We start from the raw sequence: 57671 nt of genomic DNA on the forward strand, positions 1-57671 counted from the left end.
ATAAAACTGCACGTCTTCGGCCGGCAACGCCTGGGCCAGCGCCAGCACCCGATCACGGTCGCCCTGGCCGTTGTCGACACCTTCAGGCAAGGCCTGGGCGATGGCGACACGGTGCAGCACGTTGAGAATTTCCGAAAGTACGCCGTTCCAGTCCGGACCTTGCTCGGCCAGATGACGGACGGCTTCGAGCAACGCCTTGGCGTCACCTTCGATCAACGCATGCAGAACGTCGTAGACCTGGCCATGATCCAGCGTACCGAGCATCGCCCGCACGTCGGCGGCCATGACCTTGCCTTCACCGAAGGCGATGGCCTGGTCGGTGAGGCTCATGGCATCGCGCATCGAGCCATCGGCGGCACGACCCAGCAGCCACAGCGCGTCGTCTTCGAACGGCACGTTCTCGACCCCCAGCACGTGGGTCAAATGCTCGACCACACGTTCCGGCGTCATGTTCTTCAAGGAGAATTGCAGGCATCGCGACAGAATGGTTGCAGGAAGTTTCTGCGGATCTGTCGTCGCCAGGATGAACTTGACGTAGGGCGGCGGCTCTTCGAGGGTTTTCAACAGCGCATTAAAGGAATGGCTGGAGAGCATGTGCACTTCGTCGATCAGGTAGACCTTGAAGCGCCCGCGGCTCGGGGCGTACTGCACGTTGTCGAGCAGCTCGCGGGTGTCTTCGACCTTGGTCCGGCTCGCGGCGTCGATCTCGATCAGGTCGACAAAGCGCCCCTCATCGATTTCGCGGCACACCGAGCACTCGCCGCACGGCGTCGACGTGATACCTGTTTCACAGTTCAGGCATTTGGCGATGATGCGCGCGATGGTAGTCTTGCCGACCCCGCGCGTACCGGTAAACAGGTAGGCGTGGTGCAACCGCTGGCTGTCCAAGGCATTGATCAGAGCCTTGAGCACATGGGTCTGGCCGACCATTTCGCGGAACGAGCGCGGACGCCATTTACGTGCAAGAACCTGATAACTCATCGAAAACCGTCGCAACGAAGGAACAGAAGCGGCTAATGCTAGCGGAGCAAGGGCAAAATTGCATCCGGTGTGCTCGTCTAATCTGGCTAAGCTGCACTTTCCGGGCTTTAATCGGCTCGGGTTTCAGAGGTACCGGAGCGTTTATGCGTTGTGCCTTGGGGGCATTGCTATGGATAAGCCTGAACGTCGCCGCTGCCGAAGCGCCGTTGCGTTTTGTCGTGCCCGACAGTTGGGCGATGCCGATGGTGCAACTGGATCACGGCCGCCCGACCCAAGGCATTCTGTTTGACGTGATGCTCAGTCTAGCCACCCAGGTCGGTGTGCCAGCCGAATTTCATGTAATGCCCCGGGCGCGGGTGCAAAACGCCATGGAACACGGCGAGGTCGATGTGCGTTGCTATGCCGCCCAGTCCTGGCTACCCAATCAGTCCGGTGACTACATCTGGAGCATTCCACTGTGGCATCAGCACGATGTGCTGATCGGCCTGCCAGAATCGCCAGACTCGATAACGCCAGCCAATTTGCCTCCGCAACCTGTCGGCACGGTGCTCAGCTATAGCTATCCGACGCTGCAACCCTTGTTCGATACCGACCGCCTGCACCGCGAAGATGCACGCAATCAGGAACAAGTGCTGGAAAAACTTCACGCCGGACGCTATCGCTATGCAGTGAGCAATCAATGGACACTGGACTGGTTCAATCAGCGCCTGCTGGCCGACCGGCAATTGAAAGTCGTGGCGGTGTTGCAGGAACAGAATGTCGGTTGCTACGTGCGCAACGACCCCAAGGTGCCGGTGCAGCGCATTCTGCACACGCTGCAGCGGATGAAAATGTCGGGGGAGATTGATGACATTGTTAGCCTGTATATCGGCAATGAGTCATCCAACGTGGCGGTGAGCAAGCCTTATTAATGTTCATTCTGAAATCGGAAACGACAAAACGCCGCCCTGGAGATAATCCATGGCAGAACGATAAAAAATATTTTCAGAAAGATAACGCGAAAGAGGATTCGCGGTGCGTTATGGAGGCAACCCCACCAGCCACACCCCGGCACACAATGTTCCCGCTGTGGCTGCTTCCTTCCGGATCTGACCAGGTTCACGGGTAATCGTTGCGGGGGGACCGATGGGGTCACCATAACGACGCTCACCTGACGGCGAGCCGCGCCATTGTACCTATCTGAGACGAAGTTACAACCGTTGGCGCAGATTAAAAAACATGAGTGCCTTCAAGGACATGCAACCCCCTTGAATCCCCGCCCCCTGTAGCAGCTGTCGAGCAGCGCGAGGCTGCGTTCGGCTGTGCAGCAGTCGCCAGTTCGGTGATGGTGGTTTACCTGAAAAACCGCGTCGTCTGATTTTACGACTGCTGCGCAGCCGAACGCAGCCTCGCGCTGCTCGACAGCTGCTACAGGCGGACGTTGCAGTGAACGATCGTCACAGGTCCTGCAACACCTCATCCGCCCTGCCGCCCTCTTGCTGGATCACCAGGTGAATGAAGTGCAACTTGGCGATCACAGCTGGCGGCAGGACGAACGGATAGAAATCCGGCTGCCCCATGCTGCGTGACAGTTCATTGAGCATCCCGGCCAACTCGATCCACGCCTTGACGAACGCCAGAAACGCCGCGCCGCCCGGATGCTGTGGATCGTAGAGCGCGCTCAACGGAAATGGCTGGCAATCGAAATCCATTTCCCGCGCACTCATGCCAAACCCGAGAGCGGTGTCCACCGCATCCATCATGTGCAGGTAATGCGCCCAGGTTTCCGCCCAGTCTTCCCACGGGTGCATGGTCGCGTAGGCGCTGACGCACTGCTGCTGCCAGTCGAGCGGCGCGCCTTGCTGATAATGCCGCTCCAGCGCCTCTGCGTAACTGGCGCGCTCGTCACCGAACAGTCCGCGGAACGGTTCCAGCCAATGGCTGTTGGCGATCAGCCGGTCCCAGTAGTAATGCCCGATCTCATGCCGAAAATGCCCGAGCAACGTGCGATAGGGCTCGTGCATTTGCACCCGGACCTGCTCGCGGTGGGCGTCATCGGCTTCTTTGATGTCGAGGGTGATCAGGCCGTTGGCGTGTCCGGTGGTCGGCGACTTGCCTTCCAGGTCGACACCGATGAAATCAAACGCCAGACCGGTTTCTTCGTCGACGGTTTTTGGAATTACCTGCAAACCCAGGCTGACCAACTGCGCGACCAGACGCCGCTTGGCCGTTTCCACCTTGCACCAGCGGTCGTGGTTTTGCGCAATCGACAGGTCAGGGATGGTGTGATTCAGGCTACAGGCGATGCACAGCGCATCGTGGTCATTAGCCGGGAGCAGCCAGTTGCACGCAGCCGGGGAATCGAGATTGGCGCAGCGGCGGAACACACCGGCTGGCGGGTCGGCATCGAGCCGCCAGGTATCAGCCTGCAAACCCGGTTGCAGCGACGACAAGCGACTCTGTTCGGGCTGATAACCCAACGCCGCGGAACAGACCAGGCACTGGCTGTTGCGGAAGAACAGCGACTGCCCGCAACGGCACTGCCAGGCCTTGCTGTTGCGCGAGCTTTCACCGATGAAGGGCGCGGCGATGCGCGAGCTGAGCTGTTCGAAGAAGCGGTACATGGCGATCTCTCCCTGGGGCTTGCCAAGACTAGATCATTCTCCGGTGAAGATCGTTCCCACTTCTTGTGAGAGGGCTGAGATCGCCTTCGCTGGCAAGCCAGCTCCTACAAGGATCGCGTAAACCCTGTAGGAGCTGCGGTGCGACGATTCGACTTGCCAGCGAAGGACATCACACCGAAATATCGTGCTTACGCAGAAATTCGACAAATGCTTCTTCATCGAGCACTTTCAACCCTAGCTCATTAGCCTTGGCCAACTTGGAACCCGCCCCCGGCCCCGCCACCACGCAATGGGTTTTGGCCGACACCGAACCTGCCACCTTGGCACCCAGGCTTTCGAGTTTGTCCTTGGCGATGTCGCGGCTCATCAACTCCAGCGAACCGGTCAGCACCCAGGTCTGCCCTGCCAGCGGCAAGCCTTCGACGACTTTTTTCTCGCTCTGCCAGTGCATGCCAAAATCGCGCAGCTGCTTCTCGGCAGCCTCGGCGAGCTGGCGATTGTCCTCGACCGCAAAAAACTCGCGAACCGAATTGGCCTGCTTCTCCGGCAGCGCCTGACGCATGTCCAGCCAATCGGCGTTCATTACCGCTTCCAGCGAACCAAACTTGTCCGCCAACTTCTGCGCCCCGCCCGGCCCTACCGAAGGGATGTGCAGCTTGTCGAGGAATCCGCCCAGCGTGGTGCTCGCCGCAAACTCGGCGCCAAGCTCTCCTTGATCCTGAATCTGCAAGCCGTGCTTGAGCAGCTCCTCGATGACTTGCTGGTTATGCGCATCTTCAAAGAAGCTGTGGATCTCGTGAGCCACTTCAAGACCAACGTCCGGCAAGTACGTGAGCACGTGCGGCAATGCCTGCTGAACCCGCTCCAACGAGCCGAGAGAGCGCGCCAGCACCTTGGCCGTCTCTTCGCCGACATCGGGAATCCCGAGGGCATAGATGAAGCGCGCCAGGCTCGGCTTTTTGCTGTCCTCGATGGCACTCAACAGCTTGTTGCTCGACACCTCGGCAAACCCTTCCAGATCGACAATGTCGTCGAACTTCAAGGCATACAAGTCAGCCGGCGAACTCACCAGGCCTTCGTCGACCAGTTGCTCGACGCTCTTGTCCCCCAGGCCCTCGATATCCATCGCGCGACGGGAAACGAAGTGAATGATCGCCTGCTTGAGCTGCGCACCACACGCCAGACGACCGACGCAGCGGTACACCGCGCCCTCGCTGACGGTCTCGCGGCCTTTGCTGCGCTTGACCAATTGCGTGCGCTCGACCTGCGAACCGCACACCGGGCACTGCTCGGGAATCTGTACCGGGCGAGCATCTTCCGGACGGCGCTCAAGCACCACTTGCACCACTTGGGGAATCACATCACCCGCACGGCGAATGATCACCGTATCGCCGATCATCAGGCCCAACCGCGCGACCTCATCCATGTTGTGCAAGGTCGCATTGGCCACCGTGACACCGGCCACCTTGACCGGTTTCAAGCGCGCCACCGGCGTGACAGCGCCAGTACGACCGACCTGGAACTCGACGTCGAGCAGCTCGGTGAGCTCTTCCATGGCCGGGAATTTGTGCGCGATCGCCCAGCGCGGCTCGCGAGCGCGGAAACCCAGTTCCCGCTGGGAGGCGATGCTGTTGACCTTGAACACCACGCCGTCGATTTCGTACGCCAGCCCGTTTCGACGCTCGCCAATGTCGCGGTAGTAATCCAGGCATTCGTCGATGCCGTGCGCCAGTTTCAGCTCATGACTGATCGGCATGCCCCACACCTGGAGCTGCTTGAGATTACCAATGTGCGTGTCGGCAATGTCCGCCGAGATCTGTCCGATGCCGTAGCAGCAGAATTCCAGCGGGCGGTTGGCAGTGATCTTTGAATCCAGTTGGCGCAAGCTGCCGGCTGCTGCGTTACGCGGATTGGCGAAGGTCTTGCCGCCGATTTCCAGCTGGGTGGCGTTGAGCCGTTCGAAACCGGCTTTGGACATGAACACTTCGCCGCGCACTTCCAGGGTCGCGGGCCAGCCAGTGCCGTGCAGCTTGAGCGGGATGTTGCGCACGGTGCGCACGTTGACGCTGATGTCTTCGCCGGTGGCGCCGTCGCCGCGCGTCGCGCCGCGTACCAGCACGCCGTCCTGATACAGCAGGCTGACTGCCAGGCCATCCAGCTTCGGTTCACAGCTGTATTCCACCGCTGCACCGCCACCGAACAGATCACCGGCCGGCAAGTCCAGGCCTTCCGTCACCCGGCGATCGAACTCGCGCATGTCGTTCTCTTCGAAGGCGTTACCGAGGCTGAGCATCGGCACCTCGTGACGCACTTGAGTGAACGCCGACAACGCTGCGCTACCCACGCGCTGGGTCGGCGAATCGCTGGTGATCAGTTCGGGGTTAGCCGCTTCAAGGGCCTTGAGTTCGTGGAACAAACGGTCGTATTCGGCGTCCGGAATGCTTGGCTCATCCAGTACGTGATAACGATAGTTGTGCTGATCCAGCTCAGCGCGCAGCTCTAGAATGCGGTTTTTGGCGGCGGTCATGGGTGTTCTCTCATAAAGCAAAAGAGCAGCCGAGGCTGCTCAATCTGTTAAATCATTGTAGGAGCACGGCTTGCCGGCGATGGCGTCTTTGTGATCGCCATCGCGAGCAAGCTCGGCTCCTACAGGGTACGGGAGACTGTAGGAGCACGGCTTGCCGGCGATGGCGTCTTTGAGATCGCCATCGCGAGCAAGCTCGGCTCCTACAGGGTACGGGAGACGCGGTGCAGCCCCCCATACGTTGCCAATTTCAACGCTTCTGAGTCAGTGCGCGACGTTCGAATTCAACGATGCGTTGACGGTAGTGCTCAATCGTCTGGGCGGTCAACACGCTGCGCTGGTCGTCTTTCAGTTCGCCGTTCAGCTCCTGGGACAATTTGCGCGCCGCAGCCACCATCACGTCGAAGGCTTGCTTGGGATGACGCGGACCTGGCAGACCGAGGAAGAAGCTCACGGCCGGGGTGCTGAAGTGGTCGATGTCATCCAGATCAAAAACACCCGGCTTGACCGCATTGGCCATGGAGAACAGAACTTCGCCATTACCGGCCATGCTTTCGTGACGGTGGAAGATGTCCATTTCACCGAAACGCAGACCGCTTTCCAGAATGTTCTGCAACAGCGCCGGGCCTTTGAAACCGGCGGCGTCACGGCAGATCACGCTGATTACCAGCACTTCTTCAGCTTGTGGATGATCTTTTTCGCTGACGGCTGGCGAGGCCTTGGTGTCATCCGGGAAATCGTCGTCACGGCTGCTGAAGCTCGGGCCGCCGTCCAGGTCCAGGCTGAGGTTCATGTCGCCCTGGGAAGGCTCGCCATGACCACGCTTGCCGCGCTTGGAACCCGATTCACGCGGTTCACGGGCAGGCATGCTCACCGACGGCAGATCGTGCTCGTCCAGTTGCGGTTCTTTCTGCGAATCCAACACACGATGCGGGCCCAACAGCTCGGCGCCGGTATCCTCTTCCGGTAAATTGGACAAACTTCGGTCAAGACGGAATTTCAGTTTTCCCTTGCCGCCGCGCATACGGCGCCAGCCATCAAAAAGAATACCGGCAATGACAATAATGCCGATGACGATCAGCCACTCGCGCAGACCGATTTCCATGTAATCCCGTGCCTCTATAAAAAATGCTGAAAAATAAGGGGTTTACAACCTGCAAACCGCTTTAAAACGTGGCGCCAACTCTATGTTCTGACAGGCGTTTTGCCCACGTATACGAAAAATTGACATTAAACTAGCACGACCAAAGGCAACTTTACACCGTCTGCCACCAAGGCTTGAGCGAATATGTCGATTGGCCAGCAAGTAGAGGCAAGTAAAAACTTCCTACAGCCCGGTAATACTTACCCTACAAACGCCAACTCAGGCATCCACCATCGCCATCGCCTCCTCGACATCCACGGCCACCAGACGCGAGCAACCCGGTTCGTGCATCGTTACACCCATCAGCTGTTCGGCCATTTCCATGGCGATCTTGTTGTGGGTGATATAGATGAACTGCACCGTCTGCGACATCTCTTTGACCAGCCGTGCGTAGCGTCCAACGTTAGCGTCATCCAGCGGCGCGTCAACTTCATCGAGCATGCAGAACGGCGCCGGGTTCAACTTGAAGATCGCAAAAACCAGAGCCAAAGCAGTCAGGGCTTTTTCGCCGCCGGAGAGCAAATGGATGGTGCTGTTCTTCTTCCCTGGCGGCTGCGCCATGATCGTTACCCCTGTATCGAGTAGATCTTCGCCCGTCAGTTCCAAATACGCGCGTCCCCCACCGAAAACTTTTGGGAAAAGTGCCTGTAAACCGCCATTGATCTGATCAAAGGTATCTTTGAAGCGGTTACGGGTTTCCTTGTCGATCTTGCGAATCACGTTCTCGAGCGTGTCCAGCGCTTCCACCAAATCATCATTCTGCGCATCCAGATAACGCTTACGCTCGGATTGTTGCTGGTATTCGTCGATGGCCGCCAGGTTGATCGCACCGAGGCGCTGAATGCGCGCGGCGATGCGTTCGAGTTCTTCTTCGGCATCCTTCTCATTGGCCTCGGCAGTCAGCGTGGCGAGCACGCCGTGCAGGTCGTAGCCGTCTTCGTGCAATTGGTCTTCGAGCGTTTTGCGGCGCACGGTCAGGGCTTGCCATTCCATGCGCTGGGTTTCCATCTGGCCGCGAATCAACTGCGACTGCTGCTCGGCCTGATTACGCCGCTTCTCGGCATCGCGCAGTTCGCGGTCGGCGTCTTCCAGGGCGATCTGCGAGGTCTTGAGTTCTTCGTCGACGGTCATGCGCTTGTCGAGCAGCTCTTCCAGTTTCAGCCGCAGCTCTTCCAGTGGCGCCTCGCCTTCTTCCAGATTGAGGCTGAGCTGTTCGCGTTTTTCGGTCAGACGCTCGGACTGCATTTCCAGACGTTCCAGCGCCTGACGCGTAGAGTCGTGTTGCGCCTTCAGCGAGCCGAGACGCACGGCCAATTGATGCGCGTGATCCTTGTGCTGCCGGGCTTCCTGTCGTACCCGATCCAGTCGCTCGCGCAAGCTGTCCCGCTGGGCCAGCAGCAACTCACGCTGCTCGGTGTCCAGCGCCATGGCGTCGAGGGCTTCCTGCAATTGCAGGCGCGCTTCGCCGATGTTTTCGTGTTCCAGCGTACGCTGTTCGCTCAGCTCGGCCAGCTCTTCGTCGAGGCGCGTGCGACGCAACGTCAACTGCTCAGCCTTGGCTTTGCCGGCAGAAAGTTGCGCCTTCAATTCGCCTTGCTGGCGCGCTTCGTCTTGCAGCAGACGGCGCAGATGTTCGCGACCGTTTTCCTGCTGACGCTGCTGCGCCCTGAGGTTTTGAAGTTGGGTTTCCAGGGTTTCGACCGTGGCTTCGCGCTCTTCGCGCTCCTCGGTCAAACGCTGGATTTCCTGGCCGCGTGCCAGCACACCGCTTTCGGCTTCGCTGGCCCGACGCACGCGTAAAAAGTGCCGACCGACCCAGTAACCATCACGACTGATCAAGCTCTGCCCGGCCGTCAATTGACCGCGCAGCGCCAACGCCTGTTCGAGGTTGTCGACCGGTTTGACCTGCCCCAGCCATGGCGACAAATCGATCTGCGCCTCAACCTTGTCGAGCAAGCTGCCCGGCACGCGCACGCCATCGCTGGCGGGGCTGAGCAAACGCAAATCGCCCTGGGCAAAACCAGCCAGATCGAAATCGCCGAAGTCATCCACCAGCACCGCTTGCAGGTCGGCGCCGAGCACGGTTTCCACCGCCAGCTCCCAACCCGCTTCAACCTTCAGGCCTTCGGCCAGACGCGGGCGATCCGCCAGATGCTGCTCACGCAACCATTCGGCGGTGCCGGTGCCCGGATCGAGCGCGGCTTGCTGCAACGCTTCAAGGGAGGCGAGACGACCGTTGAGGCGCTGCAAATCGCCTTGCGCCTGTTGCTGATTGTGCAGGGCTAATTGCAGTTCCTGACGCAATTGCTCAAGGCGTTCGACTTGCGCTTCTTCACTGGCCTGCAAATCTTCAAGCGTGGCTTCACTGGCCGCCAACTGCTCGCTGAGTTCCATGATCGCCGCGTCTTCAGGGTCTGCCGAGAGCAGCGCGCGCTCTTCGCCGAGGCGCTTCTGACGGTCGGCCAAACGCTCCATGCTGGTTTCCAGCTGCTGGATGCGCGATTGCTGAACTTCGGATTGGCGACGCGGCTCGGCAGCCGTGAGGTTGAACGTGTCCCACTGCTCCTGCCAGCCATGCATGGTGGTTTCGGATTCTTCCAGCGCGGCGGCGGCTTCTTCGGCGGCGGCGCTAGTGACTTCCTGCTCCGGGGTGAGCATGTCGAGCTCTTCGCCGAGGGTCAGCAACAGCGTGCGGTCGTGGCCCAGGTGCGACTCGGTTTCCAGGCGTGCGCGCTCGGCTTCTTTCAAATCGTCCTGCAGCTGTCGCAGGCGTTGCTGGCCGTGCTGGATGCTCTGCTCGACCCGGGCGATGTCGCCGCCGACCGAATAGAAGCGACCTTGCACCAGATTGAAGCGTTCGGACAGGTCATGGTGCCCGTCCCGGAAGCGTTCGATGCTCGCATCGGCATTGCGTTGCTCGGCGACCAAGGCTTCGAAGGTGACTTCCTGGTTGCCGATCACCGCTTCACGCTGACCGACCTGCTCGTTCAACGCCTGCCAACGCAAGGCCGATAATTGGGCCTTGAGCTGACGCTCTTCGCCTTTGTATTCCTGATACTTCTTTGCGGCTTCGGCCTGGCGGTGCAAACGCTCAAGCTGACGCTCAAGCTCTTCACGCAGGTCGGTCAGGCGCGCAAGGTTTTCGTGGGTGCGGCGGATGCGGTTTTCAGTTTCGCGCCGGCGCTCCTTGTACTTGGAGATGCCCGCCGCTTCTTCGATGAAGTTGCGCAGGTCTTCGGGCTTGGACTCGATCAGCTTGGAGATCATCCCCTGCTCGATGATCGAGTAGCTGCGCGGGCCGAGGCCTGTCCCCAGAAAGATGTCGGTGATATCGCGACGACGGCATTTGGTGCCGTTGAGGTAGTAGGTGGTCTGGCTGTCGCGGGTCACTTTGCGTCGAATGGAAATTTCCGCATAAGCGGCGTATTCGCCAAGCAGAGTGCCGTCGGAGTTATCAAATACCAGTTCGATGCTGGCCTGGCTCACCGGTTTACGACTGGTCGAACCGTTGAAGATGACGTCGGTCATCGACTCGCCGCGCAAGTTCTTGGCCGAGCTTTCGCCCATCACCCAGCGCACGGCGTCGATGATGTTCGACTTGCCGCAACCATTGGGCCCGACCACTGCCGCCATGTTGCTGGGGAAGTTCACCGTGGTCGGATCGACGAAGGATTTGAACCCCGCCAGCTTGATGCACTTGAGCCGCACGTTTAAGCGTCCGTCAGGGCAGAAACCACCAGATCGCAACTGCGCTGGGTGTAGGCCGTCAGCACTTCGCGGATCTGCGCAAAGTCACGGTTCAGGACCGCGGCGAGCAGGCGTTCGAACAGCTCAAGGAATTCGCTCATCGAGGCCTTGCGCTGGTCCAGGGCGAGGAAATACGCGCGGCTCATGGCCGGCTGCAGATTCTCGACGGTTTCCTGCAAGTACGGATTGTTGGCGAACGGATACGCGGCGCGCATCACATTGAAGCTGTCGTCGACGAAGGTGCGGATGTCCTGACGCTCGTAACTGGCGGCCAGGCGCTGCTGGATCTGCACGAACGGCGCCATGTCGGCCTGGGTTTTCCAGCCGTTGGCCACGGCATTGCCGAGCAGAATGTACAGCTCGCTCATCAGCGCGCACAGGCTCTGCACCTTGTGCGCCGTGAGTTCGGTGACATGGGCGCCCCGTCGCGGCAGGATCGCAATCAGGTGGCGACGCTCAAGGATCAGCAAGGCCTCACGAACAGAGCCGCGGCTGACATTGAGTGCCAGCGTGACCTTCTGTTCCTGAATGCGCTCCCCGGGCTTCATTTCGCCGCGAATGATGCGTTCGGCGAGGTGGTGAGCAATTTGCTCGGCGAGGCTGTCCGGCGCCTTGAACGTCATGGTTGTCCTTCAAACTCTTCGATCTGCACAGGCGGCGCAGTGTAGCGCACTTGATAGGTCATGGCGCAGGGCCCACTCGGCGGTTTTGGCACGATTCAAGCAAAAAAGCAGGCAAGTGCGCGAGGGTCAATAATGAAGGAATGAAGGGTTTACCGACAAAATGCTATTTCCTGACCTTTAAGTCAGAAAATCATTGACCGAAAAGTCAGACCTGCTAAATTCGGTCTTAGTCGGTTAACAACAATAATGAGTCTGCGAGGCCTTCCGTGATCCAGTTTTTACTTAACCAGGAACTCCGTAGCGAGCACGCCCTGGACCCAAACCTGACCGTGCTCAACTATCTGCGCGACCATGTGGGCAAACCCGGCACCAAAGAAGGCTGCGCCAGCGGTGACTGCGGCGCCTGCACCGTGGTGGTCGGTGAGTTGCAAACGGATGACGATGGCCGCGAACACATTCGCTATCGCAGCCTCAATTCGTGTCTGACGTTTGTATCGTCACTGCACGGCAAACAACTGATCAGCGTTGAAGACCTCAAACACCAAGGCGAACTGCATAGCGTTCAAAAAGCCATGGTCGAGTGCCACGGTTCGCAATGCGGTTTCTGCACCCCAGGCTTCGTCATGTCGCTGTTTGCCCTGCAAAAGAACAGCGACGCACCGGACCAACACAAAGCTCACGAAGCGCTGGCCGGCAACCTGTGCCGCTGCACCGGCTATCGGCCGATTCTGCAAGCTGCCGAGCAGTCCTGCTGCGGCAAGCAACCGGACCAGTTCGATGCGCGCGAAGCCGACACCATTGCTCGCCTTAAAGCCATTGCCCCCACGTCCATTGGCGAACTCAACAGCGGCGACAAGCGCTGTCTGGTGCCGCTGACCGTCGCTGACCTGGCCGATCTCTATGACGCTTATCCACAAGCCCGCCTGCTGGCCGGCGGTACAGACCTGGCGCTGGAAGTCACGCAGTTCCACCGCACCTTGCCGGTGATGATTTACGTCGGCAACGTGGCCGAGATGAAGCGCATCGACCGTTTTGACGATTGCCTGGAAATCGGCGCAGCCACTGCCCTCTCCGATTGCTACGAAGCGTTGAACGCCGAGTACCCGGACTTCGGTGAGTTGCTGCACCGTTTTGCGTCGCTGCAGATCCGCAACCAAGGCACCCTCGGCGGTAACATCGGCAACGCCTCGCCCATCGGAGACTCGCCTCCCCTGCTGATCGCTCTCGGCGCGCAGATCGTCCTGTGCAAGGGCGAAACCCGTCGCACCCTGGCCCTGGAAGATTACTTCATCGATTACCGGGTCACCGCGCGCCAGGAAAGCGAGTTCATCGAGAAGATCATCGTGCCGCGTGCCAGCGCCGAGCAACTGTTCCGCGCCTACAAGGTTTCCAAGCGTCTGGACGATGACATCTCCGCCGTTTGCGCCGCGTTCAATATCCGTCTGGAAAACGGCGTGATCGCTGATGCCCGCGTGGCATTCGGTGGCATGGCGGCCATACCGAAACGTGCCAGCGCCTGCGAAAAAGTATTGCTCGGTGCACCGTTCAATCACGCCACCGTCGAACGCGCCTGCGCCGCACTGGCCGAAGATTTCACGCCGCTCTCGGACTTCCGCGCCAGCAAGGAATACCGCCTGCTCAGCGCGCAAAACCTGCTGCGTAAATACTTCATCGAACTGCAAACACCGCACATCGAGACTCGGGTGACCGCTTATGTCTAATCATCACGCTGTAGAGAAGACCCAAGCCGAACTGGCTGAACTGTTCGCCAAGGACCTGACCACCGGTGTCGGCCGCAGCGTCAAGCACGACAGCGCCGCCAAACATGTGTCCGGTGAAGCGCAGTACATCGACGACCGCCTGGAGTTTCCGAACCAGCTGCACGTTTACGCACGCTTGTCGGACCGCGCCCACGCGAAAATCATCAGCATCGATACCAAGCCATGCTATGCCTTCGAAGGCGTACGCATCGCCATCACCCACGAAGACGTGCCGGGTCTGAAAGACATCGGCCCGCTGTTGCCTGGCGACCCGTTGCTGGCGATTGATGACGTGCAGTTCGTCGGTCAGCCAGTACTCGCAGTTGCGGCAAAAGACCTCGAAACCGCACGCAAGGCCGCCATGGCCGCGATCATCGAATACGAAGATCTGGAGCCGGTGCTGGACGTGGTCGAAGCCCTGCGCAAACGCCACTTCGTGCTCGACAGCCACACGCATCAGCGCGGCGATTCTGCGGGTGCCTTGGCAACGGCCGAGCATCGCATCCAGGGCACGCTGCACATCGGCGGACAGGAACACTTCTACCTCGAAACCCAGATCTCATCGGTGATGCCGACTGAAGATGGCGGGATGATCGTCTACTGCTCGACGCAGAACCCGACCGAAGTGCAGAAGCTCGTCGCCGAAGTGCTCGACGTATCGATGAACAAAATCGTCGTCGACATGCGCCGCATGGGCGGTGGTTTCGGTGGCAAGGAAACTCAGGCAGCAAGTCCTGCGTGCCTGTGCGCCGTGATCGCACACCTCACCGGTCAACCGACCAAAATGCGCCTGCCGCGCGTTGAAGACATGCTGATGACCGGCAAGCGTCACCCGTTCTACGTCGAGTACGACGTTGGCTTCGACAGCACCGGCCGCCTGCACGGCATCGCGCTGGAACTGGCGGGTAACTGCGGCTGCTCACCGGACCTGTCGGCGTCGATTGTCGACCGTGCGATGTTCCACGCCGACAACTCGTACTACCTGGGCGATGCGACCATTAACGGTCATCGCTGCAAGACCAACACCGCGTCGAACACCGCTTACCGTGGGTTCGGTGGCCCGCAAGGCATGGTCGCGATTGAAGAAGTGATGGATGCGATCGCCCGCCATCTGGGCCTCGATCCACTGGCCGTGCGCAAGGCCAACTACTACGGCAAGACCGAACGCAACGTCACGCATTACTACCAGACTGTCGAGCACAACATGCTCGAAGAAATGACCGCCGAACTTGAAGAAAGCAGCCAGTACTTTGAGCGCCGCGAAGCGATTCGTCGCTACAACGCCAACAGCCCGATCCTGAAAAAAGGCCTGGCGCTGACCCCGGTGAAATTCGGTATTTCCTTCACCGCCAGCTTCCTCAACCAGGCCGGCGCACTGATCCACGTCTACACCGACGGCAGCATCCACCTGAACCATGGTGGAACCGAAATGGGCCAGGGCTTGAACACCAAAGTCGCGCAAGTCGTGGCCGAAGTATTTCAGGTGGAAATGGAACGCGTGCAGATCACCGCGACCAACACCGATAAGGTGCCAAACACCTCGCCAACTGCGGCGTCCAGCGGTGCCGACCTGAACGGTAAAGCGGCACAGAACGCGGCTGAAATCATCAAAAAACGCCTGGTCGAATTTGCCGCACGGCACTACAAGGTCAGCGAAGAAGACGTGGAATTCCACAACGGTCACGTGCGGGTTCGTGATCACATCCTGACGTTTGAAGCGCTGATCCAGCAGGCGTATTTCGCTCAGGTGTCGCTGTCGAGCACCGGCTTCTACAAGACCCCGAAAATTTTCTACGACCGCAGCCAGGCGCGGGGGCGGCCGTTCTACTACTACGCCTTTGGCGCAGCGTGCTGCGAGGTGATCGTCGACACCCTGACCGGCGAATACAAGATGCTGCGCACCGACATCCTCCACGACGTCGGCGCCTCGCTGAACCCGGCCATCGACATCGGCCAGGTCGAGGGCGGATTCATCCAGGGCATGGGCTGGCTGACCATGGAAGAACTGGTGTGGAACGACAAGGGCAAACTGATGACCAACGGCCCGGCCAGCTACAAGATCCCGGCCGTGGCGGACATGCCGCTGGACCTGCGGGTGAAGCTGGTGGAAAACCGCAAGAATCCGGAAGACACGGTGTTCCATTCCAAGGCTGTGGGTGAGCCGCCGTTCATGCTGGGCATTGCGTCGTGGTGTGCGATCAAGGATGCCGTGGCGAGCCTCGGTGACTACAAGCATCAACCGAAAATCGACGCACCGGCGACCCCGGAGCGGGTGCTGTGGGGCTGTGAGCAGATGCGGCAGTTGAAGGCGGTGAAAGCCGTGGAAGCTGAAACCGAGCTGGCTTCGCTCTAGGACCGCGTCGCCTGGTTCGCTGGCAAGCCAGCTCCTACAGGTTTTGCGTTCCCCTGTAGGAGCTGGCTTGCCAGCGAAGAGGCCCGAACAGACAACAGAGATGTTGAGGTGAAACATGTACAACTGGATCGACGCCCTCGCCGACCTGCAATCCCAGGGTGAACCCTGCGTGTTGGTGACCATCATCGAAGAGCTCGGCTCGACGCCGCGCAATGCCGGTTCGAAGATGGTCATCAGCGCCACCCAGACCTTCGACACCATCGGTGGCGGGCATCTGGAATACAAGGCCATGCAGATCGCCCGCGACATGCTCGCCAGCGGCAAACAGGACACGCACCTGGAGCGCTTCAGCCTCGGCGCCAGCCTTGGCCAGTGCTGCGGCGGCGCGACGGTGTTGCTGTTCGAACCGATGGGCCAGGTGCAGGCGCAGATCGCCGTGTTCGGCGCCGGTCACGTTGGCCGCGCACTGGTGCCACTGCTCGCCAGCCTGCCTTGCCGGGTGCGCTGGATCGATTCGCGGGAAGACCAATTCCCTGAACAGATCCCCCACGGCGTGCGCAAGATTGTCAGCGAAGAACCGGTGGATGAAATCGACGACCTGCCCGCCGGCAGCTATTGCATCGTCATGACCCACAATCACCAGCTCGACCTCGAACTCACCGCCGCGATCCTCAAACGAAATGACTTCGCCTACTTCGGCCTGATCGGTTCGAAGACCAAACGGGTGAAGTTTGAACATCGTCTTCGTGATCGCGGTTTCGACAACAGCGTTGTGCAACGCATGCGTTGCCCAATGGGCATCGGCGAAGTCAAAGGCAAGTTGCCTGTGGAAATCGCCATCTCCATCGCCGGCGAAATCATCGCCACCTATAACGCGAATTTCGGCCAGCAGACCGCCAGCGCCGGATCATCGATTGCCAAACTGCTGCCAGCTTCACGCCGCAGTCAAGCCTCTAACTGAGAACTCCCATGCCTTTGACTCGCAAAGCCTACCGTGCCGCCATCCTGCACAGCATCGCCGACCCCGCCGAAGTCGGGATCGAAGCCTCGTACGAGTATTTCGAAGACGGCTTGCTGGTAGTCGATAACGGCCAGATCAGTGCGCTCGGCCACGCCAGCGACTTGCTGCCGACGCTGCCGACCGATATCGAGATCACTCATTATCAGGATGCGTTGATCACACCGGGCCTCATCGATACTCACATCCATTTGCCGCAAACCGGCATGGTCGGCGCCTTCGGCGAGCAACTGCTGGACTGGCTCAACACCTACACCTTCCCGTGCGAACGCCAGTTCGCCGACAAGGCTCATGCCGATGAAGTGGCCGACATTTTCATCAAGGAACTGCTGCGCAACGGCACCACCACCGCGCTGGTGTTCGGCAGCGTGCATCCGCAATCGGTGAACTCGTTCTTCGAGGCCGCCGAACAGCTCGACCTGCGCATGATCGCCGGCAAGGTGATGATGGACCGCAATGCGCCGGATTACCTGACCGACACCGCCGAATCCAGCTACGTCGAAAGCAAGGCGCTGATCGAACGCTGGCACGGCAAGGGCCGCTTGCACTACGCCGTCACCCCGCGTTTCGCCCCGACCAGCACCCCGGAACAACTGACCCTTGCCGGCCAGTTGCTGAGTGAATACCCGGACCTGTACATGCAGACCCACATCAGTGAAAACCTGAAAGAAGTCGAGTGGGTCAAGGAGCTGTTCCCGGAACGCAAAGGCTACCTGGACGTCTACGATCACTACCAATTGCTGGGCGAGCGTTCGGTGTTTGCCCACGGCGTGCACCTGTGCGACGACGAGTGCGCACGGCTGGCAGAAACCGGCTCGGCGATCGCGTTCTGCCCGACGTCGAACTTCTTCCTTGGCAGCGGTTTGTTCAACCTGCCGATGGCCGAGAAACACAAACTGAATGTCGGCCTGGGTACAGATGTGGGCGGCGGCACCAGTTTCTCGCTGCTGCAAACCTTGAACGAAGCGTACAAAGTCATGCAGTTGCAAGGTGCGCGCCTGAGCCCCTTCAAATCGCTGTACCTGGCCACGCTCGGTGGTGCGCGAGCGCTACGACTGGAAGACAAGATCGGCACGCTGAAACCGGGCACCGATGCGGACTTCCTCGTGCTGGACTACAACGCCACGCCACTGCTGAGCTATCGCTTGAAGCAGGCAAACAACATCGCCGAGACGTTGTTTGTGTTGATGACGCTGGGGGATGACCGCACTGTTCTGCAGACGTATGCCGCGGGGAATCTGGTGCATCAGCGCTGAGTTTTTCCGGGCATAAAAAAATCCCCCACTGCTTAACAGCCTGGGGGATTTTTATTGTCCGTCAGATCGCCATCGCGAGCAGGCTCGCTCCCACAGTGGATCTTCGCTGATCACAAATTTTGCATTCAACACAAAACCCTGTGGGAGCGAGCCTGCTCGCGAATGGGGCAACTCGGTCTATCAGAGTTTCGCGCTCGGCCGCCCTGGCTTCTTGGTCTGCAACAAATGCGAGAACACCGCGTGCAAATCATCCGACGCACTTTCTTCGTCAAGGTTGAGTTTGCTGTCGATGTGATCCATATGATGCATCATCAAACTCACCGCCAGCTCAGCGTTGCGCGCTTCGATGGCGTCGATCAGCTGGGTGTGCTCGTCGTAGGAACAGTGCGAACGGTTGCCACTTTCGTACTGGGCAATGATCAACGAAGTCTGCGACACCAGACTGCGCTGGAAGCTGATCAGGGGCGCATTCTTCGCCGCTTCAGCGAGTTTCAGGTGGAATTCACCCGACAGACGGATGCCGGCACCGCGATCGCCCCGGGAGAAGCTGTCGCGCTCATCGCTGACCATCTGCCGCAACTCGGCGAGCTCCTCTGCGGTCGCGTGTTGCACCGCCAGCTCAGTGATCGCCCGCTCAACCAGACGGCGCGAAAAGAACACCTGCCGGGCCTCTTCGACGCTCGGGCTGGCGACGACCGCGCCACGGTTCGGACGCAGCAGCACGACGCCTTCATGGGCCAGGCGCGACAGTGCGCGGCGAATGATGGTGCGACTGACCCCGAAAATTTCCCCCAGCGCTTCTTCGCTCAACTTGGTGCCGGGCGCCAGGCGCTGTTCGAGAATGGCCTCGAAGATATGCGCGTAGACAATATCGTCCTGGGTACCGCTGCGACCGGCTTTGCCTGTACGCGGTTGTTTCTTTAGGGGCTGCAACTGTTCGTTCATGGGCACTCGAGTCGGGAGAACTGCGGCGAATTGACCGTGACTGTAATACGGCACAGTGGGTCGCTGGCAAGTATCGCGTAAAAAACACGGCGATTGTACACAATGGATGGTGGCAACACGACTGTACGGCTGTTTGTCGCTTCCGCTGTATTGCAACGATCCGCTACGTTTGAGTTTAGGCTTGAACCCGGAATCTGCCGCTCGAACGCAATCCCTGTAGGAGCCGAGCTTGCTCGCGATGGCGTCTCGCCAGTCAACACATGTGTCGATTGACCCACCGCCATCGCGAGCAAGCTCGGCTCCTACAGAGTTCAGTGGCGTTTCGAACATCTTTATCAGAAGGAACACCGCTGTCATGAACGACGCCACGCACACGCAGCTCCGACCATTGGCCGACACTTCGCCATCGGCCATCGTCGCCGGGTTTATCGCGATGATGACCGGTTACACCAGCTCTCTGGTGCTGATGTTCCAGGCCGGACAAGCGGCTGGCCTGACCAGCGGACAGATTTCGTCGTGGATCTGGGCGATCTCGATTGGCATGGCCGTGTGCTCAATTGGCCTGTCGTTGCGTTATCGCACCCCCATCACGATTGCCTGGTCGACTCCCGGTGCCGCGTTGCTGATCACCAGCCTGGGCGGTGTGAGTTACGGCGAGGCCATCGGCGCCTACATCACGTGTGCGGTGCTGGTGACAATCTGTGGCTTGACCGGCAGCTTCGAACGGCTGGTGAAGAAGATTCCGGCGTCCCTGGCTGCGGCCCTGCTGGCGGGGATTCTGTTCAAGATCGGCAGCGAGATTTTCGTCGCCGCCCAGCATCGCACCGGGCTGGTGCTGGGCATGTTCTTCACCTATCTGCTGATCAAGCGCCTGTCGCCACGTTATGCCGTGCTGGCCGCGCTGTTGATCGGCACGGCGTTGTCCGGGTTCATGGGGCTGCTGGATTTCAGTGGTTTCCATCTGGAAGTGGCGACGCCGGTCTGGACCACGCCGCACTTTTCCCTGGCCGCGACCATCAGCATCGGCATTCCGCTGTTCGTGGTGGCCATGACCTCGCAGAACATGCCGGGCATCGCCGTACTGCGCGCCGACGGTTATACCGTGCCGGCTTCACCGCTGATCACCACTACTGGCATCGCCTCATTGCTGCTGGCCCCATTCGGCTCCCACGGGATCAACCTGGCGGCCATCAGCGCAGCGATTTGCACCGGGCCGCATGCCCATGAAGATCGCAACAAACGCTACACGGCCGCCGTCTGGTGCGGGATTTTCTACGGGATCGCCGGGGTATTCGGCGCGACGCTGGCGGCGCTGTTTGCCGCGTTGCCGAAGGAGTTGGTGCTGTCGATTGCGGCGCTGGCGTTGTTCGGCTCGATCATCAATGGCTTGAGCATCGCAATGACCGAGGTGAAGGAACGTGAAGCGGCGTTGATCACCTTTATGGTCACGGCGTCGGGGCTGACGCTGTTTTCCATCGGTTCGGCGTTCTGGGGGATTGTCGCGGGGGTGTTGACGCTGGTGATTTTGAATTGGCGTAGTAACTGAAAAATCGCAGCCTCGTTGCACTCGACAGCTGCTACATGGAACGCGTTCATCCTGTAGSAGCTGTCGAGTGCAACGAGGCTGCGATCTCGCGCATAAAAAAACGGCGACCCTTGGGTCGCCGCTTCTTTTATGACATCAAGCTACCGGATTGATCGGCTTTTCCGGGTACCAGACGTCGATCAGCGGGCTGACGGTTGCTTCAGTCAATTCGCTGCGGCCTTTGAGCCAGGCTTCAACAGCAGCACGCTGCTCTTCGGATACCGAGCCACGCTTCTGCAGGCAAACCAGACCGAAGTCGTCGCCGCCAACATAGCCCAGACCGTTGGCTTCCATGGCTTCTTTCAGAAACGCGTCGAGGAAAGCATCAATGGCTTCATCAGCCAAATCTTCTTTGAAATCCAGGTTCAGTTCGAAACCCAGCTCTTGAAATTCATCGACGCACAGTTTTTTGCGCAGACGCTGGGAACGGTTAGTCGCCATTGGAACAATCCTCAAAAGTAATAACGGGCGGCACTTTAGCAGTTTAAGCCACTAATTGCCCGACTCTCTGGGGTGCATGTCTGACCACTGGTAAAAAAATAGCGGATTAGAGGGGTATGGCACGGCACACGACTTCAAGCCTTGGGGCATAATGCCGACACTTTCATGACCACTGAGGGATTTTATCGCCATGCCCTCGTTTTTTTCCCCCTCGCCTGTAGGGTTTTATTGCACATGATCAAGTCTTTACGTCCATTGCTGCTGGCCAGTTTCATTCTTCCTCTGGCCCTTTCCGTTTCCGCCGCCCCGGTCAACACCGCGCTCTCGCCCAACGTCGAAAAAGCCCTCAAGGCCAGTAAACTGCAAGACAGCGCCCTATCGCTGGTAATGATCCCGCTCACAGGCCCAGGCACCCCGACCGTTTTCAACGCTGACGTCTCGGTCAATCCGGCCTCGACCATGAAGTTGGTCACCACGTATGCCGCGCTGGAAATGCTCGGCCCGAACCATCAGTGGAAAACCGAGTTCTACACCGACGGCACCCTCAGCGGCGGCATCCTCAACGGCAACCTCTACCTCAAGGGTGGCGGCGATCCTAAGCTGAACATGGAAAAACTCTGGCTGCTAATGCGCGATCTGCGCGCCAACGGCGTGACGCAAATCACCGGTGACCTGGTGCTGGACCGCAATTTTTTCACCCAACCGCAATTGCCCGAGTTCAATGATGATGGCAACGACGAGAACAAGCCGTTCCTGGTCAAGCCCGACTCGCTGATGGTCAACCTCAAGGCCCTGCGCTTTGTGGCGCGCAACGACAACGGCCGGGTGCTGGTGTCGGTGGAACCGCCGATTGCCAGCATCCGTATCGAAAACCAGGTCAAAGCCGTCAACTCCAAGCAATGCACCGGTGGCGTGCGTTACAACCCGGTGACCCAGGCCGATGGCAGCATGACCGTGACGGTCGGTGGCCAGTTGGGCGATGGCTGCAGCTCCCAGACGTACCTGTCGCTGCTTGACCACGCGACTTACACCGCTGGCGCTGTGCGGGCCATCTGGAAAGAACTGGGCGGCAGCATTCAGGGCAAGGATGTACTCGCGCCCACCCCAAGCGGTGCCAAATTGCTGGCCCGGGCTTACTCGCCGGACCTGGCGGAAATCATCCGCGACATCAACAAATACAGTAACAACACCATGGCTCAGCAACTGTTCCTGAGCCTGGGGCAGAAGTTCCGCACCGATGCCGACGGGGATGATGCCAAGGCCGCGCAGCGTGTGGTCCGTCAGTGGCTGGCGAAGAAAGGCATCACGGCGCCGCACCTGGTGATGGAGAACGGTTCCGGCCTGTCCCGCTCCGAACGCGTCAGCGCCCGTGAAATGGCAGCCATGCTGCAAGCGGCATGGCACAGCCCGTATGCCGCCGAGTTCATCAGTTCGATGCCGATTGCCGGCACCGACGGCACCATGCGCAAACGCCTGAAAACCACCGCGATGCGCGGCGAAGCCCACGTCAAGACGGGCACTCTGAACACCGTACGCGCCATCTCCGGCTTCAGCCGCGACGTCAATGGCAACACTTGGGCAGTGGTGGCGATCCTTAACGACAAGGCACCGTTTGGCGCGTCTTCGGTACTGGATCAGGTGCTGCTGGACCTGTATCGCCAGCCGAAACTGCCGGAAACGGCTTCGGTGCTATAACCCAGTCTAAAGAACACCAAAGATCCAATGTAGGAGCGGGCTTGCCCGCGAATGCGGTGTGTCATCCAGCATTTATGTTGACTGACACACCGCTTTCGCGGGCAAGCCCGCTCCTACAGGAGTCCAGTCTTAGCTCATCTGCGCCTCAACCCGATCCCGCCCAGCCAGCTTCGCCACATAAACCCCTGAGTCTGCCCGCAGCAACAGCGCATCCACACCCTCCCCGACGCGCCAACTGGCAATCCCGAAACTCGCGGTGACGATCCCGACGGCGTCGATCGGTGAACTGCGCAGCCCTTGCCACAACTGCAAGGCCAGCACTTGAGCCTGCTCGCTGTCGGTGTCGGGGCAGAGCACCATGAATTCTTCCCCCCCGAGGCGACAGAACACATCCGTGCGCCGCAACCGATGACCGATACGCTCGCACACGGCCTGCAATACCCGATCCCCCATGGCGTGGCCATGCTGGTCGTTGATGCGCTTGAAGTGGTCTATGTCGAGCATGATCACCGACAACTCGCCCCCGCCACGTTGGACCCGAACCATTTCGGTGGTCAGGCGTTCCTGAAAATAACGGCGGTTGTGGATCCCGGTCAGCGAGTCGGTGATCGACAGCGCGCGCAACTCTTCTTCCACTCGCTTCAAGTCGGAGATGTCGGAAATGTAGCCATGCCAGAGAACGCCGCCACCGGGCAGCTCTTCAGGGGTCGCCTCACCACGAACCCAGCGCAGGCCGCGTATGGGCAACTGCACGCGGTATTCCTCGCGCCACGGGCTAAGGGTGTCCGCTGACGCCAGGATCGAAGCACGGACCCGGGTCGAGTCCTGTGGGTGAATGCGCGTGAAGATCGATTCGGCATCGAGCAGCAGCACATCAGGTTCGAGTTCGTAGATCTCTCGAATACCGTCGCTGACGTAGATCACACGGAAGCGACCGTCGAACTCCATCTTGAATTGATAGATGCCACCGGGCACATGGGCGCTGAGTTTTTTCAATAACACGTCCCGCGCCGCCAGTGCCTCATGGACGCGCTTGCGTTCGGTAATGTCGATGCAGATCGCCAGGTGACCGACCCACAGACTTTGCTCGTCGAGCACCGGGGTCACGAGCATGTTCACCGCCAAATGGCTGCCATCGCGGCGAACCAGCGTCCACTCCCGCGCCTCGTGCCCGCCCTCTTCGCCCCCCTTGACCAACATCGCCTGACTGGTCGGAATAGGTTTGCCATACCGCGCACTCAACTCCGCCGCGCGTACCACCAACTCCCGGCGCAAGTGCAGGTTTTCCAGGGTCATGTGTCCCACGACCTCGACGCTGGCGTAACCCAGCATCTGCTCGGCACCGGCATTGAACGTATTGATGATCCCGCGCAGGTCGGTGGCGATGATCGCCACCTGAGTCGCCGCATTCAGCACAGCACGCAACTGGCCGTGAGCGCCACGTAGCTCCTGCTCGCGGGCACGTAATTCCTCAGTCCGCTGCTCCACCATTTTCAGCGCGCGCTGACGCTGACTGACCAACACGTACAACAACACACTGAGCAACAGACTCAGCAACCCGCCCAGCACCATCAGGGTCTTCACCGAAGAATGGTTGGCTTTTACAAAGGCTTCGCTCGGGGTGATGTCGACTTGATAATCGTGATCGGCCAGTCGCAACAGCCGGCTTGCAGACAAACTACTGGCTGCCGGTACGTTGAAGGATTCGAAAAGCGCTTCGTGCTGTTCGTCGATCGACAAGTCGAGAATGCGCACCGAGAGATAGTCGTGCGTGGAGTCCGACAATCCATCTGCCAGCAACTGGCGCATGCTGATCACTGCCATGACATAACCGTAGGGTTTTGCACCCGTAGCGCTTGGCATGTTGCGCAGCATCACCGGGGCCACCAACAGCACGCCACGTTCATAAGCCGGCTCGATACTGACCAGATGCATCGGCTGCGACACCGTCATAGCGCCCAGTCTGTCCGCCCGCTCAACGGTTGATCGACGCATCGACTCGGTCAGCAAGTCGTAACCCGGCAGCGAGCCCAGTCGACTTTGCGTCTGACTGTAAAGCACCGCCACGTATTCATCGCGTTCAGCGGCCAATTGCAGTTGACCGTTGCCGTCAAGTTCACGAATGGTGAAGTCGCGCAATCCCTCGCCCCGCGCCTTGCGCTCGAATTCTGCGCGCTCGGCACGCGTCACTCGCGCCGCGAATTCATAGGCTTGAGTCCGGTGCAACAGGGCTTGGGTGTAACCGTCGAACTCCTCGCGGGAGACCGAACTGGAATTAGAGAAGAACCGGCGCAGGCCGTCGAGGCGCTGCTCCTGGTCTACGAAACGTTCTTCAATGCGGCTAAAACGCTCACTGGCCAGCAGTTGGAAGCGTTGCTTGAGTTGATGGTGGAATACATTGAGCGTTGACCAGGCGAGTATCCCCGTAAGGATGCCACCCATAATCAATACCAGCAGCGCGACCAGCCAGGCCGAGGCATCTTCGCTGATAATACCCAGGATCCTGGGGCGCACGGCGTGCAACGACATAGATGCAACTCAAAACGCCAGGTGCGGGAAAACCCATTGGCCATGAGAAGAGTTATAGCCATTAGCCACTAATTTGACCAGTACTGAAAGAATCCAAAGAGCCTTTAAAAATCAAGGCTCTGTGGATCCACCGTTCAGGTGTCAACGTGCGGTGATTTTCCAGGCACGGTGGATCTTGCCGTTACGGGCGAAATCCGGGTCGATGGTCTGGGCGGTGATTTCTTCAACGGCGTAACGCTCGGTGAGGTTTTCCTCAAGGGCGAACTTGCGGAAGTTGTTGGAGAAATACAACACGCCACCGGGTGCCAGACGCGCCATGGCCAAGTCGATCAACTGCACCTGGTCGCGTTGCACGTCGAAGATCCCTTCCATGCGCTTGGAGTTGGAGAACGTCGGCGGGTCGATGAAGATCAGGTCGTATTCGTCACGGCAGGCGTCGAGCCAGACCATCACATCGCCCTGCTCCAGACGGTTCTTGTCAGAGAAACCGTTCAGCGACAGATTACGTCGCGCCCAGTCCAGGTAGGTTTTCGACAGGTCGACACTGGTAGTGGTGCGTGCGCCGCCCTTGGCCGCGTGAACACTGGCCGTCGCGGTGTAGCAATACAGGTTGAGGAAGCGCTTGCCGGCCGCCTCTTTCTGAATGCGCATGCGCATCGGACGGTGATCGAGGAACAGCCCGGTGTCGAGGTAGTCGGTGAGGTTGACCAGCAGCTTCACGCCACCTTCGTTGACCTCGACGAACTTGCCCTGCGCGGCCTGACGCTCGTACTGCTTGGTGCCGCTCTGACGCTCGCGACGCTTGACCACCACGCGGCTCTTGTCGATGTTCAGGGCCTGCGGAATGGCGGCCAGGGCATCGAACATGCGTGCCGAGGCTTTTTCCGGATCGATGGATTTCGGCGCCGCGTATTCCTGGACGTGGACCCAATCCTGATACAGGTCGATGGCCATGGAATATTCCGGCATGTCGGCATCGTAGACGCGATAGCAATCGATGCCTTCGCGCTTGACCCACTTGCCCATTGCCTTGAGGTTTTTCTGCAGGCGATTGGCAAACATCTGCCCGCCTTCGCTCAAGCGCGGTTGCTCGATCACCACCGGTGCCGGTTTGATCGGGTTACCGTTCTTGTTGTACTTCTCGTACTTGCCCGGCACCACATCGTTGCCGGCGACTTCGACTTCTGCCTGCTCGCGCTCGACCTGGCGTTGTTCCGGGGTGCGACGCTCGCCCGTGACGAACTGGTCTGGCGTGACCTTGATCAGCAGCAACTTGCACGGCAGCGCGCCGTTCCAGAACGAATACTGCTTGTGGCTACGAATGCCCATGCGCTTGCCCAGGTCCGGCGCTCCGGTGAACACCGCGGCCTCCCAGTTCAGGCAGGCCTGACGCAGACGCTCGCCGAGGTTCTGATAGAGGTAGAGCAAGCTCGCCTCGTCACCCAGACGCTCGCCGTATGGAGGGTTACAGATCACCAGGCCTTTCTGGTTCTGGTCCGGGCGCGGCTCGAACGTACCGACTTCGCCCTGGTAGATCTTGATCCACTCGCTCAGGCCGGCACGTTCGACGTTGTTGCGGCCCGGTTGAATCAGGCGCGGGTCGGCTTCGTAACCGCGAATCCACAGTGGTGGCTTGGCCAACCCGGCTGCGCAACGTTCAGTGGCTTCTTCATGAAGCTTTTTCCACAGCGCCGGGACGTGGCCCAGCCAATGGGTAAAGCCCCACTGCTCGCGACGCAGGTTCGGCGCCATGTCGGCGGCGATCATCGCGGCTTCGACCAGGAACGTACCGACACCGCACATCGGGTCAGCCAGCGCGCCGCCTTCGGCCGCAATGCGTGGCCAGCCGGAACGGATCAGGATCGCGGCCGCGAGGTTTTCCTTCAGCGGTGCCGCGCCTTGCTGCAAGCGATAACCACGCTGGTGCAGACTGTGACCCGACAGGTCGAGGGAAAGAATCGCTTCGCCACGGTCCAGGCGCAGGTGAATGCGCAAGTCCGGGTTGAGTTTATCGATCGACGGACGGTCGCCTTGCGGGGTGCGCAGTTTGTCGACGATGGCGTCTTTGACTTTCAAAGCGCCGAAGTGGGTGTTGTCGATACCTGAGCCATGGCCGCTGAACTCGACGGCCAGGGTACCGGCGTTGAGCATGTGGTCTTGCCACTCGATGTCCAGTACGCCGTGGTACAGGTCTTCGGCATCCTTCATCGGGAAACGCTTGAGCACCAGCAACACCCGGTTCGCCAGACGCGACCACAGGCACAGGCGATAAGCGGTTTCCATGGTCGCCATGCCGCGCACGGCAGAGGTGTGCTCACGCGCTTCTTCAAGGCCAAGCCCGACGGCTTCCTCGATCAGCAGGCCTTCAAGGCCTTTGGGGCAAGTGAGGAAGATTTCGAATTGATCGGACATTGGATTTTCAAAGCCTTTAGCTAAGTGAACCGGCAACGCATTGCCGGCCCGGATTTCAATCAGGCGCTTTTCTAAAAGAGCGCCCGCGTGGCACGAAGGTGTGCCGTCCCACCAGTGCTGCTCAGGTTAGAAGAGCTTAGATGCACAGGCAGATAAAAAAGTTGATGCAACAAAATGTCACAAGTCGACCCTTCGTCGAATAATGCTCCCACGCAACAGAAGTCATTCTCACTAAGGATTAACCCCATCATCCTGCGGGGGGCCGATCATACAGGGCTTTACCAACAAACACGGGGCAAACATCGTGTTACTTATCGCCATAGCATCTTTATCGTTACGTCCTTATGACAAAACGATCATTCCCTCGATGTGACGCATTGGTTAGAACTCAATACAGGTTGACGCCGCAACGACGTCAACACCTTGGCTCGCGACGCCGGCAGCGGGCCCCAACGGCAGAGTTTTTTTCTGCCAGACCTCGATTGAGGTCTACGCGATGAATACAGTCAACAAGTGAGGGCAACACCCTATGAGAAGACTTAAGCGTGATCCGTTGGAAAGAGCATTTTTGCGCGGATATCAATATGGCGTTGGTGGCAAATCCCGTGAGCTTTGCCCATTTACTCTACCGTCAGTACGCCAAGCCTGGATTAACGGCTGGCGCGAGGGACGCGGCGACAACTGGGACGGTATGACCGGCACTGCGGGAATCCACAGACTCAACGAACTTCACGCCGTCGGCAATTAATTACAGGGCCTAACACTCCGACACGAAAATCTGATGACTGACTGAATTAACCACACACGTCCCATCCGGACGGCGGGCTTCGGCCCAGGGGCTCCTTCGAGGAGCCCTTTTTTATGCCTGCTCTCTGGCTAAACACAATCCTTTGTAGGAGCCCGGCTTGCCGGCGACAGCGATCTCAAGGACGCCATCGCCGGCAAGCCGGGCTCCTACAGGGGTTTAGCGCAGTGCTGCGATGGCGTCTACCGACTCACGAATCAACGCCGGGCCTTTGTAGATAAAGCCGGAGTAGATCTGCACCAGGCTCGCACCCGCCGCGATTTTCTCGGCCGCGTGTTTGCCTTCGGTGATGCCGCCCACGGCGATGATCGGCAAGCGACCTGCCAGTTCTGCCGCCAGCACTCTTACGGTGTTAGTGCTCTTGTCGCGAACCGGTGCGCCGGACAGGCCACCCGCCTCGTCACCGTATTCCATGCCTTCGACGCCAACACGGCTCAGGGTGGTGTTGGTGGCGATCACCGCGTCCATCCCGGTTTCAATCAGCGCTTGTGCGACTTGTACGGTTTCTTCGTCGGTCATGTCCGGCGCGATCTTTATCGCCAGCGGGACATGTTTGCCGTGGCGCAACGCCAGTTCTGCGCGGCGCGTGGCCAGGTCAGCGAGCAACTGCTTGAGCGAATCGCCGAACTGCAGACTGCGCAGGCCCGGGGTGTTGGGCGAGCTGACATTGACCGTCACGTAGCTGGCGTGGGCGTACACCTTGTCCAGGCAGATCAGGTAATCGTCGACCGCGCGCTCAACCGGGGTGTCGAAGTTCTTGCCGATGTTGATGCCCAGCACGCCTTTGTACTTGGCCGCCGCCACGCGAGCCAGCAGGTGATCGACGCCGAGGTTGTTGAACCCCATGCGGTTGATGATCGCCTCGGCTTCCGGCAGACGGAAAATCCGTGGTTTCGGGTTGCCCGGCTGCGGGCGCGGGGTGATGGTGCCGATTTCGACAAAACCAAAACCCAGTTGAGCGAATCCGTCGATGGCCGCGCCGTTCTTGTCCAGACCGGCCGCCAAACCCACCGGGTTCGGGAAATCCAGGCCCATGACCGACACCGGCATTTTCGCCGGGGCCTTGCACAGCAAGCCGTTGAGGCCCAAACGCCCGCCCGCGCCGATCAGGTCCAGGGACAGATCGTGGGAGGTTTCCGGGGAAAGTTTGAACAACATCTGACGGGCCAGGGTGTACATGGGCGGGTTTGACTCTGGGCTGAAAAGTGGCGGCAATTATAGCCGGGCATCCGGTTGCAGGCGAGGCGCGCGATGAAATCAACGAGCGATGGCATATGCCTTGCACCGTCACCGGTATCAGCACTCATGCCAACGGCGCAATGGGTCGCAAGACAAAGGCGTCGTCACTGGGCCTTGCTCTGGCAAGCAGCCCTTGGCGGCGTTTTTTTTTAAAAGGTGTTTATTGATGATTGAAGTTCCAGCCGACCCTCTGGCCTGGGTCAATGGCAGCGATGCCCCGGAAAAGACCGACATCAATCTCGGTTTCATGGCCTTGAGCGACTGTGCCTCGGTCGTAGTCGCCGCGACCCAGGGGTTCGCCCAGCCCTACGGCCTGACCCTGAACCTCAAGCGCCAGTCGTCCTGGGCCAACTTGCGAGACAAACTGGTCAGCGGCGAACTTGATGCCGCCCACAGCCTGTACGGCCTGATTTATGCGGTTCACCTGGGCATCGGCGGCGTCGTCTCGACCGACATGGCAGTGCTGATGGGCCTGAACCAGAACGGCCAGAGCATCAATCTCTCCCACGGTTTGCAGGCGTTGGGCGTGACCAGTCCTGAAGCACTCGACCACCACGTGCACCAAACTCGCTCAAAACTCACCTTCGCCCAGACATTTCCCACCGGCACCCACGCCATGTGGCTGTATTACTGGCTGGCGAGTCAGGGCATCCACCCGTTGCAGGATGTCGACAGCGTGGTAGTGCCGCCACCGCAAATGGTCGCGCACCTGCAAGCCGGACGTATAGATGGTTTTTGCGTGGGTGAGCCATGGTCAGCCAGCGCGGTGCAGCAGAATCTCGGCTTTACCCTGGCGACGTCGCAGACCATTTGGCCCGATCACCCGGAAAAAGTCCTCGGCTGCACTCGTGCGTTTGTCGAGCAATACCCCAACACCGCGCGAGCCTTGGTGATGGCGATTCTGGAAGCCAGCCGGTTCATCGAGCAAAACCCTGAAAACCGCCGCAGCACCGCACAACTATTGAGCGCGCCCGACTACCTCGACGCGCCCCTCGACTGCATCGAGCCGCGCCTGCTGGGCGATTACGCTGACGGGCTGGGCAATCGCTGGCAGGACCCGCACGCGCTGCGTTTCCATGCCGGCGGCGAGGTCAATGTGCCGTACCTGTCCGACGGTATGTGGTTCATGACTCAGTTCCGGCGCTGGGGATTGTTGCGTGACGATCCGGATTACCTCGACGTGGCCCGTCAGGTTCAGCAACTGGATCTGTACCGTGAAGCCGCCACCGCTGTCGGTGTCGCCACCAGTGGTCAGGACATGCGCAGCAGCCAGTTGATCGACGGCAAAGTCTGGGACGGCTCCGATCCGTCCGGCTATGCCCGCAGCTTCAAGTTGCACGCCCTGAGCGACAGCTCGCAACGATTCGCTCACCGCTGACAGGAGACTGCAAACATGCTGCGTATCCTGCTGATCAACGATACCGCGAAGAAAGTCGGCCGCCTCAAAGCCGCCCTGACCGAAGCCGGGTTTGAGGTGATCGATGAGTCGGGTCTGACCATCGACCTGCCCGAACGCGTCGAAATGGTGCGTCCGGACGTGATTCTGATCGATACCGAGTCACCGAGCCGCGATGTGATGGAGCAAGTAGTGCTGGTGACCCGCGACCAACCACGGCCGATCGTCATGTTTACCGATGAACATGACCCCGGCGTGATGCGCCAGGCGATTCAGTCCGGGGTCAGTGCCTATATCGTCGAAGGTATTCACGCACAACGCTTGCAGCCGATTCTCGACGTGGCCATGGCACGGTTTGAAAGTGACCAGGCGTTACGCGCTCAGCTTCATGCCCGCGACCAACAACTGGCCGAACGCAAGCGCATCGAGTTGGCCAAGGGGTTGCTGATGAAGATGAAAAACTGCAATGAGGAAGAGGCCTACACCCTGATGCGCCGCCAGGCCATGAGCCGGCAGCAGAAGCTGATCCAGGTTGCAGAGCAGATTATTGCCATGAGTGAGTTGCTTGGCTGAAGTTTTGTGCTGCCTTTGAAGGCCTCTTCGCGAGCAGGCTCGCTCCCGCACTGGATCTGTGTAAGACCCAATCCCCCTGTGGGAGCGAGCCTGCTCGCGAATGGCTGCAACTCGGTCCCGGGCTGTTGGCACAAATCTGGCTAAGTAATCACCACAGGTAACCAACGGCGGTTGCCCCACCTACGACAAAGACGTCGCTCACCCCATTTGCCTCTGGCGAATCGGGTGGCGGCGTTTTTTCGTTTTGGCCCCACAGCCCGGGGCCGGTGGTGCGGCCCACAGGCGCCCCACCTGCTAGCTCATGACTCCTTCTCGAGACTCTTCACAGCTGAGGTGCGCGATGAATTCAAGCTTCTGGAAATCCGGCCATACGCCAACACTGTTTGCGGCCTTCCTCTACTTCGACCTGAGTTTCATGGTCTGGTACCTGCTCGGCCCGTTGGCCGTACAGATCGCCGCCGACCTGCACCTGACCACCCAACAGCGCGGGCTGGTAGTGGCGACGCCGATTCTGGCCGGCGCCGTGCTGCGCTTTATCATGGGCATGCTGGCGGATCGTCTGTCGCCAAAAACTGCTGGGCTGATTGGCCAGGTGATCGTCATCTGCGCGCTGTTCGGCGCCTGGAAACTCGGGATTCACAGTTACGAACAAGCGCTGGTCCTTGGCTTGTTCCTTGGCATGGCCGGTGCGTCCTTCGCCGTCGCCCTGCCGCTGGCCTCGCAATGGTATCCGCCACAACATCAGGGCAAAGCCATGGGCATTGCCGGCGCTGGCAACTCGGGCACGGTGCTCGCCGCGCTGATCGCCCCGGTATTGGCGGCCGCTTTCGGCTGGAGCAACGTGTTCGGCTTCGCCCTGATCCCGCTGATCCTGACCCTGATCGTCTTCGCCTGGCTGGCGAAAAACGCACCTGAGCGGCCGAAAGCGAAGTCCATGGCCGACTACTTCAAAGCCCTGGGCGACCGCGACAGCTGGTGGTTCATGTTTTTCTACAGCGTGACCTTCGGCGGCTTCATCGGCCTGGCCAGCGCCCTGCCCGGCTACTTCAACGACCAATACGGCCTGAGCCCGGTCACGGCCGGTTACTACACGGCGGCCTGCGTGTTTGGTGGCAGCCTGATGCGTCCATTGGGCGGTGCGCTGGCGGACCGTTTCGGCGGTATTCGCACGTTGCTGGCGATGTACACGGTGGCGGCGATCTGCATCGCGGTAGTCGGTTTCAATCTGCCGAGTTCCTACGCGGCGCTGGCGCTTTTCGTCTGCACCATGCTCGGGTTGGGCGCAGGTAACGGCGCGGTTTTCCAATTGGTGCCACAGCGCTTTCGGCGGGAGATCGGTGTGATGACCGGTTTGATCGGCATGGCCGGCGGTATCGGTGGCTTCGCGCTGGCGGCAGGCATGGGCGCGATCAAGCAAAGCACTGGCAGCTATCAACTGGCCTTGTGGTTGTTCGCCAGCCTCGGGGTTCTGGCCTGGTTCGGTCTGCACGGGGTGAAACGTCGCTGGAGAACCACCTGGGGTTCGGCTGCCGTGACGGCGGCTCGGGTCTGAGCCCTCGATGAGCCTGCAACTGAGCTTTGCCCAAGCCAGCGCCACCGGCCCGCGGGAGGAAAATCAGGATGCCCTGCGCCTGGTGACGCCGGCCCCGGCGTTGGCGGTCAGCAAGGGGTACTTGTTCGCCATTGCCGACGGGGTCAGCCAATGCGCCGACGGCGGGCTCGCAGCCCGTTCGACCTTGCAGGCCCTGGCGCTGGACTATTACGCCACCCCGCAAACCTGGGGGGTCGCTCAAGCATTGGACCGCCTGCTGCTGGCGCAAAACCGCTGGTTGCAGGCCAACGGTGGCGGACAACCGCTGCTGACCACCGTCAGTGCTTTGGTCATGCGCGGCAGGCGTTTTACCCTGGCCCATGTAGGAGATTGCCGGGTGTATCGCTGGCACGCGGACCAGTTGCAGCGCGTCAGTGAGGATCATGTCTGGGACCAACCGGGCATGCAGCATGTGCTCAAGCGCGCGCTGGGGCTGGATCAACATCTGGTGCTGGATTTTCTCGATGGCGAATTGCGCCTGAACGAAAGTTTCGTACTGCTCAGCGACGGCGTTTGGGCGGTGTTGGGCGACACCGCCATTGCCGCTATTCTGCGAGATCAGCCCGATCTGGACAGCGCGGCACAGACTCTGGTGAATGCCGCGCATCTGGCCGGCAGTCAGGACAATGCCAGCGCCCTGCTGGTGCGGGTCGATGCCTTGGGAGAAACAAGCATTGGCGATGCGCTGATGCATTTACAACAATGGCCACTGCCCCCCACGCTGAAACCCGGTCAATCCTTCGAAGGCTGGCACGTCGAAGGCGTACTCGGCCACAGCCAGCAGTCACTGCTTTACCGGGTTCGYGACGGGCAACAACAACCCTGGCTGTTGAAAACCTTGCCCGCTGCGCTACGCGACGATCACCTGGCGGGGCAAGCGCTGCTTTCGGAAGAGTGGTTTCTAAAACGCGTGGCGGGACGGCACTTTCCTGAGGTCCATGCCGCCAGTCAGCGTCAGCATTTGTACTACGTGATGCGCGAATATTCCGGATCTACGCTGGCAGAACTGCATACGGGCGTAGGCTCCATGCCGCTTGAGCAATGGCGGGATCTGGCCGAACGCCTGCTAAGGGCGGTCGGCATGCTGCATCGACGGCAGATTCTGCACCGCGATATCAAACCGGAAAACCTGATGCTGGGTGACGACGGCGAGTTGCGCCTGCTGGATTTCGGCCTCGCGTATTGCGCCGGCCTGTCGGAGGATCAACCTTCTGCGCTGCCTGGAACGCCCAGTTACATTGCACCGGAAGCCTTTCGCGGAGATGCACCGACCCCGCAACAGGATCTGTACGCGGTTGGCGTGACGCTGTACTTCCTGCTGACCGGGCATTATCCCTACGGTGAAATCGAAGCGTTCCAGCGACCCCGGTTCGGTGTACCGGTCAGTGCCAGTCGTTATCGGCCGGACTTGCCGGAGTGGATTGCGCAATGTCTGGAACGCGCCGTCGCGGCGGATCCGCTTCAGCGCTTTGAAACGGCGGAGGAATGGCTGCTGCTTCTGGAACAAGGCGAGCGCCGCAGTTTGAGCGTGCGGCCCAGACCTTTGCTTGAGCGCGAACCGCTGAAGGTCTGGCGGACAATCGCACTGGCTTCATTGCTGCTGAATCTGGTGCTGCTGGTTTTGGTATTTCATCGCTGATACCGAGTCACGCCCATCGCGAGCAGGCTCGCTCCCACATGGGTTTTATGAACGCCACAAATCCATTGTGGGAGCGAGCCTGCTCGCGAAGGCGGCCTAACAGTCTCATCACATCCATCGACAAAGCGCTCCATAACCGGGCAACGCGCTTCGATGCGGTGCAAAAACCTCGATAACGACCTGTAAAAACCCTCTTGCCCCCAACAAATCCGCAGTTCTTAAACTTGGCACAACCACTGCATTACCCTTTTCACCACACATAAAGCCCGGCCTTCAACGACGAAGGTTGCGCTTCCCGAGAGAACGGGACCAGGACAAAGGCGTCCTCGCTAGGCAACTAGCGGGACGCCTTTTTTTGTTTGCGCAAAATTTGTCGAGCCAGACCTGAAGCCCTGATGAGGCGGGTCGGAGCTCCCCGGAGAACCTGATGAAAAAACTAAAACTGGTGATGATCGGCAACGGCATGGCCGGGGTTCGCACCCTGGAAGAACTGCTCAAGCTGAGTAACGAGCTGTACGACATCACGGTCTTCGGCGCCGAACCCCATACCAACTACAACCGCATCCTGCTGTCGCCGGTACTGGCCGGTGAGCAGACGTTCGAAGAGATCGTGCTCAACGACCTCGACTGGTACCTGGACAACAACATCAAACTGTTGCTCAACCGCAAAGTGGTGGAGATCGACCGGGTCAAACGCCGGGTCATCGCCGAAGACGGCAGCGAGGCTGAATACGATCGTCTGCTGATCGCCACCGGTTCGACTCCGTTCATTCTGCCGATCCCCGGCAACACCTTGCAGGGTGTGATCGGCTACCGCGACATCGCCGACACCCAGGCCATGATCAACACCGCCAAGACCCACAAGCACGCCGTCGTCATCGGCGGTGGCCTGCTCGGTCTGGAAGCCGCCAACGGCCTGATGCTGCGCGGCATGCACGTCACCGTGGTGCACATCGGCGAATGGCTGCTGGAGCGGCAACTCGACAAGACCAGCGGCCAGCTGCTGCAAACCGCCCTTGAAGCACGCGGCCTGCACTTTCGCCTGTGCGAGCAAACCCAGGCGCTGCACGATGCCGGCAATGGCCGGGTCGGCTCGGTTGAATTCAAGAACGGTGACATCATTCCCGCCGACCTGGTGGTGATGGCCGCCGGCATTCGCCCCAACACCGAACTCGCGGAAAAATCCGGCATCCCCTGCAACCGGGGGATTCTGGTCAACGACACGATGCAAACCTACGACCCACGGGTCTACGCCATCGGTGAATGCGCCAGCCATCGCGGCATCGCCTACGGCCTCGTTGCGCCACTGTTCGAGCAAGCCAAGGTTTGCGCCAATCACCTCGCACAATTGGGCTTCGCACGCTATCAGGGCTCGGTGACGTCGACCAAATTGAAAGTCACCGGCATTGACCTGTTCTCCGCCGGCGACTTCATGGGCGGCGAAGGCACGGAAACCATCACCCTCTCCGACCCGATTGGCGGCGTCTACAAAAAACTGGTGATCAAGGATGACGTTTTGGTCGGCGCCTGTCTGTACGGCGATACGGCAGATGGCGGTTGGTATTTCCGGCAGATTCGTGAGAATCACGCCATTGGCGAGATCCGCGATCACCTGATGTTCGGCGAAAACGCGCTCGGCGATGTAGGACATCAAGGCCAGGATAAAGCCATGAGCATGGCCGACACCGCCGAAGTCTGTGGCTGCAACGGCGTGTGCAAAGGCACCATCGTCAAAGCGATTCAGGAACATGGGCTGTTCAGTGTCGACGAGGTCAAGAAACACACCAAGGCGGCCAGCTCCTGCGGCTCCTGCGCCGGTCTCGTCGAGCAGATCCTGATCAACACCGTGGGCGGCGCGGCAGATGTCAAACCGAAAAGCGAAAAAGCCATCTGCGGTTGCAGCGACCTCAACCACGGGCAAATCCGCCAGGCCATCCGCGATCAGCATTTACTGACGATCGCCGGGACCATCAGCTACTTGAACTGGCGCACCCCGAACGGCTGCGCTACCTGCCGCCCAGCGCTCAACTACTACCTGATTTCTACCTGGCCGGGCGAAGCCAAGGATGACCCGCAGTCGCGCCTGATCAACGAACGCGCCCACGCCAACATTCAGAAAGACGGCACCTACTCGGTTGTCCCGCGGATGTGGGGCGGTGTGACCAACCCTTCGGAATTGCGCCGCATCGCCGACGTCGCCGACAAGTACAACGTGCCGATGGTCAAGGTCACCGGCGGTCAGCGTATCGACTTGCTGGGGATCAAGAAACAGGATTTGCCGGGCGTCTGGAAGGACCTCGACATGCCGTCCGGCCATGCCTACGGCAAATCCATCCGCACCGTGAAGACCTGCGTCGGCAGCGAGTTCTGCCGTTTCGGCACGCAGAATTCCACGCAGTTGGGCATCGAACTTGAGCATGACCTGTTCAACATGTGGTCGCCGCACAAAGTGAAACTGGCGGTCTCCGGTTGCCCACGCAACTGCTCGGAAGCGGGCATCAAGGACGTAGGCATTATCGGTGTCGACTCCGGTTGGGAGATGTACATCGGTGGCAATGGCGGGATTAAAACCGAAGTCGCCGAGTTCTTCGTCAAATTGAAAACCGCTGAAGAAGTGCGCGAATACAACGGCGCGTTCCTGCAGCTCTATCGCGAAGAAGCCTTCTACCTCGAACGTACCGTGCATTACCTGCAACGGGTCGGCATGGACCACATCAAGAAAGCCGTGCTGGAAGACCCGGAGCGACGCAAGGCGCTCAATGATCGCCTGCAATTCTCTCTGTCGTTCGAACAGGATCCGTGGAAAGAACGCCTGGAACAGCCGCTACTGAAAAAAGAATTCGACGTCATTCCCGTGAAAAACCTGGAGGTGCTGGCATGAACTGGCTGGATATCTGCGCACTGGAAGAAATCAACGCCTTGGGTTCACGGATCATCGTCGGCCCCAAAGGTGACATCGCGATTTTTCGTACCAGCGACGATGAGGTTTTCGCCCTCGACGACCGCTGCCCGCACAAGGGCGGGCCGCTGTCCCAAGGCTTGATCTACGGCAAGCGTGTGGCCTGCCCGCTGCACAACTGGCAGATCGATCTGGAAACTGGCGAAGCCCAGGCCCCGGACATCGGCTGCGCCCATCACCACCCGGCGCGGGTCGAAAATGGCCGTGTGATGCTGGCCCTGCGGGACGCAGGCTGATGGACCGCCAGATCACCGCGTCTACCTGCTGCTATTGCGGGGTTGGCTGCGGGGTGCTGATCGAGCATGACGGCGAGCGCATCCTCGGCGTCAGCGGCGATCCGGCGCACCCGGCCAACTTCGGCAAGTTGTGCAGCAAGGGATCAACCCTGCATTTGACCGGCGACTTGACGGCGCGGGCGTTGTACCCCGAACTGCGCCTCGGCAAAGGCCTGGCGCGTGGCCGCACCGACTGGGACAGCGCCCTCGATCACGCCGCCAGCGTTTTCGCCCAAACCATTGCCGAGCACGGCCCGGACAGCGTGGCGTTCTACATTTCCGGGCAGTTGCTGACCGAGGACTACTACGCCTTCAACAAACTGGCGCGAGCGCTGGTGGGCACCAATAACATCGACAGCAATTCGCGGCTGTGCATGTCGTCGGCGGTGGTCGGCTATAAACGCAGCCTGGGCGCCGATGCGCCGCCATGCAGCTATGAAGACCTGGAACTGAGCGACTGCGTGATGATCGTCGGCAGCAACATGGCCTACGCCCACCCGGTGCTGTTTCGTCGTCTGGAAGAAGCCAAATCCCAGCGACCACAGATGAAAGTCATCGTCATCGACCCGCGTCGTACCGACACTTGCGATTTGGCTGACCTGCACCTGGCGATTCTTCCGGGGACCGATGTCGCCTTGTTCCATGGGATTTTGCACCTGCTGCTGTGGGAAGACTGGATCGACCGCGACTACATCAAGGCCCATACCGAAGGCCTGGCCGAGTTGAAGAGTCTGGTGCGCGATTACACACCGCAGATGGTGTCGCAGCTGTGCGGAATCAGCAGCGAACAACTGCAGCAATGCGCCGAATGGGTCGGTACTTCACCGAGTTTCCTGTCGCTGTGGTGCATGGGGCTGAACCAGTCCACCGCCGGCAGCGCAAAAAACAGCGCCCTGATTAATTTACACCTGGCGACCGGGCAAATTGGCCGGCCGGGTGCAGGACCTTTCTCGTTGACCGGTCAGCCAAATGCCATGGGCGGGCGCGAAACTGGCAGTCTGTCCAACCTGCTGCCGGGGCATCGCGACGCCGCCAATGCGCAGCACCGTGCCGAGGTGGCGACTTATTGGGGCGTTGATCACCTGCCGGAAAACCCGGGGCTGAGCGCCATCGAGTTGTTTGAGCAGGTGGGTAGCGGAAAGATCAAAGCCTTGTGGATCGCGTGTACCAACCCCGCGCAGTCCCTTCCCGATCAGACTGCCGTGCGCGCCGCTTTGGAGACTTGTCCGTTCGTGGTGCTGCAAGAGGCTTTCCGCACCACCGAAACCGCTGCGTTCGCCGATCTGCTGCTGCCCGCCGCTAGTTGGGGTGAAAAAGACGGCACGGTCACCAACTCCGAGCGGCGTATTTCCCACGTCCGCCGGGCGATCATCGCACCCGGTGAAGCGCGTCCGGACTGGGCTATCACGGTGGATTTTGCACAGCGTCTGGAGAAACGTCTGCGCCCGGAAGCGGCCAGCCTGTTTGCCTTTGAAACCCCGGCGCAGGTCTTCGACGAATACAAACAGCTGACGCGCGGCCGCGATCTGGATTTGTCTGGAATCAGCCACGCGCTGATCGACAAAATCGGTCCGCAACAATGGCCTTTTCCTACGGGTTCCAGCGCAGGCACCGCCCGGCTGTATCTGGACGGTATTTTCCCGACCGCCAGTGGCCGCGCGCAGTTCGTGGCAGATCCGTATCGCGCCGCCAAGGAACAACGGGATGCACGCTTCCCGCTGACGCTGATCACCGGTCGCCTGCGCGATCAATGGCACGGTATGAGCCGCACCGGCACCGCCGCGCAGCTGTTCGGACATGTCAGCGAAGCCGTGTTGAGCCTGCACCCCGATGAACTGCGCCGGCATCGCCTGCAATCCGGTGATCTGATCAGCCTGAAAAGCCGCCGCGGCGCAGTGATCGTGCCGGTCGCCAGTGATGACAGCGTGCGTCCGGGCCAAGCCTTTTTGCCGATGCATTTTGGTGACCGTTTTCTTAAGGGTGGCATAAACACCCTCACGCTCCCCGCCTTCGACCCTTTGTCGAAACAACCGGAGCTTAAACACAGTGGCGTACGCCTCGAACCGGTCCAATTGCCTTGGCACCTTTTCGCGCTGATAGAGGGCGATGTCCAACAGCATTTTGAGACTCTACGCCCGCTCTGCGAGACGTTTTCCTACGTCAGCCTCAGCCTTGCTGGCCGTGAGCGCCCTGCGCTGCTGATACGCGCTGCCAGTCCCACCGCGCCAGATCCGCAACTGCTACGGGAAATCGATCAATGCCTGGGGCTCAATGACGGCCCGGTCCTGGCCTACGACGACCCACGACGCTCCATCGGTAAGCGGGTGCGGATCGAGAACGGCCGGATCACTACGATCCGTTTGGCGGGTGAAACCCTCGCCCGACACTGGCTGCAGAACCTCTGGCTCGAAGGTCGCGCCGATGAACAGCTACGGCGTTGGCTGCTCGCGCCACTAAGTGCCCCGCCGGGCCAGGTCGATGCCGAAGCGACCGGCAACAAAACCCTGTGCAACTGCAAAAACGTCAGCCAAAACGCGGTCTGCGCCGGCATTCGTCGTGGCCTGGACTTGCAGGGGTTGAAACAAGAATTGGGTTGCGGCACGCAATGCGGTTCCTGCGTCCCGGAAATCAAGCGTTTGCTGGCCGCCACCGCGCAGCCGCAAGCCGCCATCTCGTGAGGAAAACACTATGAGCGCAAAAGTCTGGCTGGTGGGTGCGGGTCCCGGTGACCCTGAATTACTGACGCTCAAAGCTGTTCGGGCATTGAGAGAAGCGGATGTGGTGCTGATCGACGATCTGGTCAACGACGCGGTGCTGGAGCACTGCTGCGGCGCGCGGATTATTCCTGTGGGTAAGCGCGGTGGCTGTCGCTCTACTCCGCAAGAATTCATTCATCGTTTGATGTTGCGTTATGCCCGTCACGGCAAATGCGTGGTTCGGCTCAAGGGTGGCGACCCGTGCATCTTCGGGCGTGGTGGTGAAGAAGCACAGTGGTTGCGCGAACGTGGTGTCGAGGTTGAACTGGTCAATGGCATCACTGCCGGGCTGGCTGGCGCGACGCAATGCGATATTCCGCTAACCCTGCGCGGCGTGGCACGAGGGGTAACGCTGGTCACCGCCCACACTCAGGATGGCAGCAGCCTTAACTGGCAGGCGCTGGCCCAAGGTGGCACGACACTGGTGATTTACATGGGTGTGGCGAAGCTCAGCGAGATCCGTGAGCAACTGCTGGCTGGTGCAATGGCAGCCGATACGCCGGTAGCGATGATTGAAAATGCATCGTTGCCGCATCAAAGGGAATGCCGGAGCAGCTTAAAGGCGATGGAAGAAGATGCCTGTGCCTTCGAACTGAAAAGCCCGGCCATCCTGGTGATTGGCGCGGTCGCGGCCTGTGCGACTCGATCCCTGTGGGAGCACGGCTTGCCTGCGATGACGGCGGATCAACCAGCGTAAAGCTGCCTGAATCACTCCATTTCACCAAATCGCAGACAAAGAAAAGCCCGGCCTAAGCCGGGCTTTTCTCAGAGCTGTGCGCTAATTACTTAGCGTTAGCTTCAACCTGCGCTTCTACGCGACGGTTGATAGCACGACCTTCAGCGGTTTTGTTGTCAGCAACTGGGCGGGATTCGCCGTAGCCAACAGACTGAACGCGCGACGATTCAACACCGTACTGGTTGGTCAGAACTTGCTTAACGGCGTTTGCACGACGCTCGGACAGTTTCTGGTTGTAAGCGTCAGGACCGACGTTGTCAGTGTGACCTTCAACAGTAGTGCTGGTGGCTGGGTACTGCTTCATGAAATCAGCCAGGTTCTTGATGTCAGCGTAGCTGTCTGGCTTGACTGCCGACTTGTCGAAGTCGAATTTCACGTCCAGCTCAACACGAACAACTTCAGCAACTGCCGGGCAGCCATCAGCGTCAACAGTTACGTTGGCTGGGGTGTCTGGGCACTTGTCAACGTTGTCGCACACGCCATCGTTGTCGCTGTCGGAGCAAACTTCTGGTGCTGGAGCTGCAGCAACTGGCTTGTTGCCGCCACCGAAGTTCACGCCCAGGCCAATGGAAGGAATGTAGTCCCAACGGCCGTTGTCCAGCTTGTAGTCAGCTTCTACGCCAGCACGGGCGTAGACGTTTTCCACGAAGTAGTACTTCAGGCCAGCGCCAGCAGTCAGGAAAGTCGACTGGTCACGACCGCTGTGGCCGTTAGCTTTAACGTTGGTCATGCTGCCGTGCTTAACACCACCTTGAACGTAAGGACGCAGAGCGTCGCCAGCGTTGTTGAAGTGGTATTGAGTGTTCAGACCGAAGCTGTCGCCTTCGATTTTCTGATTGCCAGTGTTGTTGTCCGAACGGGTGTAGTCTTCAGCGTTGTAGGTGAAGTTCACCGATACATCGTCGGTCAAGAAGTAACCGATGGAGGCGCCAGGAGTGTAACCGTCTTCAACGTCGTTAACGCTGTCGTTGTACTTTTTCCCGTAGTTAAGCTCGCCTTCAAAAGCGCCTTGGCCTTGTGCCAGAACGCCGAAAGAAGTAGCGGCAATAAGAGTACCAATGGCCAAGCCCAAGGTGTTTTTCAGTTTCATCCGTTAAATCCCCATCTGGTGATTGTAAAGCAGTCCCTCAAACCGGGGGACAACTCGGCGGCTAGTCTATCAGAACTAGCCTACACGTAAGAGATATTTGCGCTGAACTAAGTTTCAGCACTGTCTGCAAATTTCTCACGCAATTTATCAAGAGCGCGTTTGTACCGCATTTTTGTTGCACTCAATCCCATATGCATAATATCCGCGATCTCCTGAAATTCCAGCTCTGCGACAAATCGTAGCACCAAAATTTCACGGTCAATCGGGTTTACATACACAAGCCAGCGATCAAGTCCACCCTTATCCTCAGGTTTCGGCATCTTTTCTTCAGATGCTTCCTCGAGGGGGTCCAGACTTAAAGCGTCCATCAAGCGACGCTTTCGCCGTTCCTTCCGATACTGTGTGATGCATTCGTTGTACGTGATGCTATATAGCCACGTCTTGAACTTCGATTTCCCTTCAAAGTTCTTCAAGCCATACAGCACCTTCAGCATCACTTCCTGACAGACATCGTCTGCGTCGCGATCGTTCCCAAGGTATCGGGCACAGACATTAAATAATGTTCGCTGGTAACGCCGCATCAGTTCTTCATATGCACGCGTTACGTGAAACAGCTCGGTATGCGAGCGCGCGACCAACTCCTCATCAGAGAGCTCGCGGGGGTCGTAGCGCGTGGAGAGCGATTGAGCTTTATTCAAAACAAGTCGGGCCGACAGTCAGGTCAATGTCCGCCGCAGCCCTTTCAGGACATTTTGCGGCGGCATACGTTAGCAGGGTTTGCCGCGTTAGCGGCTACTTACATGCTGCTCCAGGAGAATCCGATTCGAGAGAGAGACTAGCTCACCCTCATCGGTCAGCAATGTAGTTTTAACCGTGCCGATCTCTTCGATCTGCCCCTCAACCTCGCCAACACGCACTTGTTGCCCAACCTGATACAGCTCTCGCACATAGATTCCCGCAAGAATCTGCCCGGCGATTTCCCGGCTTCCCAAACCCATGGCCAGCGCAACCGCCAGACCAACGGTAATCAATACGATGACGATCACATGGTTCAAGAGGTCAGTCTTGACCTCCAACTGACTGATCGCAACCGAAATGCTGATGATAATCACCAGCCCCTGCGCAATTCGTCCCAATCCTGCAGCGTAGTCCAGTCCTACGCCTTCTGCTGCGCCGCGCACCAATCCATTGGCCAGTTGTGCCAGTAAAACACCCACCAGCAACACCAGTGCCGCGCCGAATACCTTCGGCACATACAGAGCTAGCATATCCAGCGTAGCTGAAACTCGTTCAAGTCCAAGAGATTCTGCGGCAGAAACCAGAAAAATTAGCAGAACGAACCAATAGACAATTTTGCCGATCAGGGTCGAGATCGGTACTTGAAGACCGGCGCGGGACAACAACTTAGTCAGYCCGGTGCCGCCCATCAGGCGATCGAGCCCCAGCTTGGCGAGCAGCTTGGACAATAAAGTGTCCAAAAGTTTCGCCACGACGAAACCCAACAGCAGCACCACCAGTGCGCCGAACAGGTTCGGAATGAAGTTCGCAACCTTGGTCCATAACGCAGTCATTGCAGTGACGAGGCTCTGAGTCCAGAGATCAAGTTCCATATTAATCAGCCTTATCAGCGGTGCGAACGGTAGGTTTACGGTGACGGGATACCGGCGAGACGTGGGCCGAGCCGCTATTGAGGGCAATCATCAGCGCGGGCAACCAGCGACCCAGCAGGCTGAACAGATCACCAGCGCCGACCTGGCGGTTGGCGGTTTTCAGTACACGCCCAAGGCACGCATCATCGTCCCGGGTGGACGGTGATGCATTGAGCATGTCGCGCAAAGACTGTTCAAACGGATCGTGCATACGCACCTCTCGTGATGTCTGTGAAAGACGCGGTCAAATTTGCTCGGGTCACATGACTCATCTTCAGACCCAGCGCAAACGTCGAAATAACCACCACTGCCCGAGCGCCACCGAGACCATCATCAGGCACGCAATCAGGAAGCCATAGGGACTGGCAGAGAACGGAATGCCACCCACGTTGATCCCCAAAAGACCGGTCAGAAAACTCATCGGCAAAAAGATCCCGGTGATGATCCCGAAACGGTACATCGTGCGGTTCATGCGCACGCTCAAGCGTCTGTCTTCAGCCTCAAGGACCAGCCCCACCCGCTCCCGGGTCAATTCCAGCTCCTCAAGGTAGCGGGTCAGGCTGTTGTTCAATTCGTTCCAGTAATCGCCGTCGTCGTCGACAAACCAGGGCAGCTTTATACGCGTCAGTTGCCCGAAAATCTCCCGTTGTGGTGCAAGGAAACGTTTCAGTGCAGCCGCCCTGCGACGGATCTGCAATATGGCGCCATGTTCGGGAGTATACCGTTCGTCGGCATCCAGTTTTTCTTCTTCCTCATCGACCACTTCCGAGAGGCAACTGACCAGGTCCTGCACTTTGTTGGTGAGGTATTGCGCCATGCACAGGACGAGTTCGGAGGCGGTTTTCGGCCCTTTGCCATCGGTGAGTTGCACCAGCAATTCATCGGTTGCGCGCAACGGTCGCAGACGCAAGGAGATAACTCGCTGGGCCGAGGCGAATATTCGCACCGAGACCATGTCTTCCGGTTCTGCGCCGGGGTTCAGGTTGACCCCGCGCAGAAACAGCAACAGTTCGGCGTCCGGCAAGGGCAACAGGCGCGGCCGGGTGTTTTCTTCGAGTAAAAGGTCACAGCTGAATTCACTCAGACCGCTGGATTTACGCAGCCAGGTCTGGGTTTGCGGATGACTGCGATCCCAGTGCAGCCACAGGCTTTCATGGGCCTGTAGTTGCAAGTCATCGAGCTCAGTCCGGGCTATCGAACGCGCACCGCCTTTACCGTCCAGCACCAGGGCATGCACCAGGCCCCACTGCGCGTTTTCTTCCTCGAACATCCGCATCCCTTTGTTGGTTTCTGTTTATTCAGGCATTTTCAGCGGGCTTGGCGAAATGATCACGCCGTTGTTGTCCGCATAGATGTAATGGCCTGGATGGAACGTCACGCCGGCAAAGGTCACCGCTACGTTGAGATCGCCGATCCCGCGCTTGTCGGTTTTCATCGGATGGCTGGCCAGGGCCTGAACACCCAGGTCGGTTTGTGCAATGACGTCGACGTCACGGATGCAACCGTAGATCACCAGCCCTTCCCAACCGTTTTTCGCGGCTTTCTCGGCGATCATGTCGCCCAGCAGCGCACGACGCAGGGAACCACCACCGTCGACCACCAACACCTTGCCATTACCCTTGAGCTCGGCTTGTTCCTTGACCAGCGAGTTGTCTTCGAAGCACTTGATGGTCACGATTTCGCCGCCGAAAGAATCACGGCCACCGAAATTGCTGAACATCGGTTCCAGCACCTGCACCAGCTCCGGATAGGCGTCGCACAGGTCAGGCGTGAGGTAATGGTTCATCGAGAAACTCCTGTAAAGAGGAAGACAATCGAGGGTGTCGAACGTGACCAAAATAGCTCAATGCGTCATATCTTAGCCGCAAGCCGAACAGAGCGGAATGCCCTTGTTAGAGCATCGGCTTCAAATTGCCGTGGCCAGATCCTGCTTGTCGCCCATCAAAGGCGTCTGTTGATCAGCCAACCAACGCGCCACCAATGGCCAGACTTCGGCTTGAGCGGCTTTGCTGACCAGCATTTCAACGTGACCAAAATTGTCGCCAAAGCCCTGCTCGCGACCAAGTTCAATGAATTGCTTGTGCTCGGAACCGATCTGGTCAAACAGTTTGCGACACGCCCACGTCGGGTCCTGATGATCGCCAACCGCGCTTACAGCCAACACCGGCATCGCAACGTTGGCCAAGCCAGCCCACCAGTCCTTGTCGGAATCGCCGAATCGCCCAAACAAGCCGTACCAGCGCATGCTTTCCAGGGCCAGGCCAATCGGCTCGTCCTCCGGGCCGCGCTTGAGCCGGGATCCCGACAGCTGTGCAAAGCGCTTGAGAATAAAACGCCCGCTCCATTCCACCGGTGGAATTTTCAATGGCCAGTAGGTCCGGCTGACCTGCGCACCAAAGAACGCCGCAGACGCCACCACAGGCTCGCCGATGTACTCACCGCCCAATGCCGCTGCCAGCGTGATACCGCCCAGTGAGTGACCGATCCAGTGCGGAACCTGACCGCTTTGCTCACGCACAAACGCGCCAATGGCAGGCAAATCGTAACGAGCGTAATCGGCGACACGGTTCTTGCGGTAGCCCTGGTTACGCTGGGACAGGCCATGACCGCGCATTTCCGGGATCCACACGTCGAATCCCAGACGCGTCAGGTAAGCACCCAACCCCAGCCCTTTCGGGGAAAACCAGAAGCGCCGATTGGAGAAGCTGCCGTGCAACAGAATCACCGGCACACCGCGCCCCACCGGTCCATCGGCCATGCCCAGCCGAGTAACGGCCAGTTCGACGCTAGGGTCCGGGCTGTTGGCCGGTTTCAATCGATAAACATCTTCGCTCAGATCACCGCGCCGTTCGGCGCTGATCAGGGCGACAGGAAATAGGTTGCTGCTGCTTTGCATAATGCTCTTGCACAAAAAAGGGCGGCATCCAGAGGAGCCCGCCCTACTCAATTCTTAAAGCCCCGGCCACTTGACCGGGGCTTCATTCAGATCAAGCCGAAGCCTGACCTTCAGCCAGGAAGAACCAGGTTTCCAGTACGGAATCGGGGTTCAACGAAACGCTTTCAATGCCCTGCTCCATCAGCCACTTGGCCAGGTCCGGGTGGTCCGAAGGACCCTGACCGCAAATGCCGATGTACTTGCCAGCCTTGTTGCACGCGGCAATGGCGTTGGCCAGCAGCTTCTTGACCGCCGGATTACGCTCGTCGAACAGGTGCGCGATGATCCCGGAGTCACGGTCCAGGCCCAGCGTCAGCTGAGTCAGGTCGTTGGAACCAATCGAGAAGCCGTCGAAGAATTCGAGGAATTCTTCAGCGAGGATCGCGTTGGATGGCAGTTCGCACATCATGATGATGCGCAGACCGTTTTCGCCGCGAGCCAGGCCGTTTTCGGCCAGCAGATCGATCACTTGGCTGGCTTCGCCCAGGGTACGGACGAACGGCACCATGATTTCGACGTTGGTCAGGCCCATCTCGTTGCGCACACGCTTGAGGGCGCGGCACTCGAGCTCGAAGCAGTCACGGAACGATTCGCTGATGTAACGCGAAGCGCCACGGAAGCCCAGCATCGGGTTTTCTTCTTCCGGCTCGTAGAGCTTGCCGCCGATCAGGTTCGCGTACTCGTTGGACTTGAAGTCCGACAGACGCACGATGACCTTTTTCGGCGTGAACGCTGCAGCCAGGGTGCTGATGCCTTCGACCAGTTTGTCGACGTAGAAGTCGACCGGGTCGTTGTAACCGGCGATGCGCTTGTCGACGCTGTCCTTGATGTCCTGCGGCAGACCGTCGTAGTTCAACAGCGCTTTCGGGTGAACGCCGATCATGCGGTTGATGATGAATTCCAGACGGGCCAGGCCCACACCGGCGTTCGGCAGTTGCGCGAAGTCGAAGGCGCGGTCCGGGTTGCCGACGTTCATCATGATCTTGAACGGCAGGTCCGGCATGGCATCGACGGAGTTTTTCTTGATGTCGAAGCCCAGTTCGCCTTCGAAGATGTAACCGGTGTCGCCTTCAGCGCAGGAAACAGTCACGCCCTGGCCGTCTTTCAACAGCTGGGTGGCGTTGCCGCAACCGACCACTGCCGGGATGCCCAGTTCGCGAGCGATGATCGCCGCGTGGCAAGTACGACCGCCTCGGTTGGTGACGATGGCGCTGGCGCGCTTCATGACCGGTTCCCAATCCGGGTCGGTCATGTCGGAAACCAGAACGTCGCCCGGCTGGACTTTGTCCATCTCGGACACGTCCTTGATGATGCGGACCTTGCCGGCGCCGATGCGCTGGCCGATGGCGCGGCCTTCAACCAGCACAGTGCCGGTTTCTTTCAACAGGTAACGCTCCATGACGTTGGCCTGAGTGCGGCTCTTCACGGTTTCAGGGCGGGCCTGAACGATGTAGAGCTTGCCGTCGTCGCCGTCTTTGGCCCACTCGATGTCCATCGGGCACTTGTAGTGCTTCTCGATGATCATCGCTTGCTTGGCCAGTTCGCTGACTTCGGCATCGCTCAGGCAGAAACGAGCGCGATCCGCTTTGTCGACGTCGATGGTCTTGACCGATTTGCCGGCCGTGGCGACTTCGCCGTAGATCATCTTGATGGCTTTGCTGCCCAGGTTGCGGCGCAGGATAGCTGGACGACCAGCAGCCAGCGTGCCTTTGTGCACGTAGAACTCATCCGGGTTCACCGCGCCTTGTACGACGGTTTCACCCAGGCCGTAGGCGCCGGTGATGAACACGACGTCACGGAAGCCCGATTCGGTATCGAGGGTGAACATCACGCCGGCGGTGCCGGTCTCGGAGCGGACCATGCGCTGAACGCCGGCCGACAGAGCCACCAGCTTGTGGTCGAAGCCCTGGTGCACACGGTAGGAAATCGCACGGTCGTTAAACAGGGAAGCGAACACCTCTTTGGCGGCGCGAATGACGTTTTCGACACCACGGATGTTCAGGAAAGTTTCCTGCTGACCGGCGAAGGACGCGTCCGGCAAGTCTTCGGCGGTAGCGGAAGAGCGCACGGCCACGGCCATGTCAGGGTTGCCGGCCGACAGCGTGGCGAACGCAGTGCGGATCTCGGCGTTGAGCTTCTCGGGGAACTCGGCTTCCATGATCCATTGACGGATCTGGGCGCCGGTACGGGCCAGGGCGTTGACATCGTCGACATCCAGGGCGTCGAGGGCGGCGTGGATCTGATCGTTGAGGCCGCTCAGTTCCAGAAAATCACGATAAGCCTGAGCTGTCGTGGCGAAGCCACCGGGCACCGATACACCGGCACCTGCAAGGTTACTGATCATCTCGCCCAGGGATGCGTTCTTGCCCCCTACGTGCTCTACATCATGGACGCCGAGCTTATCGAGGGAAACTACGTACTCTACCAAGGTGATCTCTCCACTAACTGTGTTGGAAAAGCTCAGAAGCCGGCTGCTCAAAGGAGCGTTTGCCAGCTGTATGGCCTGGACCTGGAAAATAAGTGAGAATGCGGGCCACTGGCGGCCGACAAACCGCGCCTATCATATCCAAGATTCGTCATTAGCTTAAGGCCCAAGGTGCAAATGAAACGATCTGCTTTCTTTATTTCCGACGGTACCGGCATCACGGCCGAAACCCTGGGTCAAAGCCTCCTGGCGCAGTTCGAAAACATTACCTTTAGCAAATTCACGCGACCGTATATCGATAACGTGGATAAAGCGCGGGCCATGGTACAACAAATCAACAAAGCCGCTGAAACCGACGGCTTCCGGCCGATTATTTTCGACACCATCGTCAATCAGGACATCCGTGAGATCCTCGCAACCTCCAATGGTTTCATGATCGACATTTTCTCGACGTTCCTGGCACCGCTTGAGCAGGAATTGACCGAGCATTCTTCTTACACCGTGGGCAAATCCCACTCCATCGGCGCCAACACCAATTACATGGAACGCATCGAGGCGGTGAACTTCGCCCTCGACAACGACGATGGCGCCCGCACGCACTACTACGACAAGGCCGATTTGATCCTGGTCGGCGTGTCGCGTTGCGGCAAGACCCCGACCTGTCTGTACATGGCCATGCAATTCGGCATCCGCGCGGCCAACTACCCGCTGACCGAAGACGACATGGAACGCCTGACCCTGCCAAGCGCCCTGCGCGCCCATCAGCACAAGCTGTTTGGCCTGACCATCGACCCGGACCGCCTTACCGCGATCCGCAACGAGCGCAAGCCTAACAGCCGTTATTCAAGCTATGCCCAGTGCGAGTTTGAAGTGCGCGAGGTGGAAAACCTGTTCCGCCGCGAGAACATTGCTCACATCAATTCCACGCATTTTTCGGTGGAAGAGATTTCCGCGAAAATTCTTGTGGAAAAAGGTGTGGAGCGGCGGTTCAAGTAGTTCTGCGTCGCCTGTTATATCGCCATCGCGGGCAAGTCGAATCGTCGCACCGCCGCTCCCACAGGGAACGTATTCCAAATGTGGGAGCATGGCTTGCCCGCGATGAACGATCACACGGTCTCCTAGATAACAAATAAATCCACAAACCGGTTCACCGGTGTCGCTTCAAGCTTCTGCTGATCCTTGCACAACGCAAAAATCGCCTCACTTCGCTGCCCAGTGAATCGTGTCAGCAGGTTCGCCCTGAACTTGTCCTCCAGCAATGGAATGCCATCGACACGGCGCCGACGATGGCCGATCGGGTACTCCACCACCACGTTCTCGGTTCTGGAGCCATCCTTGAAAAACACCTGAATCGCATTGGTGATCGAGCGCTTGTCGGCTTCCAGGTATTCACGGGTGTAAACCGGGTTTTCGACGATGACCATTTTCTCGCGCAGGACGTCGATGATCGGATGCGCCTTGTGGAAGTCATCCTCGTAGTGCTCGGCCACCAGATTGCCGAAGGCCAGCGGCACAGCAGTCATGTACTGGATGCAGTGATCGCGATCGGCGGCGTTGGCCAACGGACCAACCTTGGAAATAATGCGAATCGCCGATTCGTGGGTGGTGATGACGATCCTGTCGATATCGTGCAAACGGTTTCGAACCTGCGGATGCAAGGTGACTGCCGCTTCGCATGCCGTTTGCGCATGGAACTCGGCGGGAAAACTGATCTTGAACAGCACGTTTTCCATCACATAACTGCCGTATGGCCGCGAGAAACTGAAAGCCTGTTTGTCTTCGGGCTTAAGCGCCAGGTCGTTGTTGGTGTGGCTGAACAATACGTCGTAAAAGCCCCACTGCTTGGCACTCAACACACCGGGAATGCCCATCTCGCCACGCATCGCAATGTCCGCGAGACGCACACCACGACTGGACGCATCTCCCGCCGCCCATGATTTGCGTGAGCCGGCATTCGGCGCATGGCGATAAGTGCGCAATGCCTGACCGTCAGCGAATGCGTGGGACAACGCCGAGAGCATCTGCTCGCGGTTGGCGCCCATCAGTTTGGCGGTGACGGCGGTCGAGGCGACTTTTACCAGGATGACGTGATCGAGACCGACGCGGTTGAAGGAGTTTTCCAGGGCGATTACGCCTTGAATCTCATGGGCCATGATCATTGCTTCGAGGACCACGCGAACCGTCAATGGCGCATCACCATTGGCCAGACGCTTTTGCGACAAGTGATCCGCCACCGCGAGAATGCCGCCGAGATTATCCGACGGATGACCCCATTCAGCCGCGAGCCAGGTGTCGTTGTAGTCGAGCCAGCGCACAATGCACCCGATGTCCCAGGCTGCCTTGACCGGATCGAGCCGGTAACTAGTCCCCGGCACCCGGGCGCCGAACGGCACGACCGTGCCTTCCACCAAGGGCCCCAAATGCTTGGTGCATTCGGGAAACCGCAGGGCCAGCAGGCCGCAACCCAAGGTATCGATTAGGCAGTTGCGCGCGGTATCCAGCGCCTCTTCTGACTCGATCTTGTAGTTGAGAACGTAATCGGCAATGTCCTGCAGGACCTTGTCGTAGTCGGGACGGTTGTTCAGGTCGACGTTGGCACTCATGTTCGATTCACTCTGCACGTGGCTCGTTGATGGGACCTCGGTTCAGGACATTCTCAGTCAATGACAAATTCTTGTTATTGAAATGCGTCCCCTGTAGGAGCACGGCTTGCCGGCGATGACGATTTCAAAGACGCCATCGCCGGCAAGCCGTGCTCCTACAGGGGACGGTGTCGCTTAGAACGAGTCGCCCGGTACGCGGACAAACCCTTCCATCAATACCCGCGCACTGCGGCTCATGATGGCTTTGTTCACGACCCACTCACCGTTGACCTGACTAGCCTCGGCGCCAACGCGCAACGTGCCGGACGGATGGCCGAAGCGCACTGCGTTGCGCTCAACACCGCCTGCCGCGAGGTTCACCAACGTGCCGGTAATTGCCGCTGCCGTGCCAATGGCTACAGCCGCTGTGCCCATCATCGCGTGGTGCAATTTACCCATCGACAATGCACGTACCAGCAGGTCGACATCACCCGCCGCAATTGCCTTGCCGCTGGACGACACGTAGTCCGCCGACTTGGCCACGAAGGCCACCTTAGGGGTGTGCTGACGCTTGGCCGCTTCGTCGAGGTTCGAGATCAGGCCCATGCGCAGTGCGCCATAAGCACGAATCGTCTCGAACATCGCCAGCGCTTTCGGATCGCTGTTGATCGCGCCCTGCAATTCGGTGCCGGTGTAACCAATGTCCTCGGCATTGACGAAAATCGTCGGGATGCCGGCATTGATCATGGTCGCCTTGAAGGTTCCGACACCGGGTACTTCGAGGTCGTCCACCAGGTTGCCGGTAGGGAACATCGAACCGCCGCCGCCCTCTTCTTCCGCCGCAGGGTCCATGAATTCGACCTGTACTTCGGCGGCCGGAAAGGTCACGCCATCAAGTTCGAAATCACCGGTTTCCTGCACTTCACCGTTGGTGATCGGCACATGAGCAATGATGGTCTTGCCAATGTTGGCCTGCCACACACGAACCACGGCCACGCCGTTGTACGGGATGCGGCTGGCGTCCACCAGACCATTGCTGATGGCAAACGAACCGACTGCCGCCGTCAGGTTGCCGCAGTTGCCGCTCCAGTCGACGAAAGGCTTGTCGATGGACACCTGACCAAACAGATAATCAACGTCGTGATCAGCCTTGAGACTTTTCGACAGGATCACAGTTTTGCTGGTGCTGGAGGTTGCGCCGCCCATGCCGTCGATTTGCTTATCGTACGGATCGGGGCTGCCGATCACGCGCAGCAACAAGGCATCGCGGGCCGGGCCAGGAATTTGTGCCACTTCGGGCAGGTCTTTCAGGCTGAAAAACACGCCTTTGCTGGTGCCGCCACGCATGTAGGTGGCAGGGATTTTGATCTGAGCTGCGTGAGCCATGTGCTCGTTACTCCTTACCTTGAAAACAGACACGGGACTTGAAGTCCCGTGTCCGTACAGCGTGTGTTAAACGGCGACTGCCGATTCTTCGAGGAAGTCCTGGGCAAAGCGTTGCAACACGCCGCCGGCCTCATAGATCGACACTTCTTCAGCGGTGTCGAGGCGGCAGGTCACCGGCACATCGACGCGTTCGCCGTTCTTGCGATGGATCACCAGCGTCAGCTCGGCGCGCGGTGTGCGCTCGCCGATCACGTCGTAGGTTTCACTGCCGTCGATGGCCAGAGTGTGACGGTTGGTGCCGGCTTTGAATTCCAGCGGCAACACGCCCATGCCCACCAGGTTGGTGCGGTGAATGCGCTCGAAACCTTCAGCGGCAATCGCTTCCACACCCGCCAGACGCACGCCCTTCGCCGCCCAGTCGCGGGACGAACCCTGACCGTAGTCGGCGCCGGCAATGATGATCAGCGGCTGCTTGCGCTCCATGTAGGTTTCGATGGCTTCCCACATGCGCATCACTTTGCCTTCCGGCTCGACCCGTGCCAGCGAACCCTGCTTGACCTTGCCGTTTTCCAGAACCATTTCGTTGAACAGTTTCGGGTTGGCGAAGGTGGCACGCTGCGCAGTTAAATGGTCGCCCCTATGAGTCGCGTAAGAGTTGAAGTCCTCTTCCGGCAGGCCCATTTTCGCCAGGTATTCACCGGCGGCGCTGTCCAGCATGATCGCGTTCGACGGCGACAGGTGATCGGTGGTGATGTTGTCCGGCAGCACTGCCAACGGGCGCATGCCCTTGAGCGGACGTGCCCCGGCCAGCGCGCCTTCCCAGTACGGCGGACGGCGGATGTAGGTGCTCATCTCGCGCCAGTCGTACAGTGGCGCAACTTTCGGGCCGGTGTCTTCGTGGATGGCGAACATCGGGATGTAGACCTGACGGAACTGCTCCGGCTTCACCGATGCCTTGACCACGGCGTCGATTTCTTCGTCGCTCGGCCAGATGTCTTTCAGGCGGATTTCCTTGCCATCGACCACAGCCAGCACATCTTTTTCGATGTCGAAACGGATGGTCCCGGCGATGGCATAAGCAACCACCAGCGGCGGCGAGGCGAGGAACGCTTGCTTGGCGTACGGGTGGATCCGGCCGTCGAAGTTGCGGTTGCCGGACAGTACAGCGGTGGCGTACAGGTCACGGTCGATGATTTCTTGCTGGATCACTGGGTCCAGTGCGCCGGACATACCGTTGCAGGTGGTGCAGGCGAAGGCGACGACGCCGAAGCCCAGCTGTTCCAGTTCGTCGGTCAGACCGGCTTCATCCAGGTACAGCGCGACGGTTTTCGAACCTGGTGCCAGGGACGATTTCACCCATGGCTTGCGGGTCAAGCCGAGCTTGTTGGCATTGCGCGCCAGCAGGCCGGCAGCGATGACGTTGCGCGGGTTGCTGGTGTTGGTGCAGCTGGTGATCGCAGCGATGATCACGGCGCCGTCGGGCATTTGGCCAGGCACGTCGTCCCACTGACCGGAGATGCCTTTGGCGGCCAAATCGGAAACTGCCACGCGGGCGTGCGGGTTGCTCGGGCCGGCCATGTTGCGCACGACCGTGGACAAGTCGAAGGTCAAGCCGCGCTCGTATTGCGCGCCCTTCAGGCTGTCGACCCACAGGCCGGTGGTCTTGGCGTAGTTCTCGACCAGTTGCACCTGATCATCTTCACGGCCAGTGAGCTTGAGGTAGTCGATGGTCTGCTGGTCGATGTAGAACATCGCAGCCGTGGCGCCGTATTCCGGGGCCATGTTGGAAATGGTTGCGCGGTCGCCCAGGGTCAGCGCGGCAGCGCCTTCACCGAAGAACTCCAGCCATGCGCCAACCACTTTTTGCTGGCGCAGGAACTCGGTCAACGCCAGCACCATGTCGGTGGCGGTGATGCCCGGTTGCAGCTTGCCGGTCAATTCAACACCGACGCTTTCTGGCAGACGCATCCAGGAGGCACGCCCGAGCATTACGCTCTCGGCTTCGAGACCACCGACGCCGATGGCGATCACGCCCAGCGCATCAACGTGCGGGGTGTGGCTGTCGGTGCCGACGCAGGTGTCGGGGAACGCCACGCCGTCACGCACCTGGATCACCGGAGACATTTTCTCCAGGTTGATCTGGTGCATGATGCCGTTGCCTGGCGGGATCACGTCGACGTTCTTGAACGCCTTCTTGGTCCAGTTGATGAAGTGGAAACGGTCTTCGTTACGACGGTCTTCGATGGCGCGGTTCTTCTCGAACGCGTCCGGATCAAAACCACCACGCTCGACGGCCAGGGAGTGGTCGACGATCAATTGGGTCGGCACCACCGGGTTCACTTGCGCAGGATCGCCGCCTTGCAGGGCGATGGCGTCACGCAGGCCGGCGAGGTCGACGAGTGCGGTCTGGCCGAGAATGTCGTGGCACACCACGCGGGCCGGGAACCACGGGAAGTCGAGGTCGCGCTTGCGTTCGATGAATTGCTTCAGGGATTCGGTGAGCGTGGCCGGGTCGCAGCGACGCACAAGGTTTTCCGCCAGCACGCGCGAGGTGTACGGCAGGGTGTCGTAGGCGCCAGGGGCAATGGCTTCGACTGCCGCGCGGACGTCGAAGTAATCCAGATGGCTGCCGGGCAGCGATTTACGAAATTTTGTGTTCATCGTCAGGACTCGGTCACGGTAATTACAAAGGGTGGGGGCTGGCATTGCATTGAAACCGATCCCCTGTAGGAGCCGAGCTTGCTCGCGATGGCGGTGTATCAGTCGACATCAATGTTGAATGTCAGACCGTCATCGCGAGCAAGCTCGGCTCCTACAGGTTCCCGATTAGCCAGCCCTCACCATTCAGCGTTGTTCGATTGGCACGAACTTGCGCTGTTCGACGCCGGTGTACTCGGCGCTCGGGCGGATGATGCGGTTGTTGGCACGTTGTTCGAACACGTGGGCAGCCCAACCGGTCAGGCGCGAGCAGACGAAAATCGGTGTGAACAACTTGGTGGGAATGCCCATGAAGTGGTACGCCGAGGCATGGTAGAAGTCGGCGTTCGGGAACAGTTTCTTTTGCTCCCACATGGTCTTGTCGATGGCTTCGGAGACCGGGAACAACACCTTGTCACCCACTTCGTCAGCGAGTTTTTTCGACCAGCCCTTGATCACTTCGTTGCGCGGATCGTTGTCCTTATAGATCGCGTGACCGAAGCCCATGATCTTGTCTTTACGCTCGAGCATGCCGAGGGTGCCTTCGATCGCCGCTTCTGGCGAGCTGAAGCGCTCGATCATTTCCATCGCTGCTTCGTTGGCGCCGCCGTGCAGCGGGCCACGCAGCGAGCCGATCGCGGCGGTGATGCAGGAAAACAGATCCGACAGGGTGGACGCACAAACACGCGCGGTGAACGTCGACGCGTTGAACTCGTGCTCTGCGTAAAGGATCAACGAAACGTTCATCACCTTGACGTGCAACTCGCTCGGCTTTTCACCGTGCAGCAGGTGCAGGAAATGGCCACCGATAGACTGCTCGTCAGTCACGCAGCTGATGCGCTTGCCGTCATGGCTGAAGCGATACCAGTAGGTCATGATTGCTGGGAACGCGGCCAGCAGACGGTCGGTTTTGTCGTGCTGCTCGGAGAAATTGTTCTCCGGTTCCAGGTTACCCAGGAACGAGCAGCCGGTACGCATCACGTCCATCGGGTGGGCGTCGGCGGGGATGCGTTCCAGCACTTCTTTCAAGGCTTGCGGCAGGTCACGCAGCTTGCTCAGTTTGCTGACGTAGGCGTCCAGTTGCGCTTTGGTCGGCAGTTCGCCGTACAGCAGCAGGTAGGCGACTTCTTCGAACTGAGCGTCAGCCGCCAGTTCACGAACGTCGTAGCCACGATAGGTCAGGCCTGCGCCCGATTGGCCCACGGTGGACAGTGCGGTTTGCCCGGCAACCTGGCCACGGAGCCCGGCGCCACTGAGTACTTTTGCTTCGGCCATTGCTGTCTCCAGAATTCTTGAATTTGTTAGGGAGTTGTTCGACTTAC

The 57671-nt window shown here is 59.4% G+C and carries 41 protein-coding genes and 1 other RNA gene (2 of these 42 cut by a window edge); 17 read left to right on the forward strand and 25 right to left on the reverse strand.

What is annotated here, in order from left to right; all coding sequences use genetic code 11:
* Nucleotides 1–981, reverse strand: partial view of a DNA polymerase III subunit gamma/tau gene (dnaX, locus tag AC1DWM_RS07745; protein ID WP_477794943.1) — the 5' end (the start) only. It extends 1095 nt beyond the left edge of the window; 981 of the gene's 2076 nt are visible here — the first part of the coding sequence; its start codon is at nucleotides 979–981; its stop codon lies off the left edge, out of view.
* Nucleotides 982–1124: 143 nt separating this feature from the next.
* Here dnaX and AC1DWM_RS07750 point away from each other — a divergent pair, with 143 nt between their 5' ends.
* Nucleotides 1125–1892 (forward strand): substrate-binding periplasmic protein, encoded by a 768-nt coding sequence (locus AC1DWM_RS07750; RefSeq protein ID WP_477794944.1) that lies wholly within the window; start codon nucleotides 1125–1127, stop codon nucleotides 1890–1892.
* A gap of 120 nt (nucleotides 1893–2012) precedes the next feature.
* Here AC1DWM_RS07750 and ffs read toward each other — a convergent pair.
* The 6 genes from ffs to AC1DWM_RS07780 form a co-directional block, all read right to left on the reverse strand.
* An RNA gene (gene ffs / locus AC1DWM_RS07755) (signal recognition particle sRNA small type) lies at nucleotides 2013–2109 on the reverse strand.
* A gap of 308 nt (nucleotides 2110–2417) precedes the next feature.
* Nucleotides 2418–3584: a zinc-binding metallopeptidase family protein gene (locus tag AC1DWM_RS07760; RefSeq protein WP_477794945.1), complete on the reverse strand. Its 1167-nt coding sequence runs from the start codon at nucleotides 3582–3584 to the stop codon at nucleotides 2418–2420.
* Between the two features lie 169 nt (nucleotides 3585–3753).
* Nucleotides 3754–6111 carry an NAD-dependent DNA ligase LigA gene (gene ligA / locus AC1DWM_RS07765; protein WP_223511757.1) on the reverse strand — a complete coding sequence of 786 codons (2358 nt, stop codon included), beginning with the start codon at nucleotides 6109–6111 and terminating at the stop codon, nucleotides 3754–3756.
* A gap of 247 nt (nucleotides 6112–6358) precedes the next feature.
* The gene (gene zipA / locus AC1DWM_RS07770) at nucleotides 6359–7213 is read right to left on the reverse strand and encodes a cell division protein ZipA (protein WP_477794946.1); all 855 of its coding nucleotides are present in this window, start codon (nucleotides 7211–7213) and stop codon (nucleotides 6359–6361) included.
* A gap of 258 nt (nucleotides 7214–7471) precedes the next feature.
* Nucleotides 7472–10960 (reverse strand): chromosome segregation protein SMC, encoded by a 3489-nt coding sequence (smc, locus tag AC1DWM_RS07775; RefSeq protein ID WP_223511759.1) that lies wholly within the window; start codon nucleotides 10958–10960, stop codon nucleotides 7472–7474.
* 2 nt (nucleotides 10961–10962) lie between these two features.
* Entirely contained in the window at nucleotides 10963–11622 is a 660-nt protein-coding gene (locus AC1DWM_RS07780; RefSeq protein WP_223511760.1) for a GntR family transcriptional regulator, read from the reverse strand.
* Between the two features lie 266 nt (nucleotides 11623–11888).
* On the opposite strand from AC1DWM_RS07780, the gene xdhA reads away from it, so the two are divergent.
* From xdhA to guaD, 4 genes are all read left to right on the forward strand, one after another.
* Complete coding sequence (gene xdhA / locus AC1DWM_RS07785) at nucleotides 11889–13343, forward strand: xanthine dehydrogenase small subunit (protein ID WP_477794947.1); 1455 nt, start codon at nucleotides 11889–11891, stop codon at nucleotides 13341–13343.
* The gene (gene xdhB, locus AC1DWM_RS07790; protein ID WP_223511762.1) at nucleotides 13336–15735 is read left to right on the forward strand and encodes a xanthine dehydrogenase molybdopterin binding subunit; all 2400 of its coding nucleotides are present in this window, start codon (nucleotides 13336–13338) and stop codon (nucleotides 15733–15735) included. Before xdhA ends, xdhB begins: the two co-directional genes overlap by 8 nt.
* Nucleotides 15736–15850: 115 nt before the next feature.
* Nucleotides 15851–16696 carry a xanthine dehydrogenase accessory protein XdhC gene (xdhC, locus tag AC1DWM_RS07795; RefSeq protein WP_477794948.1) on the forward strand — a complete coding sequence of 282 codons (846 nt, stop codon included), beginning with the start codon at nucleotides 15851–15853 and terminating at the stop codon, nucleotides 16694–16696.
* A gap of 8 nt (nucleotides 16697–16704) precedes the next feature.
* Nucleotides 16705–18009 (forward strand): guanine deaminase, encoded by a 1305-nt coding sequence (gene guaD / locus AC1DWM_RS07800; protein WP_452627473.1) that lies wholly within the window; start codon nucleotides 16705–16707, stop codon nucleotides 18007–18009.
* A gap of 180 nt (nucleotides 18010–18189) precedes the next feature.
* Here guaD and AC1DWM_RS07805 read toward each other — a convergent pair whose 3' ends face one another.
* Nucleotides 18190–18954 carry a GntR family transcriptional regulator gene (locus AC1DWM_RS07805; protein ID WP_223511768.1) on the reverse strand — a complete coding sequence of 255 codons (765 nt, stop codon included), beginning with the start codon at nucleotides 18952–18954 and terminating at the stop codon, nucleotides 18190–18192.
* A 355-nt stretch (nucleotides 18955–19309) separates the two neighbouring features.
* On the opposite strand from AC1DWM_RS07805, the gene AC1DWM_RS07810 reads away from it, so the two are divergent.
* The gene (locus tag AC1DWM_RS07810; RefSeq protein WP_223511770.1) at nucleotides 19310–20500 is read left to right on the forward strand and encodes a benzoate/H(+) symporter BenE family transporter; all 1191 of its coding nucleotides are present in this window, start codon (nucleotides 19310–19312) and stop codon (nucleotides 20498–20500) included.
* A gap of 135 nt (nucleotides 20501–20635) precedes the next feature.
* Here AC1DWM_RS07810 and AC1DWM_RS07815 read toward each other — a convergent pair whose 3' ends face one another.
* The gene (locus tag AC1DWM_RS07815) at nucleotides 20636–20980 is read right to left on the reverse strand and encodes a YggL family protein (RefSeq protein ID WP_007896965.1); all 345 of its coding nucleotides are present in this window, start codon (nucleotides 20978–20980) and stop codon (nucleotides 20636–20638) included.
* A 234-nt stretch (nucleotides 20981–21214) separates the two neighbouring features.
* Here AC1DWM_RS07815 and dacB point away from each other — a divergent pair, with 234 nt between their 5' ends.
* Nucleotides 21215–22675, forward strand: a complete 1461-nt coding sequence (dacB, locus tag AC1DWM_RS07820) for a D-alanyl-D-alanine carboxypeptidase/D-alanyl-D-alanine endopeptidase (protein WP_223511772.1) — start codon at nucleotides 21215–21217, stop codon at nucleotides 22673–22675.
* A 129-nt stretch (nucleotides 22676–22804) separates the two neighbouring features.
* Here dacB and AC1DWM_RS07825 read toward each other — a convergent pair whose 3' ends face one another.
* Entirely contained in the window at nucleotides 22805–25204 is a 2400-nt protein-coding gene (locus AC1DWM_RS07825; RefSeq protein ID WP_223516705.1) for a sensor domain-containing diguanylate cyclase, read from the reverse strand.
* Nucleotides 25205–25345: 141 nt separating this feature from the next.
* The gene (rlmKL, locus tag AC1DWM_RS07830) at nucleotides 25346–27616 is read right to left on the reverse strand and encodes a bifunctional 23S rRNA (guanine(2069)-N(7))-methyltransferase RlmK/23S rRNA (guanine(2445)-N(2))-methyltransferase RlmL (RefSeq protein WP_223516707.1); all 2271 of its coding nucleotides are present in this window, start codon (nucleotides 27614–27616) and stop codon (nucleotides 25346–25348) included.
* A 529-nt stretch (nucleotides 27617–28145) separates the two neighbouring features.
* Between rlmKL and rmf the strand changes: the two genes are divergently transcribed.
* Nucleotides 28146–28364, forward strand: coding sequence for a ribosome modulation factor (gene rmf, locus AC1DWM_RS07835; RefSeq protein WP_007948532.1), 219 nt, complete (start codon nucleotides 28146–28148; stop codon nucleotides 28362–28364).
* Between the two features lie 216 nt (nucleotides 28365–28580).
* On the opposite strand, the gene AC1DWM_RS07840 is transcribed toward rmf, so the two are convergent.
* On the reverse strand, nucleotides 28581–29600 hold the full coding sequence (locus AC1DWM_RS07840) for a quinone-dependent dihydroorotate dehydrogenase (protein ID WP_477794949.1): 1020 nt from the start codon (nucleotides 29598–29600) through the stop codon (nucleotides 28581–28583).
* Between the two features lie 226 nt (nucleotides 29601–29826).
* Between AC1DWM_RS07840 and AC1DWM_RS07845 the strand changes: the two genes are divergently transcribed.
* The 8 genes from AC1DWM_RS07845 to cobA all read left to right on the forward strand — a co-directional run bounded on the left by AC1DWM_RS07845 (nucleotide 29827) and on the right by cobA (nucleotide 41546).
* Nucleotides 29827–31038, forward strand: a complete 1212-nt coding sequence (locus AC1DWM_RS07845; RefSeq protein WP_223516710.1) for a CmpA/NrtA family ABC transporter substrate-binding protein — start codon at nucleotides 29827–29829, stop codon at nucleotides 31036–31038.
* 15 nt (nucleotides 31039–31053) lie between these two features.
* Nucleotides 31054–31629, forward strand: coding sequence for an ANTAR domain-containing response regulator (locus AC1DWM_RS07850; RefSeq protein ID WP_223516712.1), 576 nt, complete (start codon nucleotides 31054–31056; stop codon nucleotides 31627–31629).
* Between the two features lie 340 nt (nucleotides 31630–31969).
* Entirely contained in the window at nucleotides 31970–33181 is a 1212-nt protein-coding gene (locus tag AC1DWM_RS07855; protein ID WP_223516714.1) for a nitrate/nitrite transporter, read from the forward strand.
* 7 nt (nucleotides 33182–33188) lie between these two features.
* Nucleotides 33189–34859, forward strand: coding sequence for a bifunctional protein-serine/threonine kinase/phosphatase (locus AC1DWM_RS07860; protein ID WP_223516716.1), 1671 nt, complete (start codon nucleotides 33189–33191; stop codon nucleotides 34857–34859).
* A 427-nt stretch (nucleotides 34860–35286) separates the two neighbouring features.
* Nucleotides 35287–37740, forward strand: a complete 2454-nt coding sequence (nirB, locus tag AC1DWM_RS07865; RefSeq protein WP_223516717.1) for a nitrite reductase large subunit NirB — start codon at nucleotides 35287–35289, stop codon at nucleotides 37738–37740.
* Nucleotides 37737–38054 (forward strand): nitrite reductase small subunit NirD, encoded by a 318-nt coding sequence (gene nirD / locus AC1DWM_RS07870; protein ID WP_477794950.1) that lies wholly within the window; start codon nucleotides 37737–37739, stop codon nucleotides 38052–38054. Before nirB ends, nirD begins: the two co-directional genes overlap by 4 nt.
* Complete coding sequence (locus AC1DWM_RS07875) at nucleotides 38054–40771, forward strand: nitrate reductase (protein WP_477794951.1); 2718 nt, start codon at nucleotides 38054–38056, stop codon at nucleotides 40769–40771. The genes nirD and AC1DWM_RS07875 overlap by 1 nt, the downstream gene beginning before the upstream one ends.
* A gap of 10 nt (nucleotides 40772–40781) precedes the next feature.
* Nucleotides 40782–41546, forward strand: coding sequence for a uroporphyrinogen-III C-methyltransferase (gene cobA, locus AC1DWM_RS07880; RefSeq protein ID WP_223516723.1), 765 nt, complete (start codon nucleotides 40782–40784; stop codon nucleotides 41544–41546).
* Nucleotides 41547–41631: 85 nt separating this feature from the next.
* Here the strand turns inward: cobA and AC1DWM_RS07885 are convergent, their stop codons facing one another.
* From AC1DWM_RS07885 to ppsA, 8 genes are all read right to left on the reverse strand, one after another.
* A complete protein-coding gene (locus tag AC1DWM_RS07885; protein WP_223516725.1) occupies nucleotides 41632–42675 on the reverse strand; it encodes an OmpA family protein in 1044 nt (347 codons plus the stop codon).
* A gap of 107 nt (nucleotides 42676–42782) precedes the next feature.
* Nucleotides 42783–43373: an RNA polymerase sigma factor SigX gene (gene sigX, locus AC1DWM_RS07890; RefSeq protein ID WP_223516727.1), complete on the reverse strand. Its 591-nt coding sequence runs from the start codon at nucleotides 43371–43373 to the stop codon at nucleotides 42783–42785.
* Nucleotides 43374–43460: 87 nt separating this feature from the next.
* Nucleotides 43461–44285 (reverse strand): mechanosensitive ion channel family protein, encoded by an 825-nt coding sequence (locus tag AC1DWM_RS07895; RefSeq protein WP_046053154.1) that lies wholly within the window; start codon nucleotides 44283–44285, stop codon nucleotides 43461–43463.
* 1 nt (nucleotide 44286) lies between these two features.
* On the reverse strand, nucleotides 44287–44535 hold the full coding sequence (locus tag AC1DWM_RS07900) for a CrfX protein (protein WP_223516729.1): 249 nt from the start codon (nucleotides 44533–44535) through the stop codon (nucleotides 44287–44289).
* A 63-nt stretch (nucleotides 44536–44598) separates the two neighbouring features.
* A complete protein-coding gene (locus AC1DWM_RS07905; RefSeq protein WP_223516730.1) occupies nucleotides 44599–45594 on the reverse strand; it encodes a zinc transporter ZntB in 996 nt (331 codons plus the stop codon).
* Between the two features lie 24 nt (nucleotides 45595–45618).
* Nucleotides 45619–46110, reverse strand: coding sequence for a ribonuclease E activity regulator RraA (rraA, locus tag AC1DWM_RS07910; RefSeq protein ID WP_027922555.1), 492 nt, complete (start codon nucleotides 46108–46110; stop codon nucleotides 45619–45621).
* A gap of 120 nt (nucleotides 46111–46230) precedes the next feature.
* Nucleotides 46231–47220 carry an alpha/beta fold hydrolase gene (locus AC1DWM_RS07915; protein ID WP_477794952.1) on the reverse strand — a complete coding sequence of 330 codons (990 nt, stop codon included), beginning with the start codon at nucleotides 47218–47220 and terminating at the stop codon, nucleotides 46231–46233.
* A gap of 91 nt (nucleotides 47221–47311) precedes the next feature.
* On the reverse strand, nucleotides 47312–49687 hold the full coding sequence (gene ppsA, locus AC1DWM_RS07920; RefSeq protein ID WP_007944516.1) for a phosphoenolpyruvate synthase: 2376 nt from the start codon (nucleotides 49685–49687) through the stop codon (nucleotides 47312–47314).
* 174 nt (nucleotides 49688–49861) lie between these two features.
* On the opposite strand from ppsA, the gene ppsR reads away from it, so the two are divergent.
* On the forward strand, nucleotides 49862–50680 hold the full coding sequence (ppsR, locus tag AC1DWM_RS07925; protein ID WP_223516734.1) for a posphoenolpyruvate synthetase regulatory kinase/phosphorylase PpsR: 819 nt from the start codon (nucleotides 49862–49864) through the stop codon (nucleotides 50678–50680).
* A gap of 122 nt (nucleotides 50681–50802) precedes the next feature.
* On the opposite strand, the gene prpD is transcribed toward ppsR, so the two are convergent.
* From prpD to prpB, 5 genes are all read right to left on the reverse strand, one after another.
* Complete coding sequence (gene prpD, locus AC1DWM_RS07930) at nucleotides 50803–52287, reverse strand: 2-methylcitrate dehydratase (protein WP_223516736.1); 1485 nt, start codon at nucleotides 52285–52287, stop codon at nucleotides 50803–50805.
* Nucleotides 52288–52461: 174 nt separating this feature from the next.
* On the reverse strand, nucleotides 52462–53652 hold the full coding sequence (gene prpF / locus AC1DWM_RS07935; RefSeq protein WP_223516738.1) for a 2-methylaconitate cis-trans isomerase PrpF: 1191 nt from the start codon (nucleotides 53650–53652) through the stop codon (nucleotides 52462–52464).
* Between the two features lie 66 nt (nucleotides 53653–53718).
* Nucleotides 53719–56313: a Fe/S-dependent 2-methylisocitrate dehydratase AcnD gene (acnD, locus tag AC1DWM_RS07940; protein ID WP_477794953.1), complete on the reverse strand. Its 2595-nt coding sequence runs from the start codon at nucleotides 56311–56313 to the stop codon at nucleotides 53719–53721.
* 183 nt (nucleotides 56314–56496) lie between these two features.
* Complete coding sequence (gene prpC, locus AC1DWM_RS07945; protein ID WP_223516748.1) at nucleotides 56497–57624, reverse strand: bifunctional 2-methylcitrate synthase/citrate synthase; 1128 nt, start codon at nucleotides 57622–57624, stop codon at nucleotides 56497–56499.
* A 43-nt stretch (nucleotides 57625–57667) separates the two neighbouring features.
* Nucleotides 57668–57671, reverse strand: partial view of a methylisocitrate lyase gene (prpB, locus tag AC1DWM_RS07950; protein WP_027922545.1) — the end only. Its footprint extends 887 nt past the window's final position; the window shows 4 of its 891 coding nt (coding positions 888–891); the start codon falls outside the window, past its right edge; the stop codon is at nucleotides 57668–57670.

This window comes from Pseudomonas sp. P4_C8, from assembly GCF_056401975.1.

Excerpts from the sequence above, each read along its gene's own strand:
- AC1DWM_RS07750 (WP_477794944.1), top strand. The coding sequence starts at position 1,125 with ATGCGTTGTGCCTTGGGGGCATTGCTATGGATAAGCCTGAACGTCGCC.
- AC1DWM_RS07760 (WP_477794945.1), bottom strand. The coding sequence starts at position 3,584 with ATGTACCGCTTCTTCGAACAGCTCAGCTCGCGCATCGCCGCGCCCTTC.
- ligA (WP_223511757.1), bottom strand. The coding sequence starts at position 6,111 with ATGACCGCCGCCAAAAACCGCATTCTAGAGCTGCGCGCTGAGCTGGAT.
- zipA (WP_477794946.1), bottom strand. The coding sequence starts at position 7,213 with ATGGAAATCGGTCTGCGCGAGTGGCTGATCGTCATCGGCATTATTGTC.
- AC1DWM_RS07780 (WP_223511760.1), bottom strand. The coding sequence starts at position 11,622 with ATGACGTTCAAGGCGCCGGACAGCCTCGCCGAGCAAATTGCTCACCAC.
- xdhB (WP_223511762.1), top strand. The coding sequence starts at position 13,336 with ATGTCTAATCATCACGCTGTAGAGAAGACCCAAGCCGAACTGGCTGAA.
- xdhC (WP_477794948.1), top strand. The coding sequence starts at position 15,851 with ATGTACAACTGGATCGACGCCCTCGCCGACCTGCAATCCCAGGGTGAA.
- guaD (WP_452627473.1), top strand. The coding sequence starts at position 16,705 with ATGCCTTTGACTCGCAAAGCCTACCGTGCCGCCATCCTGCACAGCATC.
- AC1DWM_RS07805 (WP_223511768.1), bottom strand. The coding sequence starts at position 18,954 with ATGAACGAACAGTTGCAGCCCCTAAAGAAACAACCGCGTACAGGCAAA.
- AC1DWM_RS07810 (WP_223511770.1), top strand. The coding sequence starts at position 19,310 with ATGAACGACGCCACGCACACGCAGCTCCGACCATTGGCCGACACTTCG.
- AC1DWM_RS07815 (WP_007896965.1), bottom strand. The coding sequence starts at position 20,980 with ATGGCGACTAACCGTTCCCAGCGTCTGCGCAAAAAACTGTGCGTCGAT.
- dacB (WP_223511772.1), top strand. The coding sequence starts at position 21,215 with ATGATCAAGTCTTTACGTCCATTGCTGCTGGCCAGTTTCATTCTTCCT.
- AC1DWM_RS07825 (WP_223516705.1), bottom strand. The coding sequence starts at position 25,204 with ATGTCGTTGCACGCCGTGCGCCCCAGGATCCTGGGTATTATCAGCGAA.
- rlmKL (WP_223516707.1), bottom strand. The coding sequence starts at position 27,616 with ATGTCCGATCAATTCGAAATCTTCCTCACTTGCCCCAAAGGCCTTGAA.
- rmf (WP_007948532.1), top strand. The coding sequence starts at position 28,146 with ATGAGAAGACTTAAGCGTGATCCGTTGGAAAGAGCATTTTTGCGCGGA.
- AC1DWM_RS07840 (WP_477794949.1), bottom strand. The coding sequence starts at position 29,600 with ATGTACACCCTGGCCCGTCAGATGTTGTTCAAACTTTCCCCGGAAACC.
- AC1DWM_RS07845 (WP_223516710.1), top strand. The coding sequence starts at position 29,827 with ATGATTGAAGTTCCAGCCGACCCTCTGGCCTGGGTCAATGGCAGCGAT.
- AC1DWM_RS07850 (WP_223516712.1), top strand. The coding sequence starts at position 31,054 with ATGCTGCGTATCCTGCTGATCAACGATACCGCGAAGAAAGTCGGCCGC.
- AC1DWM_RS07855 (WP_223516714.1), top strand. The coding sequence starts at position 31,970 with ATGAATTCAAGCTTCTGGAAATCCGGCCATACGCCAACACTGTTTGCG.
- nirB (WP_223516717.1), top strand. The coding sequence starts at position 35,287 with ATGAAAAAACTAAAACTGGTGATGATCGGCAACGGCATGGCCGGGGTT.
- nirD (WP_477794950.1), top strand. The coding sequence starts at position 37,737 with ATGAACTGGCTGGATATCTGCGCACTGGAAGAAATCAACGCCTTGGGT.
- AC1DWM_RS07875 (WP_477794951.1), top strand. The coding sequence starts at position 38,054 with ATGGACCGCCAGATCACCGCGTCTACCTGCTGCTATTGCGGGGTTGGC.
- cobA (WP_223516723.1), top strand. The coding sequence starts at position 40,782 with ATGAGCGCAAAAGTCTGGCTGGTGGGTGCGGGTCCCGGTGACCCTGAA.
- AC1DWM_RS07885 (WP_223516725.1), bottom strand. The coding sequence starts at position 42,675 with ATGAAACTGAAAAACACCTTGGGCTTGGCCATTGGTACTCTTATTGCC.
- AC1DWM_RS07900 (WP_223516729.1), bottom strand. The coding sequence starts at position 44,535 with ATGCACGATCCGTTTGAACAGTCTTTGCGCGACATGCTCAATGCATCA.
- AC1DWM_RS07905 (WP_223516730.1), bottom strand. The coding sequence starts at position 45,594 with ATGTTCGAGGAAGAAAACGCGCAGTGGGGCCTGGTGCATGCCCTGGTG.
- rraA (WP_027922555.1), bottom strand. The coding sequence starts at position 46,110 with ATGAACCATTACCTCACGCCTGACCTGTGCGACGCCTATCCGGAGCTG.
- AC1DWM_RS07915 (WP_477794952.1), bottom strand. The coding sequence starts at position 47,220 with ATGCAAAGCAGCAGCAACCTATTTCCTGTCGCCCTGATCAGCGCCGAA.
- ppsR (WP_223516734.1), top strand. The coding sequence starts at position 49,862 with ATGAAACGATCTGCTTTCTTTATTTCCGACGGTACCGGCATCACGGCC.
- prpD (WP_223516736.1), bottom strand. The coding sequence starts at position 52,287 with ATGAGTGCCAACGTCGACCTGAACAACCGTCCCGACTACGACAAGGTC.
- prpF (WP_223516738.1), bottom strand. The coding sequence starts at position 53,652 with ATGGCTCACGCAGCTCAGATCAAAATCCCTGCCACCTACATGCGTGGC.
- acnD (WP_477794953.1), bottom strand. The coding sequence starts at position 56,313 with ATGAACACAAAATTTCGTAAATCGCTGCCCGGCAGCCATCTGGATTAC.
- prpC (WP_223516748.1), bottom strand. The coding sequence starts at position 57,624 with ATGGCCGAAGCAAAAGTACTCAGTGGCGCCGGGCTCCGTGGCCAGGTT.